General features: G+C 30.5%; 51 protein-coding genes (1 of these 51 running past the window's edge). 26 read left to right on the top strand and 25 right to left on the bottom strand.

Going from position 1 to position 57,671, the window contains the following annotated elements; translation table 11 throughout:
• The first annotated feature begins 41 nt into the window (after window positions 1–41).
• A complete protein-coding gene (locus tag KO494_RS04225; protein ID WP_215966354.1) occupies window positions 42–224 on the top strand; it encodes a CAL67264 family membrane protein in 183 nt (60 codons plus the stop codon).
• Entirely contained in the window at window positions 224–1,915 is a 1,692-nt protein-coding gene (ettA, locus tag KO494_RS04220; protein WP_215966353.1) for an energy-dependent translational throttle protein EttA, read from the top strand. The genes KO494_RS04225 and ettA overlap by 1 nt, the downstream gene beginning before the upstream one ends.
• A gap of 253 nt (window positions 1,916–2,168) precedes the next feature.
• On the opposite strand, the gene KO494_RS04215 is transcribed toward ettA, so the two are convergent.
• Both KO494_RS04215 and KO494_RS04210 read right to left on the bottom strand, forming a co-directional pair.
• On the bottom strand, window positions 2,169–2,405 hold the full coding sequence (locus tag KO494_RS04215) for a hypothetical protein (RefSeq protein WP_215966352.1): 237 nt from the start codon (window positions 2,403–2,405) through the stop codon (window positions 2,169–2,171).
• An 83-nt stretch (window positions 2,406–2,488) separates the two neighbouring features.
• Window positions 2,489–3,262: an MBL fold metallo-hydrolase gene (locus KO494_RS04210; RefSeq protein ID WP_215966351.1), complete on the bottom strand. Its 774-nt coding sequence runs from the start codon at window positions 3,260–3,262 to the stop codon at window positions 2,489–2,491.
• Window positions 3,263–3,433: 171 nt separating this feature from the next.
• Here KO494_RS04210 and KO494_RS04205 point away from each other — a divergent pair, with 171 nt between their 5' ends.
• The 10 genes from KO494_RS04205 (at window position 3,434) to KO494_RS04160 (ending at window position 14,241) form a co-directional block, all read left to right on the top strand.
• Window positions 3,434–4,777 (top strand): microtubule-binding protein, encoded by a 1,344-nt coding sequence (locus KO494_RS04205; RefSeq protein WP_215966350.1) that lies wholly within the window; start codon window positions 3,434–3,436, stop codon window positions 4,775–4,777.
• 161 nt (window positions 4,778–4,938) lie between these two features.
• Window positions 4,939–5,976, top strand: coding sequence for a hypothetical protein (locus KO494_RS04200; RefSeq protein WP_215966349.1), 1,038 nt, complete (start codon window positions 4,939–4,941; stop codon window positions 5,974–5,976).
• 29 nt (window positions 5,977–6,005) lie between these two features.
• Entirely contained in the window at window positions 6,006–6,446 is a 441-nt protein-coding gene (locus tag KO494_RS04195) for a hypothetical protein (RefSeq protein ID WP_215966348.1), read from the top strand.
• A 72-nt stretch (window positions 6,447–6,518) separates the two neighbouring features.
• Window positions 6,519–8,474: an AAA family ATPase gene (locus tag KO494_RS04190; RefSeq protein WP_215966347.1), complete on the top strand. Its 1,956-nt coding sequence runs from the start codon at window positions 6,519–6,521 to the stop codon at window positions 8,472–8,474.
• Between the two features lie 118 nt (window positions 8,475–8,592).
• Entirely contained in the window at window positions 8,593–9,180 is a 588-nt protein-coding gene (locus KO494_RS04185) for an NUDIX domain-containing protein (RefSeq protein WP_215966346.1), read from the top strand.
• A 44-nt stretch (window positions 9,181–9,224) separates the two neighbouring features.
• On the top strand, window positions 9,225–10,460 hold the full coding sequence (locus KO494_RS04180) for a DUF6638 family protein (RefSeq protein WP_215966345.1): 1,236 nt from the start codon (window positions 9,225–9,227) through the stop codon (window positions 10,458–10,460).
• A 46-nt stretch (window positions 10,461–10,506) separates the two neighbouring features.
• The gene (locus KO494_RS04175) at window positions 10,507–11,040 is read left to right on the top strand and encodes a hypothetical protein (RefSeq protein WP_215966344.1); all 534 of its coding nucleotides are present in this window, start codon (window positions 10,507–10,509) and stop codon (window positions 11,038–11,040) included.
• Between the two features lie 116 nt (window positions 11,041–11,156).
• Window positions 11,157–12,926 carry a hypothetical protein gene (locus tag KO494_RS04170; protein WP_215966343.1) on the top strand — a complete coding sequence of 590 codons (1,770 nt, stop codon included), beginning with the start codon at window positions 11,157–11,159 and terminating at the stop codon, window positions 12,924–12,926.
• A 126-nt stretch (window positions 12,927–13,052) separates the two neighbouring features.
• Window positions 13,053–13,502, top strand: coding sequence for a hypothetical protein (locus KO494_RS04165; protein WP_215966342.1), 450 nt, complete (start codon window positions 13,053–13,055; stop codon window positions 13,500–13,502).
• Window positions 13,503–13,590: 88 nt separating this feature from the next.
• The gene (locus tag KO494_RS04160) at window positions 13,591–14,241 is read left to right on the top strand and encodes a peroxiredoxin-like family protein (protein ID WP_215966341.1); all 651 of its coding nucleotides are present in this window, start codon (window positions 13,591–13,593) and stop codon (window positions 14,239–14,241) included.
• Window positions 14,242–14,333: 92 nt separating this feature from the next.
• On the opposite strand, the gene KO494_RS04155 is transcribed toward KO494_RS04160, so the two are convergent.
• Window positions 14,334–15,809 (bottom strand): helix-turn-helix domain-containing protein, encoded by a 1,476-nt coding sequence (locus tag KO494_RS04155; protein ID WP_215966340.1) that lies wholly within the window; start codon window positions 15,807–15,809, stop codon window positions 14,334–14,336.
• A gap of 126 nt (window positions 15,810–15,935) precedes the next feature.
• Between KO494_RS04155 and aceB the strand changes: the two genes are divergently transcribed.
• The 3 genes from aceB to KO494_RS04140 all read left to right on the top strand — a co-directional run bounded on the left by aceB (window position 15,936) and on the right by KO494_RS04140 (window position 20,465).
• The gene (gene aceB / locus KO494_RS04150) at window positions 15,936–17,534 is read left to right on the top strand and encodes a malate synthase A (protein ID WP_215966339.1); all 1,599 of its coding nucleotides are present in this window, start codon (window positions 15,936–15,938) and stop codon (window positions 17,532–17,534) included.
• Window positions 17,535–17,619: 85 nt separating this feature from the next.
• Window positions 17,620–19,245: an isocitrate lyase gene (locus tag KO494_RS04145; RefSeq protein WP_215966338.1), complete on the top strand. Its 1,626-nt coding sequence runs from the start codon at window positions 17,620–17,622 to the stop codon at window positions 19,243–19,245.
• 59 nt (window positions 19,246–19,304) lie between these two features.
• Window positions 19,305–20,465 (top strand): alanine--glyoxylate aminotransferase family protein, encoded by a 1,161-nt coding sequence (locus tag KO494_RS04140; RefSeq protein WP_215966337.1) that lies wholly within the window; start codon window positions 19,305–19,307, stop codon window positions 20,463–20,465.
• 149 nt (window positions 20,466–20,614) lie between these two features.
• Here the strand turns inward: KO494_RS04140 and KO494_RS04135 are convergent, their stop codons facing one another.
• Window positions 20,615–21,079: a GNAT family N-acetyltransferase gene (locus KO494_RS04135; RefSeq protein ID WP_215966336.1), complete on the bottom strand. Its 465-nt coding sequence runs from the start codon at window positions 21,077–21,079 to the stop codon at window positions 20,615–20,617.
• Window positions 21,069–22,088, bottom strand: a complete 1,020-nt coding sequence (locus tag KO494_RS04130; RefSeq protein WP_215966335.1) for a formimidoylglutamase — start codon at window positions 22,086–22,088, stop codon at window positions 21,069–21,071. Before KO494_RS04130 ends, KO494_RS04135 begins: the two co-directional genes overlap by 11 nt.
• 128 nt (window positions 22,089–22,216) lie before the next feature.
• On the opposite strand from KO494_RS04130, the gene KO494_RS04125 reads away from it, so the two are divergent.
• Window positions 22,217–23,101, top strand: coding sequence for a chromosome partitioning protein ParA (locus KO494_RS04125; RefSeq protein ID WP_215966334.1), 885 nt, complete (start codon window positions 22,217–22,219; stop codon window positions 23,099–23,101).
• A 139-nt stretch (window positions 23,102–23,240) separates the two neighbouring features.
• Here the strand turns inward: KO494_RS04125 and hutI are convergent, their stop codons facing one another.
• The 3 genes from hutI to fumC all read right to left on the bottom strand — a co-directional run bounded on the left by hutI (window position 23,241) and on the right by fumC (window position 27,484).
• Entirely contained in the window at window positions 23,241–24,476 is a 1,236-nt protein-coding gene (gene hutI, locus KO494_RS04120) for an imidazolonepropionase (RefSeq protein ID WP_215966333.1), read from the bottom strand.
• A gap of 95 nt (window positions 24,477–24,571) precedes the next feature.
• Window positions 24,572–25,999: a T9SS type A sorting domain-containing protein gene (locus KO494_RS04115; protein WP_215966332.1), complete on the bottom strand. Its 1,428-nt coding sequence runs from the start codon at window positions 25,997–25,999 to the stop codon at window positions 24,572–24,574.
• An 87-nt stretch (window positions 26,000–26,086) separates the two neighbouring features.
• Window positions 26,087–27,484 carry a class II fumarate hydratase gene (fumC, locus tag KO494_RS04110; protein ID WP_215966331.1) on the bottom strand — a complete coding sequence of 466 codons (1,398 nt, stop codon included), beginning with the start codon at window positions 27,482–27,484 and terminating at the stop codon, window positions 26,087–26,089.
• Between the two features lie 250 nt (window positions 27,485–27,734).
• On the opposite strand from fumC, the gene KO494_RS04105 reads away from it, so the two are divergent.
• Together KO494_RS04105 and KO494_RS04100 are read left to right on the top strand one after the other, a co-directional pair.
• Window positions 27,735–29,351 (top strand): sensor histidine kinase, encoded by a 1,617-nt coding sequence (locus tag KO494_RS04105; RefSeq protein WP_215966330.1) that lies wholly within the window; start codon window positions 27,735–27,737, stop codon window positions 29,349–29,351.
• A 107-nt stretch (window positions 29,352–29,458) separates the two neighbouring features.
• On the top strand, window positions 29,459–29,632 hold the full coding sequence (locus tag KO494_RS04100) for a hypothetical protein (RefSeq protein ID WP_215966329.1): 174 nt from the start codon (window positions 29,459–29,461) through the stop codon (window positions 29,630–29,632).
• Between the two features lie 162 nt (window positions 29,633–29,794).
• Here the strand turns inward: KO494_RS04100 and KO494_RS04095 are convergent, their stop codons facing one another.
• From KO494_RS04095 to prfB, 4 genes are all read right to left on the bottom strand, one after another.
• Entirely contained in the window at window positions 29,795–32,203 is a 2,409-nt protein-coding gene (locus KO494_RS04095; protein ID WP_215966328.1) for a TonB-dependent receptor domain-containing protein, read from the bottom strand.
• A 265-nt stretch (window positions 32,204–32,468) separates the two neighbouring features.
• A complete protein-coding gene (locus KO494_RS04090; protein ID WP_215966327.1) occupies window positions 32,469–32,831 on the bottom strand; it encodes an ArsC/Spx/MgsR family protein in 363 nt (120 codons plus the stop codon).
• A 41-nt stretch (window positions 32,832–32,872) separates the two neighbouring features.
• The gene (gene arsC / locus KO494_RS04085; RefSeq protein ID WP_215966326.1) at window positions 32,873–33,217 is read right to left on the bottom strand and encodes an arsenate reductase (glutaredoxin); all 345 of its coding nucleotides are present in this window, start codon (window positions 33,215–33,217) and stop codon (window positions 32,873–32,875) included.
• 10 nt (window positions 33,218–33,227) lie between these two features.
• Window positions 33,228–34,341 (bottom strand): peptide chain release factor 2 gene (gene prfB / locus KO494_RS04080; RefSeq protein ID WP_215966325.1). Its coding sequence is split into 2 segments (ribosomal slippage): window positions 33,228–34,277 and window positions 34,279–34,341, totalling 1,113 coding nucleotides; the frame shifts between segments, so codons are not numbered across the junction.
• 93 nt (window positions 34,342–34,434) lie between these two features.
• Between prfB and KO494_RS04075 the strand changes: the two genes are divergently transcribed.
• From KO494_RS04075 to KO494_RS04065, 3 genes are all read left to right on the top strand, one after another.
• Window positions 34,435–35,454: a low specificity L-threonine aldolase gene (locus KO494_RS04075; RefSeq protein ID WP_215966324.1), complete on the top strand. Its 1,020-nt coding sequence runs from the start codon at window positions 34,435–34,437 to the stop codon at window positions 35,452–35,454.
• Window positions 35,455–35,669: 215 nt separating this feature from the next.
• A complete protein-coding gene (locus KO494_RS16095; protein ID WP_215966323.1) occupies window positions 35,670–37,346 on the top strand; it encodes an OmpA family protein in 1,677 nt (558 codons plus the stop codon).
• 276 nt (window positions 37,347–37,622) lie between these two features.
• Window positions 37,623–38,156: a hypothetical protein gene (locus KO494_RS04065; protein WP_215966322.1), complete on the top strand. Its 534-nt coding sequence runs from the start codon at window positions 37,623–37,625 to the stop codon at window positions 38,154–38,156.
• A gap of 37 nt (window positions 38,157–38,193) precedes the next feature.
• Here the strand turns inward: KO494_RS04065 and KO494_RS04060 are convergent, their stop codons facing one another.
• Window positions 38,194–38,517, bottom strand: a complete 324-nt coding sequence (locus tag KO494_RS04060; protein WP_215966321.1) for a YbaB/EbfC family nucleoid-associated protein — start codon at window positions 38,515–38,517, stop codon at window positions 38,194–38,196.
• 186 nt (window positions 38,518–38,703) lie between these two features.
• Between KO494_RS04060 and KO494_RS04055 the strand changes: the two genes are divergently transcribed.
• The 3 genes from KO494_RS04055 to KO494_RS04045 all read left to right on the top strand — a co-directional run bounded on the left by KO494_RS04055 (window position 38,704) and on the right by KO494_RS04045 (window position 43,266).
• Complete coding sequence (locus tag KO494_RS04055) at window positions 38,704–40,764, top strand: S9 family peptidase (RefSeq protein ID WP_215966320.1); 2,061 nt, start codon at window positions 38,704–38,706, stop codon at window positions 40,762–40,764.
• 63 nt (window positions 40,765–40,827) lie between these two features.
• Window positions 40,828–41,868, top strand: coding sequence for a PLP-dependent cysteine synthase family protein (locus KO494_RS04050; protein WP_215966319.1), 1,041 nt, complete (start codon window positions 40,828–40,830; stop codon window positions 41,866–41,868).
• A 138-nt stretch (window positions 41,869–42,006) separates the two neighbouring features.
• Window positions 42,007–43,266, top strand: coding sequence for an aminotransferase class I/II-fold pyridoxal phosphate-dependent enzyme (locus KO494_RS04045; RefSeq protein ID WP_215966318.1), 1,260 nt, complete (start codon window positions 42,007–42,009; stop codon window positions 43,264–43,266).
• Between the two features lie 40 nt (window positions 43,267–43,306).
• Here the strand turns inward: KO494_RS04045 and KO494_RS04040 are convergent, their stop codons facing one another.
• The 12 genes from KO494_RS04040 to tsaD form a co-directional block, all read right to left on the bottom strand.
• Entirely contained in the window at window positions 43,307–44,488 is a 1,182-nt protein-coding gene (locus tag KO494_RS04040) for a class I SAM-dependent methyltransferase (RefSeq protein WP_215966317.1), read from the bottom strand.
• Window positions 44,489–44,491: 3 nt separating this feature from the next.
• Window positions 44,492–45,580: an AI-2E family transporter gene (locus KO494_RS04035; RefSeq protein WP_215966316.1), complete on the bottom strand. Its 1,089-nt coding sequence runs from the start codon at window positions 45,578–45,580 to the stop codon at window positions 44,492–44,494.
• Between the two features lie 82 nt (window positions 45,581–45,662).
• Window positions 45,663–46,163, bottom strand: coding sequence for a TrmH family RNA methyltransferase (locus KO494_RS04030; protein ID WP_215966315.1), 501 nt, complete (start codon window positions 46,161–46,163; stop codon window positions 45,663–45,665).
• A 32-nt stretch (window positions 46,164–46,195) separates the two neighbouring features.
• The gene (locus KO494_RS04025) at window positions 46,196–47,374 is read right to left on the bottom strand and encodes a nitrate/nitrite transporter (protein ID WP_215966314.1); all 1,179 of its coding nucleotides are present in this window, start codon (window positions 47,372–47,374) and stop codon (window positions 46,196–46,198) included.
• 227 nt (window positions 47,375–47,601) lie between these two features.
• Window positions 47,602–47,817 carry a hypothetical protein gene (locus KO494_RS04020; RefSeq protein WP_215966313.1) on the bottom strand — a complete coding sequence of 72 codons (216 nt, stop codon included), beginning with the start codon at window positions 47,815–47,817 and terminating at the stop codon, window positions 47,602–47,604.
• A gap of 2 nt (window positions 47,818–47,819) precedes the next feature.
• Window positions 47,820–48,527, bottom strand: coding sequence for a hypothetical protein (locus KO494_RS04015; protein ID WP_215966312.1), 708 nt, complete (start codon window positions 48,525–48,527; stop codon window positions 47,820–47,822).
• A gap of 149 nt (window positions 48,528–48,676) precedes the next feature.
• Window positions 48,677–49,174, bottom strand: a complete 498-nt coding sequence (locus tag KO494_RS04010) for a hypothetical protein (RefSeq protein ID WP_215966311.1) — start codon at window positions 49,172–49,174, stop codon at window positions 48,677–48,679.
• An 89-nt stretch (window positions 49,175–49,263) separates the two neighbouring features.
• The gene (locus tag KO494_RS04005) at window positions 49,264–49,905 is read right to left on the bottom strand and encodes a DUF4159 domain-containing protein (RefSeq protein ID WP_215966310.1); all 642 of its coding nucleotides are present in this window, start codon (window positions 49,903–49,905) and stop codon (window positions 49,264–49,266) included.
• Between the two features lie 2 nt (window positions 49,906–49,907).
• Complete coding sequence (locus KO494_RS04000) at window positions 49,908–50,612, bottom strand: 16S rRNA (uracil(1498)-N(3))-methyltransferase (RefSeq protein WP_215966309.1); 705 nt, start codon at window positions 50,610–50,612, stop codon at window positions 49,908–49,910.
• 79 nt (window positions 50,613–50,691) lie between these two features.
• Window positions 50,692–50,901, bottom strand: a complete 210-nt coding sequence (locus KO494_RS03995; protein ID WP_215966308.1) for a hypothetical protein — start codon at window positions 50,899–50,901, stop codon at window positions 50,692–50,694.
• Window positions 50,902–51,052: 151 nt separating this feature from the next.
• Window positions 51,053–51,676: a peptidylprolyl isomerase gene (locus KO494_RS03990; protein ID WP_215966307.1), complete on the bottom strand. Its 624-nt coding sequence runs from the start codon at window positions 51,674–51,676 to the stop codon at window positions 51,053–51,055.
• Between the two features lie 147 nt (window positions 51,677–51,823).
• Window positions 51,824–52,846, bottom strand: a complete 1,023-nt coding sequence (gene tsaD, locus KO494_RS03985; RefSeq protein WP_215966306.1) for a tRNA (adenosine(37)-N6)-threonylcarbamoyltransferase complex transferase subunit TsaD — start codon at window positions 52,844–52,846, stop codon at window positions 51,824–51,826.
• A gap of 99 nt (window positions 52,847–52,945) precedes the next feature.
• Between tsaD and KO494_RS03980 the strand changes: the two genes are divergently transcribed.
• Both KO494_RS03980 and pfkA read left to right on the top strand, forming a co-directional pair.
• A complete protein-coding gene (locus tag KO494_RS03980; RefSeq protein ID WP_303426939.1) occupies window positions 52,946–57,352 on the top strand; it encodes a translocation/assembly module TamB domain-containing protein in 4,407 nt (1,468 codons plus the stop codon).
• Between the two features lie 152 nt (window positions 57,353–57,504).
• Window positions 57,505–57,671, top strand: partial view of a 6-phosphofructokinase gene (gene pfkA / locus KO494_RS03975; RefSeq protein ID WP_215966305.1) — the beginning only. The gene runs 820 nt beyond the window's last position; only the first 167 of its 987 coding nucleotides appear in the window; its start codon is at window positions 57,505–57,507; its stop codon lies off the right edge, out of view.

The raw sequence follows: 57,671 nt of genomic DNA, 5'->3' as shown, positions 1-57,671 counted from the left end.
GGCGATATTTGTATTTACTAACTAAAAAATTGAAATAGATAATGGCAATGAATAAAAATACAGTATTAGCTTGGGCAACATGGATTATGATTTTTGTAGGTTTAGCATTAATTGCTTTAGGTGCATTTAGGTATGATGATGTTGCAGGTTGGGGATTTGCTGCTGTAGGTGTTGGTTTTTTTGCAATTGCTTGGGTTTTTAACGCATTAAAAGGAAGAGTATAATGAGCGACGATAAAAAAGTAATTTTTTCAATGTCTGGTTTAACCAAGACATTTCAAAGTGCACAAACACCAGTATTAAAAAATATATATTTAAGTTTCTTCTATGGAGCTAAAATAGGAATACTGGGTCTTAATGGTTCTGGTAAATCTACCTTGCTTAAAATTATTGCAGGAGTAGATAAAAACTATCAAGGAGATGTTGTTTTTTCTCCAGGATATACCGTTGGGTATTTAGAACAAGAACCACAGTTAGACGAAGATAAAACCGTTTTAGAGATTGTTAAAGAAGGTGCTGCAGAAACGGTTGCTATTCTTGATGAATATAATAGTATTAATGACCAGTTTGGGTTAGAGGAAGTATATAGCGATGCCGATAAAATGGAAAAGCTAATGAACCGCCAAGCAGAGCTTCAGGATAAAATTGATGCTGCTAATGCATGGGAATTAGATACCAAACTAGAAATTGCTATGGATGCTTTACGTACTCCAGATGGCGATAAAAAAATAAGTGTACTTTCTGGTGGTGAACGCCGTAGAGTCGCTTTATGTCGTTTACTTTTGCAAGAACCAGACGTGTTATTGTTAGATGAGCCTACCAACCACTTAGATGCAGAATCTGTACATTGGTTAGAGCATCATTTAGCACAATATAAAGGAACTGTAATTGCGGTAACGCATGATAGATACTTTTTAGATAATGTTGCTGGTTGGATTTTAGAACTAGATAGAGGAGAAGGAATACCATGGAAAGGAAACTACTCTTCTTGGTTAGACCAAAAATCTAAACGTATGGCGCAAGAAAGTAAAACAGCTTCTAAACGTCAAAAAACATTAGAACGTGAGTTAGATTGGGTACGTCAAGGAGCAAAAGGACGCCAAACAAAACAGAAAGCGCGTTTAAAGAATTACGATAAACTAATGAGTCAAGATCAAAAACAACTTGACGAAAAATTAGAAATATATATTCCTAATGGTCCGCGTTTAGGTACCAATGTTATTGAAGCAGTTGGTGTAAGCAAAGGCTATGAAGATAAGTTACTGTATGAAGATTTAAACTTTAACTTACCACAAGCTGGTATTGTTGGTGTTATTGGTCCTAATGGTGCTGGTAAAACTACTATTTTCCGTATGATTATGGGAGAAGAAACGCCAGATAAAGGTGAGTTTAAAGTAGGAGAAACAGCAAAAATTGCATACGTAGATCAAAAACATTCTAATATAGATCCAGAAAAAACAATTTGGCAAAACTTTAGTGATGAGCAAGAATTGGTAATGATGGGAGGAAAAGAAGTAAATTCTCGTGCATACCTAAGCCGATTTAATTTTTCTGGTGGTGAGCAAAATAAAAAAGTAAAATTACTTTCTGGTGGTGAACGTAACCGTTTACACCTTGCCATGACGCTTAAAGAAGAAGGAAACGTATTGCTTTTAGATGAGCCTACCAATGATTTAGATGTAAATACATTACGTGCCTTAGAAGAAGGTTTAGAAAATTTTGCTGGTTGTGCTGTAGTTATTAGTCACGATAGATGGTTTTTAGATAGAATTTGTACACATATCCTTGCTTTTGAAGGAGAATCTCAAGTATATTTCTTTGAAGGTAGCTTTAGTGAATATGAAGAAAATAAAAAGAAACGTCTTGGTGGTGATTTAATGCCAAAACGAATTAAATATAAAAAGCTAGTTAGATAATTAGTTGGTATATTTAAAAAATAAAAAAACCTGCATTTAGCAGGTTTTTTTATTTTTTGTATATGTGGCTTTCGCTTAATTTATGATTCGGAATCATAGAAATTTTATCTATTTCCTTACAGTTTTTATCAAAAAGATCAAGCGCTTTTAATATGGCAGCTTCATGTTCATTAACATACAGTGATTTCTTAAAAAAAACGGCAAAAACTAAAAAAATAACAACAAAAAAAACGGTTAACATAATTAATATCGTTTAGCTGTTTTTATTGTAGATATGTCCATCTGTAAAATCTTGGTACTCTTCATTATCTTCTTTTAATAAATCATTAGTAGCATTCATTAATCTTTCGTTTTCTGCTTGTAGCTTGTAAGATTTTCTTACACCAACAATTAGTAATACCAAAAAGAAAATAACACTAATGATTAAAATAGTTACAATACTAAATTGCTCTATAAATATAAAAATACACGAAGTTAGTAAGGTTATCATAGTTATATTAAAATATAGTCTTGGAGCTCTTATAAATCAAATATATAAAAAACATTTAAAGTATTACGCTAGTCTTTTAATTATTAATACCACTGTAGTTGTATTACTTCAATATCCTTGTTTTGTTTGCTAACAATTGTTTTAAACAAGGCAACATCACTTAAGCCTTCGGTACCTCTAAAATGATAAGGATATACTTGTTTTGGCTTAAAATCTAAAACAGCACTTGCAGCACTTTCTACAGGCATGGTATAAGGTAAATTCATACAAACAAAGGCTTTGTCAATATTTTTTAAAGCTCGCATTTCTGGTATGTCTTCGGTGTCACCAGAAATATAAATACGCTCGTTTCCTAAAGTTAGTAAATATCCATTTCCTCTTCCTTTAGCATGAAATTTTAGTGCTTCTTCTCGTAAATTGTACATGGGTATGGCTTCAATAGCAATAGTATTAACTGTTGTTGTTTTTCCGTTATCTAAAATAATATTTTTTAAAGTTTTTAATTCTGGTAGTTTTTCAGCTACAGCTTTTGGCATTACAAGAGTAGCATGGCTTAAATCTAATGCCTCTAATGTTTCGGCATTTAAATGATCGCCATGAATGTCTGTAATTAAAATAAGGGTAGGTTTTTTTTGTCCTTTAAACGCTTCTACTCCTCCAACAGGATCAACATAAATAACATTGTTTTCATATTCTAAAACCATCGTAGCGTGTTCTATCGGAATAATTTTTAAATCGCTTTTAACCCTTGTTTTTACTTCCTTTTTAGCGGTTAATTCTATGCTTTTATTGTTTTCTTTTTTACAACTGGTAAAAGATAAAAGAGCAATACACAGAAGTGTTACTATATTTTTCATACGTTTTTCTTTTTAATTATTAAATTTAATGATCATTAATGAATTATCATATAATGTAACAAAATTTTATTTTTAACTACTTATATTTTAAATGATTTCGTTTTTGATACTGATAATTTTTAGCGAAATTGCTTACTCATAGATTGTTTAACTTAAAACACATAATATAATATGTCTGATGATTTTGATTTATTAGAAACAAGTTCCAATGAAAAAACAGAAAAGGTTGATGTAAATTGGGGAAAAGCCATAGACCAAATGAAGTCTAAATTGGCACAAGAAGATGATCCAGAAAGTCGTCAGAAAATATTAAATGCAACATTAGATAATGTTGTAGATATGGCAGAAAAAGATAGAACTACTTTATTAGACGCTATTAAAGACTTAACAGATTATCAAGATGAAGTTGGTATTATGTTTGAAGGTTTTTCAGCTTTAAATCCAGCCGAACAAAAAATTATTGATGATGCCATTAAACGTTTAGAACGTGCTAAAGTAGAGTTAGAAGATGCAAACGCAAAACCAGATACTTTCTGGAATAACCTTTGGGGAAGAAAAAATAAAATCAAAAATGCAGAACAAGAACTCAAAGAAGCACAGAAAGAACGCGATGCTTCAGACAATAAAGCAAAGGCAATGTTTCAACAACGTATTGAAAGTGCAGATGTGCAAACCTTATTAAATGAACTCTCCTTTAAAAGTCAAGCGGCAATAAAACGCTTAAAAGACAGAGAACTAGAAATTAAAGAAGTAGAAGAAAGCCTTAAAACTGCCATTGTAGAAGCTAGTAATAACCACACAAAAGCACTACAAAAAAAGAAAGAAGTAGAAGAAAAACTAGAAGCGCAATACGCGCTATTAAAACAAGCACGCCAAGCCTTAGAAGAAGTAGCAGATAAACAATCAACAGAATATTCAGACGCGCTTTCTCAAGTAACCACCTTAGAGCAAAAAGTAGAAGAGTTAGAAGGACTTAAAAATGCATACACAACACTAGCAGCTTCAAAAGACAGTTTTGTACACAAACATAATTTAACCATTAAAGTACTAACTTCTTTACGTAGTAACTTACAAACGCATCGTGCCAAATTAAAAAGTGATACCGATGAGCGTCTTAAATATTATGATGGTTATGTAGTAGCTTTAAAAGCAAGAACAGATCAAGAGTTTGCTGCTATTTTAGAACATTTAGGTGTAAAAACAGACGAGCATATTGGTGAAACCCTGGCAGCAATGCATACCGCAAGTGCAAAAGCACGTCAAGAAATGATGGATAATATTCCGGTGCATGAAAAAGTAATGCAAGGCGTTTATGGTAGCTATGCAGAGGCTTTACAAGAAATTAGAAACAAAGATAAATCCATACAAAAGAACTTTGCAGAGCGTTACGGAATTGATATGAAAGAGATTTTTGAAGACTATTATGCTGCAGATGCTAATGCTTCTGCAGATGAAAATAATTCGCCAACAGAAAAGCAAAAACCAGAAGCTAATGAAGATGATTTATTAGGTTAAAATTATAATAGCGTCACCCGCTTTCGCTAAAAAAAGCTTCAGTGGGTCAGGCTTTCACTACTCGCTCTCTGCGAGGAGCTCAAACAAACCGTTCAATCCTTAACGCAGCATTAGCGTAACCTTAAACTAAGAGACAAAGCTATAAGCTAATAGCAAAAAAAATGATAGTAACACCTTTAGATTCCGCAATACTAGACTCCAAAGAGCAATATGTTTTCTATCATGAAATGGTAGACTTTGCACTCAAAGAACTCTTGGTTGCTGTGCAACAAAATCAAATATTAAACCAGCAAGAAATTCTCTTGTTCAAGCAGTACAGTGATTTATTACTGTATTCTATTGAGGCCATGCGTGTAAAATACATGTATGATGAAGAAGAAAACATGAAAGTAGACCTAACAGACTCTGGCTTTCCAAATTACTTAGAGTTTCGTTATTTATTTAATGATTTAGAGTTGCGTGAAGAATACTTAGGTAAACTTACAGATGTAGAAACCTTAAAAAAAGAGTTTTTAAATACCTTATTACATAAAAAAGAACCAATATCTAAACGAAAGCTTTTTCAAGCAGCTTCTATAGTATATTATACTTCTGCAAAAAAAGAATACATTTTCAACCGTTTTGTACAAGGTAAAATTTTAGGAGCACCAGAAAATGCACCAGCAAAATATATGATAAGCTGGAGCTTTTATGATGTGTCACACAACAGACCATTTATATGCTATATGTATTTTAATTATGATGGTAGTAATCCGCAAAAAGAAAAAGACGAAATATATACAACACTAAAAACCGTTGCAGATAGAGAAATGCATTTAGACACCATGGCTTATGGTATAGATAAACGTTTACCAAAAGTATATCCTAAATTCATTAAAAGAATAGATTTAGGGCCAATTCATAGTGTCTTTGCTAAAGATGAAAATAAAGTAACACACGCTATTCTAGAAGGTATTGCAGGTAAAACCATTCCGTTAAACTCTTATGCCATTTCCTTTAAAATAGATGAGCTAAAGTCTGAAAGCGAATTTCAAGAAGGAGGTTTTTTTAGCAAACAAACGTATCAAAAATGGGATGCTGTTTTTAAACAACGCTTCGTATTTGCACCACACAGAATAATTCAATTGCTATACAATAAAACACCAGAAATAATGAATATACTTGCCAAAGCACCTATTCAAATTTCAGAATTAAAATAAAATTTAAAAAACTAAAAAAAACAAATGAAATGAGACAAAGCATACTAATTATCATACTATTAATTTCCTTTTCAGCTTCAGCCCAAAATGACCCAAACGAAGTTGTAGAACAGTTTTTTAAAGAATTTAAAGAAAAAGGAGCAGCAATTGCAATTGATAATTTATACAAACCCAATAAATGGATTAATAAGTCGGCAGACGCTATTATTCAACTCAAGAGCCAGTTAGAAGGATTAAACGAAGATTTTGTAGGTAAATATTATGGTAAAGAGTTAATTCTTGAAAAAAAATTAGCAGATAGTTTTATTTTGAAGAGCTATTTGGTAAAGTATGATAGACAACCAATTCGATTTACATTTCAGTTTTATAAACCAAATGATACCTGGATGATCCAGAGTTTTAAATTTGATGGTAATTTAGATACCGAAATTGAAGAAGCAGCAAAGTTGTATAATTTTACATTAAACTAAAACATGCACTAACTATCTGCTTTTACTAAAAATGCTAACGGAATACTGCTAACCGAACAAGGAAGATTAAAAATGGAACACAACTCAACTTTCCCTATAAAACAAAATGAACTAGATATGCTTCGTGATGAAGCAACTAGCTATATAAAATCTGTACAATGGGAGCAAAGCCAACGAGCAAAGAATAAAGAAGATAATGGTAAAGGCGAGTCTATACTTTTATACCTATCTAGAGCTAATAACGGAAGCAATGTGCAAGTTACCTCAATTTCAAAAACCATTTTAGCTCTAAAAAAGCGTTTGTTACCAGAATCTGTAGCAATTCCTATTTTTTTAAATCAAACTTTATACGCAGTACAAGAAGGTATCACCTTAGGTGTTTGGATAAAAGATAGCTTTTATGATGCTTCAGGTTTGTCTACTTTAATTGAAAATAAATCGGTTTTAGATACTAGCGGAAAACGAGAGTACGAAAGTAAAATGCACACAGCAACTGCCTATTTTCTGTTTGCAACAGCCTATAAAATTTTATATGATTTAAAAACTCATGCTTCAGATGATTTATCGGTTATGAAACAGAAGTTTGCTGGCATACCAGAGGTATCTTTACTTTCTCCTTTAAAAGGAATTTCTTGCCAACTGTTTTATTATGATAAGTATTTAGCGCATCCAGATATTATAAAATCAGATAAAGATGTAATAGACTTTACAGTAGTTTATTTTGAAGCTTTAATTGATGAAATTCAACTTCGTAAAAGTACTTTAGAGTATACTGAAACTATTTTAGATAGAACCTATAAATTAGAAAACAGCGATTTTGCAGTTTCTGGTTGGGATAATGTTTTTCAAGGAACAGCAAAAAGTAAAGCGTTTAATAAAATTCAGTTTGAACAAATTGTTGGTAATAGAGATGCAAAACACTTTGCAAGACGTTTAACAGAGCGTATGTTGAGTTATGATTTTGAAGCAAAGAAAAACCCATTTCAAGAACTTGGCGGATTCATGCCTGTTTTTATGGGATATGGTATTCCTGGAACCGGAAAAAGTATGCTTATTGCTGCCATTGCAACACGATTAAAAGAACATTGTGATCATTTAGATATTCCGTTTTTGTTTCACCCAATGCCAGACACTTTAATTAGTACCTTTCAAGGTGGTTCTGCCGAAAAAATGGTAGAATGGATGAAGCCTTTACAAGACCCAACAAAATTAATATTTGCACCTATTGATGATGCCGAAAATAATTTACAAGAACGTACTACACAAGGGGTTTCTGCAGGAGTAAAAGAAGTTATAGGTGTGTTTTTACGCTATACAGAAGGCGCTTATGCAGTAAATTATGGAAATAGTTCTATTGGGTTGTTTACCAACCTTCCAGAAATGTTAGATAAAGCAGTTATTTCTCGCGTGCAAGGGCGTTTTAAAATTGATGGAGCAAGAACAGAACATGATTTTTTAGACCAAGATCACCTTTGGTGGCGTAAACTAGATACTACCATGCCTGATTTTGTTAATATGCAAGGTCCAGAAAATTATAGCTATTTGCAAGATCAAGGTTTGGCAAAAAATATGGGAGAAATTTTAAATATTGCTAACAAACCTACAGAAGAACGTGTTTTACAAGCCTATGATAAAGTAGAAAAGCACTTTAGTACAAATAATCATTTGTTTTATGCTAATTTATATATGGAGATTCAAAAAATATTTCCATTCTTTTCTTCTCGTGATGTACGTAATATTCAAAGTGCCATTTCGCTTCGTTTAACCGATTTTGATTTAGAAGAAGATTGGTTTGAAAATCCAGAAATATATTTTAAAAAAGATTACGATACCAAGTATAATATGCTGCAAGAATTAATGCGTGCTAATATGAAAGGTTTAGACTTTTCAGAAATAAGAAGACAAGAAGTAGTGCGTTATTTAGATAACGTGGCAACCATTGCAGATACCGACTTTAAACGTAAAGTAGATGCTAGAGTAAACCAAATGAATATAGATTTAAAGGCTAGAGAAACTTTTGGTAATTAAACACACTTATTAGCATTCTACTTTCCTTTTATTTTAAGAGAAAAATGAATTCTTATTTTTTCAAAAAGAAACTAGAAGAAAAAAGACAAAACTAAAATATCGCTTTCGCGAAAACATAATGAATAAACTTAAAAACATACAAAACAAAGTACTCTCTAATGATTGGGCAACATTAAATAGAATAGATTATGATTTTCAATTTAAGGATGGAAACTGGAAACGCATCTCTAGAGAAAGTTATGATAGAGGTGATGGAGCCTGTGTTTTATTATATAACAAAGAAAAAAGTACGGTTATTTTAACCAGACAATTCAGGATGCCTGCTTATGCAAATAACAAAAACGATGGCATGTCTATAGAAGTTTGCGCAGGAGCAATAGATAATAATGAGGCACCAGAAGTTTGTATTGTTAGAGAGGTAGAAGAAGAAGTAGGTTATAAAATACCTAACGCAACAAAAGTACTTGAAGCTTATACTTCTCCTGGAGCAGTAACCGAAAAAATGTTCTTATTTGTGGCAGAGTATACAGATGCTATGCAAGTAAATGAAGGAGGAGGATTAGCAAGTGAAAACGAAGAAATTGAAGTAATAGAAGTTTCTTTTGCTAAAGCTATAGAGATGATGAACAATCAAACCATAATGGATGCAAAAACAATTATGTTATTGCAATATGCGCAAATACATAATTTAATTAATAATATATAATTCCTTCCTTTTTAAAGGGAAGGTGTCTGAAGGACGAAAGGGTTATGCAAAAATTAAAAGATGCCAACTTATACCAAAGTGAGCTAATACCTATAAGCGGGAAATTAGTAGAACGTTACAACAAATGTTTAGTAAAACTAGGCTTTGATGCAACAAAGCTTACCCGTTTTTCTATTGATGGTATGGGTTGGAGTCCAGAAATAGCAGCAGAAAAAAAGAATATGCATTACCTAAATCATGGTGATGCAAATCCGCACGGAATTATCATTACACCATTACAAAAAGGAAAACCAGTATATATACCATACCACTCTTTTGATCGTGAAATGATGAAACTTGTTTTTAATACTTATGGAGCAAAAATTAGCGATATCACTAGAGATTGTGCTATTTGTTTAGACTTTAATCAGCATATTGATGCGTTTTATGAGCCTTTAGATGTACTTAAATATAATACCATTTCTATTAATTTTCATTTAATAAATAATTTATACCATATACAAAATGAGCAGCTTGAGTTAATAGAAAAATTTAATAGAGGTAATAATTTTATAGACGAAACCATACAGCAACAACTACTAAATTCAGCAAAAACCTATGGCGACTTACGTAATAGAGATTTAAAAGTACCAGCATTAGAGTTTAAAACAAGTTCGTTTTATACAAGAGCACTTGGTGGTATTTTTGTGTTAAGAGATTTTATAAGTGAAATTGTGGTTTTTGAAGATATTAAAACCTACAAACAAGCAATAAAAGATACCATTCACGATGTAATTATTTTTCATATAGAGCAACCAGAACTCATGGAAAAACTTCGCGATCATGTAATTGTTGAATGTGCATTAGAAAAAGTTATTAAAAACCCACAATATAGTCGCGTAAAAAAGATGATGCTGTATCAAGAGTTACAAGAAACAAGGCATCCTATAAAAGATATTTTAGACGACAATGTTTTATTTAGAAGATACCTAAACACTATAGATGCAGCTGCTTTAAAACGCGTAAATGGTGTAGAAATTTATTTAGAAAGATTAGAACGTAGCAATGCATTTAAAATTCACGATTTAGTAGATCAAAAATTTTACGATGCATTACACCAACCACATTCATCATTAAACGCAAAACACCAAGATTTAATCTGGAAACTACTTATTAATGTTTCTCCTAAAGATGTGTTGTTCTTGTATTGGTATGATAAAGAAGCATTTTATAAAGCTTATACAACCTGGAACGACTCTATGAAAGATTGGGTAATTGCAACTATTAGTAACAATATATAAAGAAATTAGACTAATTTTATAGAAGTCTTTTTAAAACAACAAAAACATGACACTAGAACTAATAGTATTTATCGCTTCCATTTTATTTGGTATTCTTTTGTACTGGAGAGAATCACAAGGAAATGGCGTATATAGGTTTTTTAATAAACTACTAAATTCAAAAGAGTTGCAAATGAAACCTACAGATAAAAAAGGTTTTGTGTACCAGCAATCTTTATTATTTCGTATTGTATTTATTACTTTTTTATTTTTAATAGGTATTGTTGTTACGCGTTTTTTAGTTCCTATAGGTCTTGCAACTATTTCTTTATTTGCATCTATGATTGTAGGTACTTTAATAGGAACCTATGTTGCAACTGCAGTATTTAAATCTAGTGAAGTAATTGATGAAAAAAGTGAGTCTATTGAAGATGCTTTTCAAGAAACGATAGAAAAAGGAAAGGGGTTTATTGAGGATTTAAAAGAAAAAGGAGAAAAATCTTTTAATAAAGTAGAAAAAGAGTTTGACGAAGTAAAAGAAGATGGTAAAGAAGAAGCCAAAAGTGCAAGAGAACGTTTAAAAGATAAAGGGTTGCTGTAATTCTTTGTTTTCTGTTCAGGATGCAGAATCCATAAAATACAATAGATTCCTGCTCTGTAGGAATGACAAAACATAACATAAAATTCCCACTTTATAGGGAGAAAAATAAATTTTCAATGATTAAAAACTACTGGAAAAAAGGAGCAAAGCAAAAAACAAGAGTGATAGTACTTGCGTTAATATTGCTTATTACATTAATTGTTTTACGCGACGATTACCAACCCGCTTTACTATTTTTTAGAAAATACATTTTTGTAATTTTATTATGCGCAATCGTACTCTTTTTAGGATTACGAAAATTTAGAAACGCAGTATCAGGAAGCAAAAAAATAGGAGCCTTAATAGTGATGATTGTGTTTTTTGGAATACTATATCTTGTAGGATGGCATTTTAAAATGTACGATTACATGAAAACCTACAACGTTTTTAATAATCTAAATAAAATACAGATTAATGAATTACCATTAACACAAAACGAACGTATTCAGCCTTTACGTAATATATTTTCTATGGCTAATGAAAGTGTTGGTGAAACCAAAGACGTTTCCTTACCACATTTAGTACGAGTAGATGGTTTAAATAAATGGACCATGGCAATACAACCAACCGAAAAATATGTGTGGCAAGGAATGAGTGATAATACCGAAGAAGTATTTGCAGTATCTAGCACAACACCTTTTCCGCGTTTTTCTAGTGAAAATCGTATTGCTGTAACTTTTTCTATTGGTGAATCTTTAAAATTTAGTAGAAACACATACAATGCAGTAGTACAGCGTTTTAATCCATGGATGCTTTTTAATTTTGAACCAAGTGATACTTTTTATATGAAAGACGACGCTGGACAATGGGTAGAAGTGGTAAGCTTAATTAAATGGAAAGGATTCTTATTTCCGTATCCAACTTTTGGAGGAGTTATGGTTGTTGATAGTGGAGAACACGATTTTAACGATTATATCGAACGTATTTTAATAGGTAAAGGAACTTATATTTCTCCTGAAGAAATGCATAAATACCCTTATTTAACGAAGCAAAATACCTTATCAGAAAAAGTGTCACGTTTACAAGCAGAATCTTTAAAGTTTCTTGGCGGATTTAGTGATCCTCTACCTTGGAATATGGAAACAGCTGTTAAAATTCCAGACTTACCAAATGATCAAAACCAACAACCATTTGTAACCGATTTTGATTTTTCAGACACAAAAATTAGTGCTTACAGTGGTTTGTATCATTGGTTTGGATTAGAACCAGTAGGAGATGAGCGTACCAGTTTAACCTATAGTGTATTTGTTCCTGCAGATGGTACAGATGCACTATATTACTATGATCATGCTGCAAAAAAACAAGGTTATGCAGGAGTTTCTGCTATGCCTTTAAAAGTAATAGAATCAAGAAAAGAATATGATTGGTCTGTAAATAAACCAGTAGAATTTAGACCATATATTAAAGATATTGCAGGTAGAAAACGTATGTTTTTTCTAGGTACTGTTTCTGCTGTTCGTGATGAAAGTTCGCAATTTGATGGTTCTGCAACTCCAGATTTAGCATTAATTGATAGCGAATACAGAGATGTGGTTTGGATTGATGCAAAACACCCAAGTCAATGGGAAAAAACAGTATATGACCAATTAAATGAAGCTTGGCGAGCAAGTGAAGGTATTGGCTACTATTATGTAGATGAAACAAAAACAGTAGAAACAGCTCAAAAGATTTTAGACTCTATAAAAGCAATTCCTATTGTAGATAAAGAGGCCTTGCAAATTGAAAAGTTACAAAAACAAATAGACTCTATTAAAGCTTTAAAAGAAACGGCAAAAAAAGAGGCTGTAAAAGAAGTAATTGTAAAAGAAAAAGAGATAAAAGAGGATATTTTAAACGACGAAGAATAGTAGTTCTACTTTGTTAAAACCTCTGTATTTAATAAAAAATGGATTAAATTAAGTAGTTAGCCAAGTGATTCTTTACTTGCACCAATTATTTTGTATTTACCCACTATATGACAACATTCAACTTTAATGAAAAATAAAACAATACGAATAGCTTTATCAAGCGTTTTAATCTATCTGATTTTTAAAAAATTATATAGCGTATTGACCCAATTGCTTCTTTGGTTGAATGTGGAGTTGAGAATAGAAAATGAATATGTTCTTTTTTCATTGAATATTATTATAGGAATTTTATCACTCTTGATTTTGATTTTTTTATATAATCAATATTTAATAAAGGATATACCTAAAAACAAAACAATATATTTTCTAATATTTACAACATTTATTCTCACAATTGTAATAGCTGCAATTAATTATATTTATGGACTTTATTTAGCAAATATTAACTTAGATGATTTCAGAACGACTTATTTATTCCAATTTGGTTGGTCAAAAGGATTAGATATCGTTTTTCCTATTTTCGGACTGATATATTTTTTTAGAAAATTATTAACCGAAAAAAATACAATGGTTTAAATCATGTATAATAAAATATTAAATTGGTTACTTAACCACACCACAAAACCTACACAAACCCATTAGGTACATTTTATAAAAACAAATAATGAAAACATTAAAAGAACAAACAGACGCTAAAATAGAAGCAGGAAGACAAGCAAATCCTGACTTTATGAAAGGTGTTGATGCTATTATTAAAAAGGCAAAAGCTTTTCAACAAGGAGCTGATGCTATAAAAATAAATGAAAAAGCTCCAGATTTTGAGCTTCCTAATGCAGAAGGTAAATTTATAACTCTACAAAGTTTATTAATTAAAGGGCCTGTTGTTGTTATTTTTTATAGAGGAAGTTGGTGTCCATATTGTAATTTACAACTTAGAGCCTTACAAGCAAGATTAAAGGATATTCACGAGCTAGGAGCAACCTTAATTGCTATTAGTCCTGAGGTTCCTGATGGCTCTATGACAAAAAATGAGATTAGTAAAATGGAGTTTGTTGTGTTGTCTGATCAAGATGCAAAAGTAGCTTCTCAATATGGCGTTTCTTGGGAAGTACCTGAGTTTTTAATGGAGCATATGCGAGTAGATCGTAATCTGGATTTAGAAACAATAAATAATGGTAATAAAAACATATTACCAATTCCTGCAACCTTTGTATTAGATACAGATGGCGTGGTAAAATGGAGCTATGTTAATGTAGATTATAGAACGCGTTCAGAACCAGATGAGGTTATTCAGGCATTAAAATCTCTGTTATAAAGGTTTTAGTTGTTTGAAAAATTACTTTTTCAGAAGCATTTATAGATAATTTTATAGTGCATAATATAAGTTATGCACTATAAAATTAGTCGTTAACTAAATCTCTTATTTAATTCAGCAACCACATTTTCTATTTTAGTATTTTTTTCTATTCTATCTAAAAATACAGGAGGTGCTTTTCTTTCTTTACAATTTTGAATAGCACAACGCTCACAAGTAACACCAACATCTTTGGTTATTATATTTTTATTCTCAACAAATTGTAATTTTCTAAGTAACTGTTTGTTTATTAATAAGCCAATGCTAATGCTTCTGTAGTGGTTTTCTCTAAAAGGATCTTTGGTGGCAGATGCTATTAATAAATATTTCATATTATCACTTGGGTAATTAGATATTTGCATATCAAAAACATGCTCTTTATTGTTGCTACTTATTTCTTTTAACACATTTAAAGAAACCCAGCGTCTGCAATAGTGTTCATTAGTTTCATTGGCACGAGGCGAGTGTTGGTGCGATAAATGTAACTCTTTTTTAAGGTGATATCTTTCACTTCCTGCTTTATGCGTAAAGCGTAAAAAGAATAAATTCTGAATATTAAACTCTTTAGGTAAAACGTTTGTTAAACGTTGGTAAAAAGATTCTGGTGATGCATTAAAGCATTCCATAGTTTTTAAGAAAAGAGAAGTGTCAAAAGTCTTTTTTTCAAAAACAGCTTGTAGCTTTTTGGTAATTAATGCTTTGGGGAGTATTAATGCTCCCGCAAAATACGAAGCATAAAAATTATTTAATACTTGATCAAAATTTTCAAATTTAATCCATGAAAAAGTATATAATCTGTCTTCTAATTTTAAATAATTATAAGCCAGTTCTTTGGCGTAAATAAAAGCACGTTGCGCATCATCCACCTCACTAGCTAATAGTAAGGTTTTGTTTTTGGGTATAAATACAGAACGTAAACTGTCTAAGCTTTTATGTTTATCTAATTCGTTATCATGTATAGTATATTTAAATTCTTCAACTAAAATTTCCTCTAATTCTGCTGAGGTTATTGGTTTGTTTAAATCTACTTGATAGGTTTTTGCAAAGGCTAGAACACTTGCTTCTAAATCATCAAAATAATTATTATTTGCTTCTTGAAAAGAACGAAGAGAAGCTAAGTAAAAACTCTCTTTGCTAAAGTTGTAGTATTGCGCAATCTCTATTATAGTGCTAATAAATGCATTTACTTTAGCTGGTGCATTGGCAACAATTTCAATTAAAGTACTTTCTTTAATACCAAATACTTCTAAGGGTATTTCTTTTAAAATTTTAGATTGTAAAATTTCACCAATAGGCGCTAAGTTTTTGTCTAATTTTAAAGACACCATATTGTCATAAGGTATGTCTAATTTTTCAGAAAGTATAGCAATTTTATCTGGTTTAGGGTATTTCTTTCCTTTTTCAATTTCATTTAAATAAGATTTTGATAAACCAGAAAGCTTAGATAAACCAAAAAGCGATAAATTCTTGTCTGTGCGTATTTGCTTGAGTTTCAAGCCAAATATGAGCTTTATATATTCTTCTTCCATAATTATAAAAACAAAGATACAAAATTTGCGAATAACGCAAAAAAAGCGAAAAATTAAAATTTAGCGAACGTTCGCTTGTTTATTAAAAAAGTTTGTTTTACTATTGTAGTGTAAAATTATAACAACATGGACAACACACTTTTAAAACAAACGAAATTTGAATTCGCAAAAGAGGTTAAAAATTATTATCCAGAAATTTTAACAGATAATGCTTTACTGTTTTTAACGGCTTTACATGAAAAATTTAACGCTAAAAGATTAGAGTTACTTAACAGAAGAGAACAAGAACAAGTGGTTTTTGATACAGGAAAATTTCCAGAGTTTCCTAGAGAAACAAAAAATATTAGAGAAGGAGATTGGAGTGCAGGAAGAATTCCTCTTGATATGCAAGACAGACGTGTAGAAATAACAGGTCCTGTAGATAGAAAAATGATTATTAATGCCTTAAACTCTGGAGCAAAAACGTTTATGGCAGATTTAGAAGATAGTAATGCACCTACCTGGAAAAACAGTATTGAAGGACAGCAAAACTTAATAGACGCTAATAATAAAACCATTTCTTTATATGATTCTAAAAAAGATAAATCATATCAACTAAACCCAAAAACAGCAGTATTATTAGTAAGACCAAGAGGTTTACATTTAAATGAAAGACATCTTCTTATTAATAATGAAGAAGCTTCAGGTAGTTTGGTAGATTTTGGTTTGTATGTTTTTCATAATGCTAAAACATTGCTTGAAAATGGCACAGCTCCATATTTTTACCTTCCAAAACTTGAGCATTATTTAGAAGCGCGCTGGTGGAATGAAGTTTTTGTTTTTGCACAAGATTATTTAAACATACCACAAGGTACCTTTAAAGCAACAGTATTAGTAGAAACAATTACTGCAAGTTTTCAGTTAGATGAAATCATTTACGAGCTTAAAGAACACATTGTAGGTTTAAATTGTGGTCGTTGGGATTATATTTTCTCTTACATTAAAAAATTTAGAAATCATCCAAATTTTATAGTTCCTAATCGTGATCAAGTAACCATGACGTCTCCTTTTATGGATGCCTATTCTAAACTGGTTATTCAACGTTGCCATAAAAGAGGAATTCTTGCTATTGGAGGAATGGCAGCCCAAATACCTATTAAAAATAATGAAGAAGCAAATGCTGCAGCTTTAGAAAAAGTAAGAAAAGATAAAGAACGTGAAGTTAAAAATGGGCATGATGGTACATGGGTTGCGCATCCAGATTTAGTAGCAGTTGCTATGGATGAATTTAACAAACACATGCCAACACCAAATCAATTAAACGTATTAAGAGAAGATGTACATATTACAGCTCAAGATTTGGTTGAAATGCCAAAAGGAACCATTACAGAAGCTGGAATTAGAAAAAACATTAATGTTGGTATTTTATACACCGAAGCTTGGTTAAGAGGTCATGGTGCTGTAGCTCTTTATAATTTAATGGAAGATGCTGCAACTGCAGAAATTTCTAGAACACAAGTGTGGCAATGGCTTAAAAATGAAGTACAACTTGAAGATGGAAACGTTTTTACTAAAGACTTATTTGCCAGTATTTTTGATAGTGAAGTAGAAAAAATAATTGCTATGATAGGAGAAGATAAAATTGAAAATACCAAGTTTGAACTAGCAATCAATTTATTTGAAAAGTTAGTAACACAAGAAAAGTTTGAAGAGTTTTTAACCCTTCCAGCGTACCAATACATTTAAAAAAAAATGTCTCGTAACTACTGCAATAGATTACGAGACGCAATTATCAAAATATAGAATAACCTTAATAATTAAATACAAAATTATGAAAAATTTAGCACAAAGCAATTATAGTTCTGCTTTAGAAACGGTAAGAAACCTTAAAGCAAAGTACGGAAATTCTTGGAATGCCATACATCCTGAAAGTGCAGCAAGAATGGTTGCTCAAAATCGTTTTAATACAGGATTAGATATTGCTAAATACACAGCTGCAATTATGCGTGAAGATATGGCTGCCTATGATGCAGACCATACCAATTATACACAATCGTTAGGTTGTTGGCATGGGTTTGTTGCGCAACAAAAAATGATTGCTGTAAAAAAACATCATAAAACTACAAGCAAAAGATATTTATACCTTTCTGGTTGGATGGTTGCTGCATTACGTTCAGAATTTGGTCCATTACCAGACCAATCTATGCACGAAAAAACAGCTGTACCAGGTTTAATAGCAGAGATTTATGATTTTTTACGCCAAGCAGATGCTATTGAGTTAAATGATTTGTTTAGAAGACTTGAAAATGGGGAAGATGTGCAAGATCAAATCGATAATTTTGAAACACATATAGTACCAATTATTGCAGATATTGATGCAGGTTTTGGTAATGAAGAAGCTACTTATTTATTATCTAAAAAAATGATTCAAGCAGGTGCTTGTGCTATTCAAATAGAAAATCAAGTGTCTGATGCTAAACAATGTGGTCATCAAGACGGAAAAGTAACGGTTCCGCATGAAGATTTTATAGCTAAACTAAATGCGGTGCGTTATGCATTTTTAGAATTAGGAGTAGAAGACGGAATTATTGTAGCAAGAACAGACTCTGAAGGTGCTGGATTAACTCAAAAACTACCTGTTAGTCAGGAACCAGGAGATTTAGCATCAAAATATTTAGCTTTTGTTGAAGCAGAAGAAATTGCTATTGATGCAGCTAAAGAAGATGATGTATTACTAAAACGTGATGGTAAACTAGTTAGACCTGTAAGATTACCAAACGGATTGTATAAATTTAAAGCTGGAACTAATATAGATCGTGTTGTTTTAGATTGTGTAACTAGTTTACAAAATGGAGCCGATTTACTTTGGATTGAAACACCTACACCAAATGTAAAACAAATTGCAAATATGGTAAACCGTATTAAAGAAACGGTTCCTAATGCCAAATTGGTGTATAATAATTCTCCTTCATTTAACTGGACATTAAACTTCCGTAATCAGGTATATGAAGAAATGCTTGCTGAAGGGGAAGATATGACTGCTTATGATAAAACTAATTTAATGGATGCGCAATACGATGCTACAGAATTATGTTATCGAGCAGACCAAAAAATAAAAACATTTCAATTAGATGGTGCAAAAGAAGCTGGAATTTTCCATCATTTAATAACTTTACCAACGTATCATACTACAGCTTTACATATGAATGATTTAACCAAAGGTTATTTTGGTGAAGATGGTATGTTGGCTTATGTAAAAGAAGTACAACGTCAAGAAATTAGAAAAGGAGTTTCTTGTGTAAAACACCAAAGAATGGCAGGGTCTGATCTTGGTGATGACCACAAAACATTCTTTGCAGGAGAAAAAGCATTAAAAGCAGGAGGTGAAAAAAATACTTCTAATCAATTTGAAATGAAACAAAAAGAGCAAGAGCGTGAGCTTGCTTTAGATAAATAATTTTAAAAAAAAAAGGCAACATCTTAGTATGTTGCCTTTTAAAATACAAATATTATAAAATGAAGGGAAGAAAATTATTGATGATTCCTGGTCCTATAGAGTTTGAACCAGATGTATTGCAAGCAATGTCTATGGCAACAACTAGCCATGTTGCTCCAGATTTTATTGAAGTTTTTGGTAATAGTTTAGAGTTAATGCGAGAAGTTTGGAAAGCGCCTAAAGGACAACCATTTATTGTTGCAGGAACAGGAACATTGGCTATGGATATGGCTATTACAAATCTTATAGAACCAGCAGATAATGTATTAGTAATTTCTTCGGGATATTTTGGTAAACGATTTCAAGATATTTTATCTCGTTATGGTGCAAATACCACTATTTTAGAAGCTCCAGTGGGAGAAGTTGTTCCTATTGAAGATATTGAGAAAGCCTTAAAAAATAAACCATACAAGGCTTTAACCATGACACATGTAGATACTTCTACGGGAGTATTGATAGATCCAAAACCGATAGCGAAATTGGCTAAAAAATATAATGTATTAAGTATTTTAGATGGAGTATGCTCGGTTGCAGGTGAAACTTTACAACAAGAGGAATGGGGAATTGATGTGGTGTTAACAGCATCTCAAAAAGCAGTAGGTGTTCCTCCTGGTCTTGCGCTTTTAATGGCATCAGAAAAAGCAATACAGGTTTGGCAAAACAGAAAAACTCCTGTATGTAATTATTATGCAGATTGGAGTAATTGGTTGCCAATAATGAAGGCATATGAAGCACGTAAACCTTCCTATTTTGGAACTCCAGCAGTAAATTTAGTTGTAGCATTAGAAACCAGTTTAAAAATTATTTGTAATGAAGGTATAGATAAACGTGTAAAAAGGCATCAAAAATTAGCAAGTGCTTTTAGAAAAGCAATAGCGGCGTTGCATCTAGAGATTTTACCAAAATCAAACAATATAGCAGCTAATACTTTAACAGCTGTTTTTTATCCAAAAGGAATCGATGGTACTGCATTACGCAGTAAAATAGCCAGTAGCAACGTAATCATTGCAGGAGGATTACTTTCAGAAATTAAAAATGATTATTTTAGAATTGGTCATATGGGATCTGTATCTGTAAATGACCTTTTAGCTGTATTGGGTGCTTTAGAGCGTGCGTTGATAGAACTAGAATATCCTATTGCGAATGGTGAAAGTTTACAGGTTTTTCTACAAGAACTTTAAAAAAATAATTAGTTACGTTCTTTAATTACAATACAGGTATTAGTACAGTAAAATAACATTAATTAAATGCGGAACTTAGTGTTGTTAGTTTAATATTATAAGGTGTTTTAGAACAAAAAAGCGCTTCTGTGTATAGAAGCGTCTTTTTTTTATAAAGGATATTCCATTTTGATATCGCAGCGTAAATATGGGCAACTAGGTTCTACAGGAACTTCAATAAAGCCAAATTTTCTATATATATAAATGGCATTTTCTAGTTTTTTGCTAGAATAGAGTAGTAGCCTTTTAAAATTTTGAGCTTTAGCGTAATCTAAACAGTGCTGCATTAATTTTTGGCCTATTTTAAATCCTCTAAAGTCTGGAGAAACAGCCATTTTAGTAAGTTCAAAAGTGCCTTTTTCTTGTATTGGCATTAAAGCAACTGTGCCAACCACTTTGTTTTCTAATAAGGCAAAGAAGATAAAACCTCCTTTGTGTATAATATATTTTTCTGGTTTGCTTAAAACTTCAGCATCATAAGGCTCAACTATAAAGTGTTTTTTTAACCATTCTATATTTAAGGTATAGAAATCTTTAGAGTATTCTTTGCAAAACGGAACGATTTTAATCTTCATTAGCTCTTATAAAATCGGTTATTAAATAGGTAATTAATTTACCAACCTGTGTATGGGTTTCAGGAGTTGGTGCAGCTTCACATATATGTAAATAGGTTGCGTTTTTGTGATTGGCAAAATTATAAATAAAACGTCTTGCTTTATTTACTGAAAATCCGCTAGGTGTCATTGCGCTACTTGGTGTGTTTTCAATAGCGTCACAATCTATTTCTATACCAAAAGGTTTGTCTGCAACATGCGTTAAAGCACGTTTTATTTCTGTTTTATATTTTAGTTTTTTTCTAATTACTATATCTTCAAAAGTATTGTAATCTATAGCTTTAAGTTTTTTTAAGGTGTTTAAAATGTTTTGCGAAGTATAGTTTTCTTGTAGCCCAAAAACAAAATAGTTTCTTAAAAAGCCTTCTGCGAAAGCGTAGCTAAAACCGTTACCACTATGTCTACCTTCCTCATCTCTAAAATCTGTGTGTGCATCAAAATTTACAGCATTAATAGGTGTGTTTAAAGCTAAAGAAGTACCTTTTATATTACCATACGCGTTATTATGGCCACCACCAATAATAATGGGTTTTTTTCCTGCTTTTACAATATCATGTACCAAACTAACCACATGTTTGTCTATTTTAGAAACTATTTTTCTAGCTTTTGCGATATCTTTTTTCTTGGTTTGGTCTAGCAGGTTCTTTTTTTCTTGCTCCTCTTTAAAGTCTAAATGACCAAGAATGAGTACTTTTTTTGCATAGGTATTTGTATTGCTTTGAATATTTAACAAAATTTTAAGTGCAGCCTCAAAAGCGTTGCAAGTTCCTGGTTTTCCGTAGTTTGCGAAAACGCCAACATCTTCTGGTAATCCAATTATTACATAAGTAACGTCTAAATTTTTAAGTTGTTCGTATATATTTGAAACAGAAGTTAACATAGTGATATGTTCTCCAAATTTTGACTCATTGGGTCTTTTGGTTAGTAAGCTATTTAGTGTAGTCTTGTTAAATAAAACTAATTTATTCATGTGCTAAAAAATATGTTTTTTGAGTAACTAAAAATACATTTTTTACTCTAAATAAGTATAAACTAATAATTAAATAAATATATTTGGTATAAGATTACGCTCTAAATTTAACCTTAAAACAAGTAATTATGACAGACAAAAAAAGTAATATAGGATTAAAAGTGGCATTAGGTATTGCATTGGTTTTATTTTTAGGAACTGGATTTTACACTTCTCAATTATATAAAGATAAAAAAGAGAATGAAGAGCAGCTAGTAAAGGAAAAGCAAATGGTTATGAATGACTTGAGTAATATGGCCAAGCAATACGATATTGCCATTGAAGAAAATGATATTTCAAATGAAAAATTGATTGAAGCTAAAGAACGTATTCAAAGTTTAATGGATTCTTTAAAAGTTTCTGAAAATAATATAGCTAGCTTATGGAAATACAAGCAGAAGTACTTGTCTTTACAAAAGGAAATGGATGTACTATTAGTTGAAAATGATAGATTAAAAGTAGAAAACCAATTGTTGGCAACATCTTTAGATAGTACTAAAGTTAGACTAGAACAACGTACTATGTTTACAGATTCTTTATTAGTACAAAATACAGCATTGGCAGAAGTTGTTGAAACAGCTGCTGTTTTAAATACAGTTGGCTTAAAAGGTTATGGTGTTATTGAGCGTAGTTCAGGAAAACTTATTCCTACAGAAAGAGCTAGACGTGTAGATAAAATTAGAGTATGCTATACTGTTGCTAAAAATAGCTTAGTACAAGCAGGAGATCAAGAATTATTTGTACAAGTAATAGACCCAGATAACAATACTTTAGGTGAGAATGCACAAATACAATTTGATGATAAAACTTTAAATTATAGTGTTATTAGTAAGTTTAATTACGAAAACAACTCTTTAGATGTTTGTGAGTTTGTAGAAGCAAGAGGTGATGATGATTTTGTAAAAGGACTTTATACTATAAATGTTTTTAATCAAACTGAATTAGTTTCTTCTAATGAGTTTACCTTAAAATAAGATAAAAAAATATATAAAAAGCCTGAAACTTTAATTGTTTCAGGCTTTTTTTTGTTTACTAGTAAAACATATGTTTACTAATATTTTGTTTCCATTGTTTTTGTCTTAAACATAATTTTAGTTTAACAAGAGCGTGTTGTTAGAGTATTGTACCATTAATAATTACAGTGTCTATATGGTTTTCACCAAAAGCATAAGGTAAATAATTGTAGCTAGGTATAGGGTTTGTAATAATTAAATTAGCTTTTTTACCTCTTGTAATGCTTCCGTATGTATTAGAAATTCCCATTGCATAAGCTCCATTTATAGTTGCGGCATTAATCGCTTCTTCAGGAGTCATTTTCATTTTTATACAAGCTGTACTTACTACAAAATTCATATTACCACTAGGAGTAGTACCAGGGTTATAGTCTGATGCTAAAGCTAGAGGTAGTCCAGCTTCTATAATTTTTCTAGCAGGTGTGTATGGAATACTAATAAAATAAGAGCAAGAAGGTAAAGCCACTGCAATTGTTTTACTGTTTTTTAAAGCTTCTATGTCTTCTTCTTTTAATTCTTCAAGGTGATCTACAGAAAGTGCATTGTGTTTTACACCTAGTGCAATACCACCAAAGGCATTAAATTGGTTTACGTGAATTTTAGGTGTTAAGCCGTGTTTTTTACCTGCAGTAAGTATACGATCTGTGTCTTCTAAACTAAAGTACCCTTTTTCGCAAAAAATATCTATATAATGTGCTAAATGTTCCTTTTCTATTTTAGGTAGCATGTTATTAATAATTAGGTCTAAATAGCCTTTTTTATTTTCTTTATATGCTTTTGGTATTGCATGAGCTCCTAAAAAAGTAGCTTTTACTTTTAAGGGAAATTCTTTCTTTATTCTTTTAATAACACGAAGCATTTTTAACTCTGCGTCAGTAGTTAACCCATATCCAGATTTAATTTCTATAGCTCCAGTACCAAGTTTCATTACTTGTTGTACTCTTTTAATAGACTGTTGGTATAAATCTTCTTCGCTGGTGTTTTGAAGGTTTTCTGCAGAATTTACAATTCCGCCACCACGATTTGCAATTTCTTCATAACTTAAACCATTGATTCTGTCTACAAATTCTTGTTCTCTGTTTCCTGCATATACTATATGTGTATGCGAATCGCACCAGGTAGGAAGTACTATTTTTCCTGTAGCATCAATTACTTGATCTGCGTCTAATGAGGTTAAATCACTCATGCTACCATAATCTACAATAGTATCATGTTTTATAAATAGGTATGCGTTTTTAATGGTTGGAAGTATTTTCATTTCACCTCCTGATACTTTTAAAACATTGGTATCTCTAACTTGAAGTAATTCTTTAATATTTGTAATTAATATAGTCATAGGTTGTTTTATTGTGCATAAATTTAGCAAAATAAAAAAGCGTTGACAATTTGCCAACGCTTTAAATTTTATAAATCAATACAATGTATTGTAAATTATTGTTTTACAAATTTGTATGTAGAATTGTAGTTGTTAAACTTAATAATATATACTCCATTGTTTAGATTTGAAACATCTAGTGCTTGATTTTGGTTTACAATTGCATTTAAAACTTGTTTACCTAAAACGTTATAAACAGAAACGTTTAAATCATCAGTGATGTTTCCTTTAAAATATAAACTGTTTTTTACAGGATTAGGATACATTGTAATTTCTTGTAAAGTATTATCTTCTACATCAAGCGTAATTAATTTGTTTTCAAACCAGTTTAAGTCATCTTGAAAATAAGAAACTGTGGCTATATCTAAATCTCCGTCATTATCAAAATCATTAATGGTCATACCATAAATAGTAGATTGTGTGTTATCTAAAGAAACCTCAGGTGCAAATCCACCAGTATTATTACTTTCAAACCATATAATATCATCATTTGTAACTCTACCATTAGTAACTAATAAGTCATTTTTAGTATCATTATCAAAATCGGCTACAGTAGCTAAAGATGTTCTGGTAATGCTAGTAGATATAGTTGTTTCGGTAAATGTAGTAGCTGTACCACTAGTATCTTTTGTGTAGTATGCAATGTTAGAGTTACCTGTACTTGGACTGTTGTCTGATTTTAAAATATCAAGCGTTCCATCATCATTAACATCTACAAATTCAATGTCAAATAAATAACCATTTCCTGAGCTTACCGTATTCATATATTTTGTAAAAGAAACAGTTCCTGCACCGCTAGGTAATAGGTTGTTATCATAAATTTCAATTGTACCAGCATCTGTATTAGCAATAACTGCATCTAAATCGCCATCACCATCATAATCTGCTAAGTCAATCGCTCCTGGGCCAGTTCCAGCTACAGATGTAATACTAAAAGGACCTGTAAAATTTCCTGATCCATCATTTGAAAACCAAAAGACATCACTTGAGCCATATGCTAAAACAACAACATCTAAAGTGTTTCCAGCATCAATATATCCTGTAGTGACAGATCCAGCACCAGAAATAAGAGATTGCCCTATAGTTTCAGCGTCAGCAAAAGTACCATCTCCATTATTAGCAAACCAAACTAGATTACTGTTTCCATAACTAGTAGCTAGAATATCATTACCGTTTATTCCGTCAAGATCTGCAATATGTACACCTTCAACATATAATAATGCTTCAGTTCCTGTAGCAGTTAAAGTTACTGCATTAGCAAAAGTACCATCACCATTATTTTTATACCATTCTACAGTGTTTCCACCATCAGTTCCAATAACAATATCTGGATAAGCATCATTATCTAATAAGCCAGAATCAATAGTGTAAGGATTGGCTCCTGTATTAGCATTAATAGTAACTTTTGATTCAAAAGTGGTTTGAGCAAATCCTATTGCACTTAAAGAAAGTAATGATAAACAAGTAAGTAATTTTTTTTTCATATTTTTTCATTTTAAAAAGTAAGCGCTTTAATTTAAAGCGCTTACTTATAGGTTAAGTTTGTTTTATTATTAATTAAATAGTGTTTTTTACTTTAGGCCTCCAACCATGTTTTCTGGTTTAACCCATGCATCATAATCTTCTGCAGTTACATAGCCAAGGTTTATAGCTTCTTCTTTAAGCGTAGTACCATTTTTGTGAGCTGTATTTGCAATTTCTGCGGCTTTATAATATCCTATTTTGGTATTTAAAGCAGTTACAAGCATTAAAGAATTGTTTAGTAGTTCTTTTATAACAGCGTGATTAGGTTCAATTCCGGAAGCGCAATTTTCTTCAAAACTTCTACAAGCATCACCAATTAGTTGCGCAGATTGTAATACGTTTGCAGCCATCATTGGTTTAAACACATTTAGTTCATAATGTCCTTGTGTACCACCAACAGTAACAGCAACGTCATTACCCATTACTTGGGCACAAACCATTGTTAGAGCTTCACATTGTGTAGGGTTTACTTTTCCTGGCATGATAGAACTTCCTGGTTCGTTAGCAGGAATAATAATTTCTCCAATACCAGAACGAGGACCAGAAGCCATCATACGTATATCATTAGCTATTTTATTTAAAGAAACTGCTAATTGTTTTAAAGCGCCATGTGTTTCCACTAAAGCATCGTGAGCAGCAAGTGCTTCAAATTTATTTGGAGCTGTAATAAATGGTAAACCGGTAAATTCTGCAATAAACTCACTAACTCGTTTTGCATATCCTTTAGGTGTATTTAAACCTGTACCTACAGCAGTACCACCAAGAGCAAGTTCGCTTAAATGCTCTAAAGTGCTATTTAAAGCTTTTAGACCATGATCTAATTGCGATACATAACCTGAAAATTCTTGACCAAGAGTAAGTGGTGTAGCATCCATTAAATGGGTTCTACCAATTTTAACAACGTCTTTAAATGCTTCTGATTTCTTTTTTAAAGTATCACGTAATTGTGTTACACCAGGAATAGTATTTTCTACTATTTTCTTGTAGGCAGCAATATGCATTCCTGTAGGAAAGGTGTCATTAGATGATTGCGATTTGTTTACATCGTCATTTGGTTGAATGGTTTTTTCGCCTTCGCCAATAACTTTGCCTGCAATTTGGTGTGCTCTATTAGCAATAACCTCATTTACGTTCATGTTACTTTGCGTACCAGAACCGGTTTGCCAAATTACTAAAGGAAATTGATCATCATGTTTTCCTGCTAGTATTTCATCACAAACTTGTGCAATGAGATCTCTTTTTTCAATAGCTAAAACACCTAACTCACAGTTAGTATATGCTGCAGCTTTTTTTAAATAAGCAAAACCATAAACAATTTCTAAAGGCATAGATGCTGGTGCACCAATTTTAAAGTTGTTTCTAGAGCGTTCTGTTTGTGCTCCCCAAAGTTTATCTGCAGGAACGTTTACGTTCCCCATTGTGTCTTTTTCTATTCTAAATTCCATAATCTTGAAGATAATTTTAACCCTGCGAATTTACGATTTTATGCTGTATTTTTTTAGACTTTTAAAGATTATTTGTAAGAATTTATTGTTGCTAATTGTTTGATTAATAGCTTAAGTTAAATATTTTTTTTAATAGAGAACTTACTATAAAAAATTTATTTAAAACATTATTATTTAATTAGCTGTTAGTTATTTTGTTTACTAATAAATTGCATTATATTTAATGTTTAACAAACCTTTTTAACCTAAAATGTCTTCCCTAAAATTGATTAATAGATTAAAGTATTTTATTGTTGTTGTAATTATTTTAATAATTGGCGCTTTTTTGTTGCATAAATTATTAAGTAATTATACTGCTTTTGAAAGACAAAAAATTGAAGCCCAATTACAGAACGCTCATAACAATAAAATAATAAGGGCTAAAGCTGCTATTGATGTTTATGCAACTTTAGTATCTTCTATTAAAAGTTACACTATAAATACTAGTTCGTTTCCTACAGAAAAAAAATTACAGAAATACTTAAATGATTTATTACAGGAAATTAAGTTTAAAGATTCTATTCTTATTAATTATATAAATACCGATCATGTATTTCAATATGTTGTAACCCCTACAGAATTAGATCCTAAAAAATTAAAAGGCATTTCTGTTAAAGCATTTAGAAGTAAAGAAGTAATTGATGAATTAGATAGTCTGATGCAAACTTCAAACATTAAACTCTTTTCTCCAGTTAATTTACGAGAAGGATGGGCAGGCTTTCCTTTTAATTTTTCTGCTATTAATGAAAAAAATGAAGTGATTGGTTATATGTCACCTATTTTGAATGTAAAATATTTGCTTGACTATTTTTATACTAATAATAGTCAAGATACTTATGTTCATAAATTTCTAGTAAATGATTCTTTAGATTTAACTAGAGAGGCTATTTATAACAACACAGAAATATATAATAAAGCAAGAGATAAAGAATATTATAAAAATTTTAATATTGAAGAATCTGATTTTATTTACACAAATATTCAGCTGTTTGGGTTAAATTTAAAAGTAGGGAGTGCTTATAAAAATAAGCCTTTGATAAATACTAATATTAATGCAATAGCATATATCTGGTATGTTTTATTGTCTTTTATGGTGCTTATTTCGAGACGACAATATTTCAAAATTAGAGTTTTGAATAGAGATTTAAAACAGGTAAATAATATTGTTTCAGATAAAAATAAAGAGTTAGAATCTAGTCTATATAAAATTGAAACCTTGATTAAAGAAATTCATCATAGAATAAAAAATAATATGCAAATGGTGGCAGGTATTTTACTATTGCAGGAAGAAGAGTATGATGATGAAAATATTAAAAAAGCTTTACGGGATAGTCAAAATAGAATACAATCTATGTCTTTGGTTCATGAAAAATTATATAATAATACCACTTTAAAGGAAGTTAAAATCAAAGACTATGTGGTGCAACTTATTGATTTTGTTGAAGATACTATAAAAAACAAAACAATGCAGTTGCGTAAATTAATAAGCATTAATGAAGCTATAATTTTTGATGCGGATACTACGTCTAATTTGGGGCTAATAATAAATGAATTAATAACAAATTCTTTTAAGTATGCGTTTAAAACGGATCAAGAAAATAGTTTAAGTATAGAGATAGTTAAAGAGGGTGCATTTTATAAACTTACCTATAAAGATAATGGAGCAGGCTTGCCAGATGATTTTAATATAAAAAAATCAGAGTCCTTAGGTATGCAATTGATTGATATACTAACAGAGCAATTAAGTGGCTCATTGGAGTATACTAAGAAACCGGAAAGTACTTTTACTATTTATTTTAAACCTTTAATAGAAAGTTTATCGAGCTAAACCTAATTAGTTTTAATTATTCTGCGTATAATTTTGTAAATTAAATTGCATAAAAAAACACTTTGGTATATATTTGCAATATCAATAAAATAAGACACCAATAAATTATGTTTGAATTTGACCAATACTTAGGCTTTTTAGCATTCTTAACCATTTTAACTATAGGATTCTGGTTAATGATATTTTTATTAACTTTTGTTATTCCTTACTGGATTGGTGGTTCTTTAATGGAATTTTTAAAAGAAAAGAGAGACGAGAAAAAAGCAGCGCGTAACGCATAAGCTTTATTTATTATATTTAAAAGGGAAACGTAATACGTTTCCCTTTTTTTGTTTAGTATGGTTTGTAACCCAATTTGTTTTTTAAGTTGTTATAAAAAAAATAGCTCCTTCCTTTAAAAGAGAGGAGCTTATTTTAATTATTTAGTTTATTTAAATTACATATTATCCTTCAAATTCTTCATCGCCACCGTTTCCTCTTGAGCCTCTGTCATTTTTCTTTTGTTGATTAAATCTATAGGTAAAAGATAGGTTGAAACTACGTTCTCTCCATTGAAATTCACTAGTGCTATAAAAAGTATCTGTGTTAGTATCCATAATACGTTTTCTAGAATTAAATACATCGCTAACATTAAAAGCAATAGATGCTTTTTCATTAAATAAATCTTTACTAAATGCTACATTGGTAGAGAAAACACCTTCACGTTTGTTTTGTGCGTCTGCAGTAGGACCAGAATAATTCATGCTCGTTTGCCATTCTATATCAGCAGGTAGTGTGTATTTAGTGTTTAATCTTGCGTACCAACTTGTGTTTTCGTTTCCTAAATCATCTCCATTAGGATCTACTCCTTCGGTTTTAGATTTAAAGACATTAAAGTTTGCACTTGTATTAAATTTTCTTGAAGGTCTGTACATAACAGTAAACTCAAAACCATATCTATCTTCGCTAGCAAGGTTAATTGGTGTTCTTTGTATAACAGACACTTGTTCACCATCAACATCTACTGTTTCTCCAGTATCAAAACTTATAAAGTTAAAAACGTCTGTTGCATGTTGGTAGTATGCTGATGAGTTAAGTGTTACTTTTCCAAAACGGTTTATATACCCAAGATCAAAAGTACCAGAGTAGCTAGGGTCTAAATCTGGATTTCCTTGAAAAACACTAGAAACACTAGAACGAGAAGGGAAAGGGTTTATATATCTAGAGCGCGGTCTACGTAAACGTCTGCTATATCCTAGTGTTAAGCTTTCTGCATCTGATAATTCATAATTTAAATTTACTGTAGGAAATAAACCTGTATAATCTTTTTTACTAAAATCACCACTTGAAGGTTGGTCTATAGTAATTCTTGTATTTTCAAGACGTAAACCTAATAAGTATGAAAATTTACCATGTTTACTTCCGTATTGTGAATACACAGCATTTACATATTCTTTATAGTTTAATATATTTGAAAGGTCACTATCTACATAAAATGTATTGGTATCATCTAAAAATTCTACTACATAGTCTGTAGTTAGATTGTTAAAATTACCACGATAGCCTAATTCAAACTGTGCGTTTTCACCAATTGGTAATACATAATCTCCTTGTAGTAAGATGCGTTCTTGCTCTTCAAGAGTTCCTACTTTTTCGCTTAATATATCATTTACTTCTACTAGAGAGTTTTCGTCTTCTGTACTGTCTTCGTATTGAAAATCGAAAGTAAGTTTGTGTCCACTAGTTTCAAAGTTTTTTGTGAAATTAGCAGCATATTGTATGGTTTTGTCATCTTCTAATTCTGGATCAAAACGAGAGCTAGAACTAGTTAAGGTGTTATTAATGTCGTATTGCAATAAACTATTTGTAGTATTACTTTCATTATTATTATCGCTATAAAAAATAGAAGTAGTTAATGATGCAGAATCATTAATGTACCATTCTACACCAAGATTTGTATTAAAGCCTTTTCTAATTCTGTCATAATCTTTAGTTTCTTTAATACTTGTACCTGAGTCTTTATAAGTTGTATTGGTATAAGAATTTCCTGGTGATTCTCTGTAATTATAGGCAGTAGTATTAAATATATTTACATTTCCTGTTCTGTAATTTATATTACCAGAAATTCCTGCGGAAGGATTGTAGCCAGCATTAGTAGTTATGGCACCATTTAAGCCTTGTAATTTGCTTCTTCTTAAAATAATATTTAAAATACCTGCTGTACCTTCAGAGTCATATCTTGCAGAAGGTGATGTTATAACTTCTACTTTTTCAATAGATTCAGCTGGTAATTGACGCAATGCATCTGTAGAGTTTAAACCTACTAAACCAGAAGGTTTACCATTAATTAAAATACGTACATTTTCTTGTCCACGAAGGGATACGTTACCTTCAACATCTACAGCAACAGAAGGTACGTTATCAAGAACATCACTAACAGTACCACCACGAACAGTAAGGTCTTTACCAACGTTGTATATTTTTTTATCTAATTTTATTTCAACAGTTGTTCGTTCTGCAATAACTAAAACTTCACCTAAAGATTCTGTGTCTTCACTAAGAAATAATTGGCCTAAGTTAGTGTCTTTAGTAAGATTTTGATTAGGAATAGTTTTTGTGCCAAAACCAATAAACTCTATAGATATATCATAAAGACCAACAGTAACAGGAATATTAAAGTTTCCTTTTTCATCAGTAATTCCACCTGTAATCATTCTGTTTTCTTTTTTACTAAAAAAGGCAACAGTAGCATATTCTAGAGGTTGAAGCGTTTCTTGTTCTAAAATACTTCCTGTAATTTTTATTTCCTTTTGCGCAAAAGAATTTAAGGTGAAAAATGAAATGCAAAGGAATGCGAATAATTGTTTAGTCATAATTAGTTTTTTGCTTAGGACAGCAAATGTAAAACAAGGTTTAAATGGGTTTGGTTAAAAGTTTGTTAAAGAAATAATTTTAACTTTTAAAATTGAAAAAAACAACATTTCAGATAGTTGATTCCTTTTTTTAATATTTAAATGAGAGGTTAAGAGGTTGTAATAGAGTGTTTTGTTTGTGTTGCAAATATAGTTTGTAGCTTAGACTAAAATGTTTAAATAAAAAAAAAAGTTTCAAAACATTTTAGTTTTGAAACTTTAAAAATTAGCTAGCAATAAGGCTTAATATTTTATCAGGAGGATTGCAAATGGCTGCTTTATCTCCATTTATTACTATTGGTATTTTTATGAGACTAGGAAACTCTGTCATCATTTTTATGTATTCTATATCTTCAAAATCATCAACATTAGTGACTAAATCTTGGTAATGATCTTTCCAAATAGTGGCTTCTGTTCTAATTAATTGAATGGGTTTAATATTTAAAAGCCTAACAATTCTTTTTAGTTTTCTTTCTGTTAAAGGGTTGTCAATATGTCTTATAACTTTATGTCTTTTTTTAATTTTTTTTAAAATATTGAGACACTCAATTGAATCTGAAGATTCAGGGTTGTGATAAATTAAAATCATAGGTAGCTTTAGGTTTGGGGATTGTTTGGGGATTGTTTATGTTATGTTATTAAATCTAATATTAATTCTGGAGGACGACCAATAACTGCTTTGTCTCCTTTAATAACAATAGGTCTTTCTATTAATTTGGGGTATTTAGCCATAGCATCAATAATTTGGGTGTTTGATAACGTTTTACCTTTATATTTTTCTTTCCAGACTGCTTCGTTTTTTCTAATTAAATCTATTGGCTTGATATTCAGTAGGTTGATTGTTTTTTTTAGCTCAGCAGAATCCGGAACGCTTTCAAGATAATTAATTATTTCAAATTCTTGACCAGAATTTTTTAAAATTTCTAGTCCACTGCGAGATTTACTACATCTATTATTATGGTATATGGTAATCATATAGTTTTAATTATAAATTATTATTATTATCTGTTGTTTGTTGTCCCATCTTCATTAAATATGCTTTTAAAAAGCTACCAATATCTCCATCCATAACGGCATCAACATTACCTGTTTCATGAGCAGATCTAACATCTTTTACTAATTTATAAGGGTGCATTACATAATTTCTTATTTGGCTTCCCCATTCAATTTTCATTTTTCCGGCCTCTATATCTTCTCGTTGCGACATTTGTTTTTGCAATTCAATTTCATACAATTGCGACTTTAGCATTTGAAGTGCTCTAGCACGATTATCATGTTGAGAACGCGTTTCTGAGCAAGATATTTGAATTCCTGTAGGTTTATGTGTTAGCTGTACTTTAGTTTCTACTTTATTTACGTTTTGCCCTCCAGCACCACTAGATCTAGCAGTAACAATTTCTATATCTGCAGGATTTATTTCAATTTCAATAGTATCATCTACTAAAGGATAAACGTATACAGAGGCAAAACTAGTATGGCGTTTTGCATTACTATCAAAAGGAGATATACGTACTAATCTATGTACACCATTTTCTCCTTTAAGCCAACCAAAAGCAAAGTCTCCTTCAATTTCTAGAGTTACTGTTTTAATTCCTGCAACATCACCTTCTTGGTAGTTTAGTTCTTTAACTTTATAACCATTTTTTTCGGCATACATTAAATACATACGCATAAGCATACTTGCCCAATCACAACTTTCTGTACCTCCAGCTCCAGCAGTAATTTGTAAAACAGCACTAAGGCTGTCTCCTTCTTCAGAAAGCATGTTTTTAAATTCTAAATCTTCAATAACATTAGTTGCTTTTTCAAATCTGGTTTCTACATCTTCTAAAGAGGCTTCCTCTTCTTTATAGAATTCATAAATTACCTCAAGATCTTCTACTAAGGTTTTTGCTGTATCATAATCTGAAACCCACTTTTTCTTTTCTCTAAGAGATTTCATAACTATTTCTGCAGCTTTAGAGTCATTCCAGAAATTAGGATCAAAAGTTTGCTCTTCTTCGTTTTGTATTTCTATTAACTTAGCATCTAAGTCAAAGATATTGTCTTAGCGAACCTAGACGTGTATTAAGATCTTTAATTTGATCTGTAGTTATCATAATAAAGTGAATTTTTAACAAAAATAAAATTTAATACTATGTAGGAAAATATAAATTGATTTAATTTTACAGGAGTTATTAAATATAAATAGCATGATAATAGATTTAAGAAGTGATACGGTTACCAAACCAACAAAAGGAATGTTAAACGCCATGATGAAAGCATCAGTAGGTGATGATGTGTATAAAGAAGACCCTACTGTTAATGCTTTAGAACAACGTATTGCAGAAATGTTTGGCAAACCAAAAGCATTGTTTTTTCCTACAGGTACTATGGCAAACCAAACTGCTATTAAATTGCATACAAATCCTGGCGATCAAGTGATTTGCGATAAGTATGCGCATATTTTTAATTATGAAGGAGGTGGAGCTAGTTTTAATAGTGGTGTGTCTTGTAAGTTAATTAATGGGGATAGAGGAATGTTTACAGCGCAAAATGTGATAGATAGTATTAACCCTCCAGAATTTTATCATAGTCCTTTAACTAAATTGGTTGAAATAGAAAATACTACCAATAAAGGAGGAGGAGCTTGCTGGAATTTTAATGAGCTTCAACAAATTAAAGAAGTATGTACAACTAATAGATTAGGTTTTCATTTAGATGGAGCAAGATTATGGAATGCTTTAGTTGCTAAAAAAGAAAACACTGAACAATATGGAAACGTATTTGATACCATTTCAGTTTGTTTAAGTAAAGGATTGGGTTGCCCAATAGGTTCTGTGTTATTAGGAGATGAAGCCATTATGGAAGGTGCAATGCGAATTAGAAAAATTTTTGGAGGAGCTATGCGGCAAGTTGGCTATTTGGCAGCAGCAGGAATATATGCTTTAGATAATCATATACAAAGGTTAGAAGAAGACCATATAAAAGCCAAAGAACTAGCTTATATTTTAAATAAAACTTCTTATGTAAAAAAGGTTGAGCCTGTAGAAACAAATATAGTAATATTTGAGCTAGAGGAAGATGTAGATTCTAATGTGTTTATTTCTAATTTAGAAAATCAAGGTGTCTTACTTGTAGGAATGGGAGATAATAAACTAAGATTAGTTACACACTTAGATTACACAAGTAGTATGCATGCTACTGTTATAAATTTATTTCAAAAGCGCTAGTTTTTATGTGTTGTAAATCAATAGTTTAGGTGTGTTTTTCAAGGTTTCATCGGCTAAATACGTAGTTTGTCGAAATGTTAAAGAGTTCACAATTTTTTATCTAATAAAAGTTTGATAAGTTTTAATTTTGTTTGAAATTAGTGACTATTAGTTAGTTAGTAGTTTCTAAAGATTACATAATTAAATTAATATTTTAACCATTAAATTATATAAAAATGAAAAAAGCCTTACTAACAATCTTATCTTTTGTTGCCTGCCTTACTGCAGTTGCACAAGATTTACCAACAAATCCGGAGCCAGGGAAATGTTATGTTCGATGCGTGACACCAGATGTTTGGGTAAATCAAGATGTAACTATACAAGTATCTCCAGCATACAAAAAATTAAGTACAGTACCCTCAACTTATACTACTGTTACTGAAGAAGTAGTAGTAGCAAATGCAAGTCAAAGATTAGAAGTTGTTCCAGCAGTATATGAAACACAATCCTTTGAAGTAGTTGTACAAGAAGCATCTCAACGTTTAGAAAAAATACCTTCTAGAACAGAAACAGTAACAGAAACAGTGGTTACTAAAGAAGCATCTCAACGTTTAGAAATAGTACCTGCTGTTTATGAAACACAGACTTTTGAAGTAGTAACACAACAAGCTAGTCAAAAATTAGAAATGATTCCTGCTGTTTATGAAAATCAAGACGTTACAGTTGTAACTCAAGAAGCTTCACAACGTTTAGAAGTAATACCAGCAGAATATGGTTCTGAAACTAGAACTTATAAAAAGAGAGAATATGGTACTTCTTTAAAAATAGTTCCTGCAAGTTTCTCTTCTAACTATCAAGTTATTGAAGTGAAGCCAGCAACTGCTAAATGGGAAATGAGTGATACACCAGCAGCTGAGTGTGCATCTAGTGATCCTAATGACTGTAGATACTGGTGTTATAAGAGTGTTCCTGCTCAAAACATTACAATAAATACTACAGAATTATCAGCTGATGCTTCTTTTATTAGAACTCCAGATTGTGATACATCTTCATCTAGTGATGGTTGTGGTATGGCAACATATACAGTAAAAACAGTTGTTAAACCTGCTACTACTAGAGTAATTGATATTCCTGCTGTAACTACAAATGTTAAGAAAACAGTAATGGTAACTCCTCCAACAACACGAGTTATTGAAATCCCTCAAAAAGTTAAAACAATGGAAAGAGTTGTAATGGTAACACCTCCTACAACTAGAGTTATTCAAATTCCAGAAGAAACAAAAACAGTTACAAAAACGGTTATTATTCCTGAAACAACAAAAGTAGTTTCTATTCCTGCAGTAACTAAAACAATGAAGCGTACTGTAATGGTAACACCTCCAACTACAAGAGCTATAGATATTCCTCAAGAAACAGCTACTTTAAAGAAAACAGTTTTAGCTGAAGATTCTAAAGTTGTAGAAACTATTGTTCCTGCAATTACAAAAACAGTATCTAAAGAAGTTTTACAAACAAAAGGAGGTTTAACTAGTTGGAAAGAAGTAGATTGTAAATTAGTAGAATATAATGATCTTAACATTAACTGGAACTTAGGTTCAGCTACATTAACTCCTGCTGCTAAAGCTGAAATTGATGCAAAATTATTACCTGCTATTGCTGGTGGTGTTTCTGTAGAAATTGCTTCGCATACAGATTCTAGAGGTTCTAAAGCTAGTAATCTTTCTTTATCACAAAGAAGAGCGCAAGCTGTAACTAACTACCTAATCTCTAAAGGAATCAATTCTTCAAGAATTGTGTCTAATGGATATGGTGAAACTAGATTATTAAATAGATGTGCAGATGGTGTTTCTTGTACAGAAAGAGAACACTTAGCAAACAGAAGAACACAGTTTAGAGTAATTAGCCAAGAATAATTACCTTATTTTATATGATTAAAAAGGAAGCCAATTGGCTTCCTTTTTTTTGTTTCCTATTTTTTGGTTTTATTGTTTTTTATATCATTGATATATAATTTCTTACAAAAATAAAAACGATGAAATGCAAATATTTACGTTAAAATACATGTTTTTCTTTTTTTTATAAACTTTTAGTTATAAGTTAGCATAAATAATAGTTAATGTGCTGTTTATTAGTGTTACAAAGTCAATATGTATACGCTACTTAGTATTAACGAAACTAAAACCTAGATTATGAAACGCCTACTTATTTTTTTAATGCTTTCAGCATTTGCTTTCTCGTTACATGCACAAAGTGTAAAATCAGAATTACCAAAGCCAAATAAACAACAAGGTTTAAAAACAGATGGTATAGTTCAACCATACCTTAGTGATTTCTTAGAGTTGTGTAAAAAGTATGATATTGATTTTCATGAAAAGCTATTTAAGTTAAAAGAGATTGCTGTAGTAGATTCACTTCAAGTAAATACTAAAGGAGGTACCCTTGGTTTGCTTGTTAGAGATGAAAATAAAGAAGTAGAAAAAATTATATTTAGCTGGATGACACTTTTAGATAAGGAAATTTTAAAAGTAGTTGCTTTTCATGAGTTTGGCCATTATTTTTTAGGGTACAAACACACTTGTGGTGACTGTAATGTAATCATGGCAGAAGTAAACTCTAGTTATTTTGATATTGTTAAAGACTGGGAGTCTCAGGTAGAAAAATTGTTTTTAGAATCGCCAGAATACAACAAAAATAAAAACGTAAATTATTATGTAGAAAATTAAAAAAAGGAGCTAATTGGCTCCCTTTTTTTATATAGGTTTATTTAAACATATCCATTCCAGGAATGTTAGGCATTCCGTCTTTAGCAACGGCTCCAACTTCCGTTTCATGTACTTGTGTAGCTTTTGCAATAGCTTTATTTAATGTAAGTATTAAATAATCTTCAAGCTGTTCTTTGTCTTCTAATAGTTCGTCATCAATAGTAATAGATTTAATTTCTCTATTAGCAGTTAAAGTAACTTTTAACTTACTATCATGACTTTGCTCATCTACTAAAACAGTATCTAGCCGCTTTTTAGTTTCTTCTACTTTTTTTTGGGTTTCTTTAATCTTACCCATCATTCCCATAAGGTCTCCAAACATAATTTTATTATTTAAAATTGTAAATTAAATCCTGACAATTTTTGTCAAAATTAATATATAGTATTATTGTCTTTATTCCGATAAACCGGAAATCTAAAACATTTATTTTTTTTAAAATAAATGTTTCCTGCAAAACTATTTAAATTTTATACTTTTGAAAAATAATTTTAGAATTTATAATTTCCTTTGAAAAAGATAATAAATCCTCCAAAAGCTAAACAAATTCCCGAAAAGCTTTTAGCACATAAAGACCTAAGAATAGATAATTATTTTTGGCTTAAAAATAGAGAAGACCAAGATGTTTTAGATTATTTAAACGCAGAAAACAAGTACACCAAAGAAGTTTTAGCTCATACAGAACCTTTTCAAGAAACTCTTTTTCATGAAATGAAGGCAAGAATTAAAGAAGATGATACTTCTGTGCCATATAAACTAAATGGTTATTGGTATATAACTAAATTTGAAAAAGGAAAAGATTACCCAATTTATACACGTAAAAAGGAAACATTAGATGCTCCTGAAGAATTGTTGTTTGACTGTAACCAAATGGCAAAAGAATTTAATTACTTTAAAATAGGAGGAATTGCCATAAGTCCAGATAATACTATGGCTGCTTTTTCTACAGATACAGTAAGTAGAAGACAATACAATATAAAGATTAAAAATTTAGTTACTGGCCAGATCTATACCGAAGAAATAAAAAATACTACAGGTGGTATTACTTGGGCAAATGATAATAAAACCCTGTTTTACACAAGAAAAGACGAAGTAACACTGCGTTCTTACAAAGTTTTTAAACATAAATTACACACAAAAGTAGAAGAAGATATTGAAGTTTTTCATGAAAAAGATGAAACATTCAACACCTTTGTATATAAAACAAAATCTAAAAAATATCTGGTTATAGGTTCTTCAAGTACTTTAACATCAGAGTATCAAATATTAAATGCAGATAATCCAGACGGAAATTTTAAAGTCTTTCAAAAAAGAGAAAGAGAGCTAGATTACGCCATAGCACATTATAAAGATAGTTTTTTCATTATTTCTAATAAAGATAAAGCGGTAAACTTTAAGCTTCAAAAAACTTCTGAAACGCAAACCGAAAAAGAATATTGGCAAGATGTTATACCACACAGAAAAGATGTTTTATTAGAAGATATTGAGATATTTAAAGACTATTTAGTGGTTAGCGAAAGGGAAAACGGACTAAATAAAATTAGAATAATAAGTTGGAATGGGGAAGAAGATTATTTTTTACCATTTGACAATGAAACATACACAGCAAATACAGGAAATAACCCAGATTTTGATAGTGACGTTTTAAGATATAGCTATAATTCACTTACTACACCAAGCTCTGTAATAGATTATAATTTTAAAACTAAAACGAAAGAAATAAAAAAAGTACAAGAAGTTTTAGGAGGCACTTTTAATGAAGAAAACTACACCTCAAAACGTATTTGGGCTACAGCTAGAGATGGTGTTAAAATTCCTATTTCGTTAGTATATAAAAAAGGAATACAGTTAAATGGTGAAAATCCGTTACTGCAATACGCCTATGGTTCTTACGGTTCAACGATTGATCCTTATTTTTCAACCATTAGATTAAGTTTATTAGATAGAGGATTTATTTTTGCAATAGCACATATACGAGGAGGAGAATATTTAGGAAGAGATTGGTATGAAACAGGAAAACTAAAACAAAAGAAAAATACGTTTTATGATTTTATAGACTGTTCTAAATTTTTAATTGAAGAAAATTATACTTCAAGCAAACATTTATATGCTAATGGAGGATCTGCAGGAGGCTTGTTAATGGGTGTAATTGCTAATTTAAACCCAGAATTATATAATGGCATATTAGCAGCAGTTCCATTTGTAGACGTTGTTACTACAATGTTAGATGATACCATTCCTTTAACAACCGGAGAATATGATGAATGGGGAAACCCTAATGAAAAAGATTTTTACGAATATATGCTTTCCTATTCGCCTTATGATAATGTTGTAAAGCAAAAATACCCTAATATGTTAATTACAACAGGTTTACACGATTCTCAAGTGCAATATTGGGAACCAGCTAAATGGGTTGCAAAGCTAAGAGAACTTAAGAAAGACAATAATAAACTACTGTTACATATAGACATGGAGTCGGGTCATGGAGGTGCTTCTGGAAGATTTGAAACCTTAAAAGAAGTGGCTTTAGAATACGCATTTTTATTAGATTTAGAAGGAATTCATGAATAATAAAAATTTTTACGTATTTTTGCTCAGTTTATGTTACTTCTTGTAACAGAATAAAACGTATTTATGGCACAAAAAAATCAAGTATTTGATAACGTTTTAGATTTAGTAGGTAATACACCTTTAATTAAACTAAATACTATTACAGCTCCTTTTAAAGGTGAATTTTACGCAAAAGTAGAAGCTTTTAATCCAGGACACTCATCTAAAGACAGAGTAGCATTATATATAATAGAACAAGCGGAAAGGCAGGGGATTTTAAAACCTGGAGATACCATTATAGAAACCACTTCTGGTAATACAGGATTTAGTATTGCAATGGTTAGTATCATTAAAGGCTACGATTGTATTTTAGCAGTAAGCTCAAAATCATCAGCAGATAAAATTAGCATGCTAAAAACAATGGGAGCAAAGGTATATGTTTGTCCTGCGCATGTAAGAGCAGATGATCCTAGGTCTTATTATGAAGTAGCAAAACGTTTACATAACGAAATAAAAGGTTCTGTATACATTAACCAATATTTTAACCAGTTAAATATAGACGCACATTATAATTCTACTGGTCCAGAAATATGGGAACAAACCGAAGGAAAAATTACACATTTAGTAGCTTGTAGTGGTACAGGAGGAACAATTTCTGGTACTGCTAGATACTTAAAAGAGCAAAACCCTAATGTAAAAGTAATAGGAGTAGATGCTTTTGGATCTGTAATTAAAAAATATCATGAAACTAGAGAGTTTGATGAAAAAGAAATTTATCCTTACCGAATAGAAGGTTTAGGTAAAAACTTAATACCTACTGCAACAGATTTTGATGCAATTGATACTTTTGTTAAAGTTACAGATGAAGAAAGTGCACACTCAGCAAGACACGTTGCAAAAACCGAAGGTTTATTTGTAGGATATACTTCTGGAGCAGCAATGCAAGCCGTTAAACAATTAGAAGAAGCAGGAGAATTTGATAAAAATTCAAAAGTGGTTATTATCTTTCCAGATCATGGTTCACGATATATGAGCAAAATATATAGTGATAAATGGATGACAGACCAAGGCTTTTTTGATAGTATAAACGAAGTAGAAGCTGAAAGTATTCAGTACATAAAATAATAAAATGCACACAATTAAGATAGAAAGTTTCCGAAAAGAAACTTTCTGTCTTTTGTAGTTAATAATAGTATATAAAAATATTGTGTTTAGTTCGTAGAAATAATTAGTTTTGTGTAACTAAACTAAGATTGATAGCAGATGAAAGATTTATTTGAAAAAATTTACAAAGATAAAGGTCCGTTAGGGAAATGGGCTGAGCAAGCAGAAGGTTACTTTGTTTTTCCTAAACTAGAAGGAGTGATTTCTAACAGAATGAAGTTTCAAGGAAAAGAAGTAGTTACTTGGAGCATTAATGATTATCTAGGTTTAGCAAATAACCCAGAAGTACGTAAGGTAGATGCGCAAGCAGCAGCAGATTATGGTTCTGCTTACCCAATGGGAGCGCGAATGATGTCTGGTCATACAGATTTACACGAGCAATTGCAAAATGAGTTAGCAGCATTTGTTAATAAAGAAGCTGCTTATTTATTAAATTTTGGTTACCAAGGTATGGTTTCAACCATAGATGCTTTAGTAGCTAAAGATGATATTATTGTTTATGATGTAGATGCGCATGCATGTATTATTGATGGTGTACGTTTACACATGGGAAAACGTTTTACTTACAAACACAACAATATTGAAAGTTTAGAAAAAAACTTAGAGAGAGCTACCAAAATGGCTGAGCAAACAGGAGGAGGAATTCTTGTTATTTCTGAAGGAGTTTTTGGTATGCGTGGTGAACAAGGTAGACTTAAAGAAATAGTTGCACTTAAAAAGAAATTTAATTTCCGTTTGTTTGTAGATGATGCTCATGGTTTTGGTACACTTGGTAAAACAGGTGCAGGAACAGGAGAAGAGCAAGGTGTACAAGATGATATAGATGTTTATTTTGCAACTTTTGCAAAATCTATGGCAAGTACAGGAGCTTTTATTGCTGCAGATCAAGAGATTATAGATTATTTAAAATATAATTTACGTTCTCAAATGTTTGCTAAATCTTTACAAATGCAATTAGTAGTTGGTGCTTTAAAGCGTTTAGATATGCTACGTACCATGCCAGAACTAAAACAAAATCTTTGGAAAATTGTTAATGCATTACAATCAGGATTAAAAGAACGTGGTTTTGATATAGGTACAACGCAAAGTTGTGTAACTCCTGTTTATTTAAACGGAAGCATACCTGAAGCAATGGCTTTAGTTAAAGATTTAAGAGAAAATTATGGTATTTTCTGTTCTATAGTAGTGTATCCTGTAATACCAAAAGGATTAATATTATTACGTATGATTCCTACTGCAACACATACTTTAGAAGATGTTACAGAAACACTAGATGCTTTTGATGCCATTAGAGAACGTTTAACTAACGGAACTTACAAACGTATGTCTGCTGCTTTAATGAAAGCAATGGGTGAATAATAAATACGTACAGTATATATATTAAAAAAGGTTGCATGTTTTATGCAACCTTTTTTGTTTGTACCACTATTTTATTGTTTTCTAAATCTGTGGTAAAAAATAAATATATATCTCCACCATCTTTAATTTTGTGCTTTTTTCTTATTTGCTCCACACTTTCCGGAAAATTACGTGTTGCAATATTTGCTTTTGTGTAGCCTTCTTTTTTTAATATTTTTTTATTGTAAGGCACTATTTTTTCAATTTTAAAAACCCTACCAGGAAAATCTATAAAAGTATCTTTTGTGTATAAATGGGAGTGTTGGTGCAGTTTTAAAACTTGTAATTTGTTAGCTATGGTATGAAAAGCACCAGATTTCATTATAGCAGCATTGGGCTCGTATAAATAGGTAAGAGGTGTGCTATAATTACTTATAGAACTACTTTCTTCGTTTAATTGAAAAGCAAACGTTTCGGTTGTATTTTTTTTAAGATTACAGGTTTCTATAGTTACAGGTTTGCTGTATCCTTTTTTTAAGGTCCATAGTAGTTCTTTTACTTCGTTATTAACAGCTACTATGTGTATTGATTTTACGTATTGTAATTCGCTTAAACCAATGCTTATATCTAATAATGGAGACGTTTTTATTAAAATGTTATTGGTTTTATTAAACAATAATTCTAAGTGTGCTGGTACATTAGGTAAACAATCTTTTAAAAAGAAAACCTTGCCTTTACTGTCATGTCTTCTAGAAGGATCAATATAAATCCAGTCAAAAGCAGAATCAGAATTTTTTAAATATTCTAAACCATCTTGCGCAATGGTTGTTATGTTATTCGCTTTTAGTTGTTTGTAGTTGTGAGTAACTATTTGTGACAGCTGTTTATTAATTTCGCAATGTGTGACTTGTTTAAAGTGTTTTGAAAAATAGTAGTCATCTACACCAAATCCTCCTGTAATATCTATAATACTGTTACCTTGTATTAAGCTAGCTTTGTATTTAGCAGTAGTTTCAGAAGATGTTTGCTCGATGTTTAGTTTGTTTGGGTAGTATATTGCTTCTGTAGTAAACCATGTATGAAGCTTTGTTTTACAGCGTTTTTTAGCTTCTAACTGCTCAATAACTTCTTTAGCTTCAACCGTAGAAAAAGCAATTCCTTTTAATAATAAAGAAGCAATGTTAGCATCTAAATTACTATTTATAAACTCTTGAATTTTAGTATGTAAAATATTTATATTCAAAAACTATAAATCTTTAGTAAGCTTTTTTACTATTTTATTTTCAGATAAAAACTCTTTTAATATCACTTTAATTACAGTGTAAGCAGGAACAGCAATAATAAGACCAATAATGCCAAATAATATTCCAGCTATTAATATAATTAAGAATATTTCTAATGGATGCGATTTTACACTTTTAGAGAATATAATGGGTTGACTACCAAAATTATCAATAAGTTGGCCAATTAAAAAGACTACTAAAACCCAAAATGTTTTTGGCAAAACAACATCTCTAAAACTTTCGCCTAGAGTACTTGTCATGGTTAATGTTAACATTAAAAAACCACCAATTAATGGGCCAACATAAGGAATTAAGTTTAGTAATGCACACATAAACGCTATTACAAAGGCGTTTTCTACACCAATTATCATTAAACCAATGGTGTAAATAATAAAGAGGATTAAAATTTGAAAAATTAAACCAATAAAATATCTGGATAGTAAATCTTTAATTTTTACTGTAGAATTTTTCCAACGAGATTCATTTCTATCTGGAATAAAAGTCATAATACCGTTTTCAAAAAGCTTACTGTCTTTTAAAAAGAAAAACGAAATAAATAAAACCGAAAATAACCCAATACTAAAACTTCCTAAGCCACTAATTAAAGAGTTTAAAAAATTAGGGATTAATGAATAATCTACTTTAGAGAGTAGGTTAGACTCTTTAAAAGATTGTTCTACGTCAATATTATTTATTTGAAAATACGCAATGGTTTGTTTGTATAACTCTTCTATATTATTTTGTAATTGGTTAATATCTAAAAGAGATAAGTTATGTCCTTGCTCTATTATTAAAGGAATAAATAAACGTACTAACCCTAAAATAACACCAATTAAAAGTAGCATGGTTACTATAACAGCAAAGGTGTTTTTAAACTTTAATCTATCTCTTAAAAATAATATGATAGGTCTGCCAATTAAAGAAATTACCGAAGCAATTGCTATGTAAACAATTACAGATTGTATTTTATATAAAAAAAATAATATTAAAAAGACACCTAGTATAATAGTTATTGCCTTTAAAATACCGTTTGATATTTGGTTTGAAGTCATATGGTAAATATATAAATTCTTACTAAAGCAGGAATTACATTCGTATAATTTTATTGTAGTTTATACTTTGTTTGTTAGAAAATTAGCGCAACTGCTTGGTCATTTCATATAGCGCAATTGTAGTTGCCTGCACCACATTCATACTGCTGTTTTGGCCAAACATTTCTATATGAATTACAGCATCACATAGAGTTAAAATATCTTGAGAAACACCAAAATTCTCATCACCTATTATAAGAGCAATTGGTTTTTCTTTAATTAACGTATAGCAGTCTATAGGTGTGCTGTTACTTGTAATTTCTAACGCTACTATTTGGTACCCTTGTTTTTGGTATTGTAAAACAATTTCTGAAGCATTTTCTTTTACTTCAAAAGGAACTACTTTTTCGGTAGCACGCGAGGTTTTAGTCATTTTTCTTCCTAAAGGAATATGTGTACCACAAAACACCATTTTTTCTACTCCAAAAGCATCTGCAGTTCTAAACAAACTTCCAATATTAGGTGCATTGGTAACGTTTTCGCAAATAATATGTATAGGAAAATTACGTTTGCTAAAGTTGGTGTTGTAGTGTGTGAGTTGCATTGGGTTTTTTAAATAGAATTTAAGCGAATATATTATAAATTAAATATCTTTTTCTTTTTCAACATTATTAAACCAAAAACAGGACCTAAAGCTAAAATGGCAAAAATACTATTAGATGTTGTTAAAGTCAACATTTTTGTAAGTATTTGAATACTAATTATGGTTATTGCAAACCCTATACAATTAACTATTGTTAGTGCAGTACCTTTTATTTCTGGAGCTGCATTTTGTGCAACAAGTGTAGATAGTAGCGGAGAATCTGCAATAACCACAATTCCCCAAAAAATAAGAAACGCTATAAATACATTAGCATTGGCAATTGTAAATAATACTGGAGAAATTAAACAGCATATACAAGATAAGAGTAGCGCTATAAAAGCGATCTTTTTTGTGCCTTTATTTTGTGCAATATAACCAGAAAACACACATGCTAAGCCACCAATACCTATAATAAAGAAAGATAACATAGGTATATTTAATAGTGTTTGAGAGTGTGTTTCACTATATTTTATAAGTAGCATAGGTACAAAGGTCCAAAAGGCATACAATTCCCACATGTGACCAAAATAACCAAAAGCCACAGCACGGAATTCACTATTTTTAAATACACCTAAAAAAACGGAGAAATCTGTTTTTAGAATTGGTTTTCGGTAAGGACCATTAGGAACAAAAAAGAACATTAAAAGACCTCCTAAAAGTGCGAGCGATGAAGTGGCAAGGATTACAGATTTCCATAAAAAAGTGTGCGACATATCTTTTAATAAATGCGGAAAAGCAGTACCTAAAACCAATGCACCAACTAAAAAACCCAGAGATTTACCAAGTCCTTGATTATAATAATCTGCAGCTATTTTCATACCAACAGGATAGATTCCTGCAAGAAAAAAACCCGTAAAAAAACGAAGCGTAAGCAGGCTGCTTAAGTTGTTAGCACTGTGTATTATGCCTAAATTAAAAAGAGCACCAAGTATAGCGCTAATAAAAAATACTTTTGAAGGTGAAAAGCGATCTGCTATAGTTAAAATAGCAAAAAGAAGTGTACCTATAATAAAACCAAACTGTACAGCAGATGTTAAATGACCTAAAGTATTTGCGTTAAGATTAAAATTTAAAATTAAATCGTTTATTACGCTATTTCCAGCAAACCACAGCGAAGTACAGCAAAACTGTGAAATTACAATTATAGGAAGAATAAACTTAGGTGGTTTCATGTATTGTATTTCATCTGTTGGTCGTGTTTAATATACTCAAATAACAGATGTATAGATTAAAATAAAACGACATATAATGTTGTTGTTTTATTTTCCAATAAATTTAAACACTTTTGTTTATGGTTTCGTTGCTTATTTAAGTAACTAATGAAGTACATACAAACCTAATATAATATTCAGCAGGAATATTAGTAAATAAATTATATAAGGTTATTGTGCGTTCGGGTTTATTCAGAATCAACTATTTGCCAATTAACATCTCCTAAATCTATTTTCTTATGCATCTCAAATTCTAGACTAGATATTCCTGGAAAATATTCAGATACAATAAAGCGAAAACCAGTTAATGTTGCTTCATCTATATTTGATTTTGAACAATTTTCAATTTCGTTTTTAATCGTTAAGTATTGTTTATCGCTTAATGTTATTTCAATTTTTTTCATTTTTAGATTTTATTTAGAACGTAATTTATATGCCAAACTAATCGTTCATATGAACCATTATCTAATGCTCTTTGACCAGTTAACATGCTAGTGAAAAAAACAGGTATTCCGTTTAAATTTGAATTGTTAATTATGGTATATGTTCCTAATTCATTATCGAAATTAAAATCGAATCCGATGGATATTTTGTCTTCTTTACCTTTTAAAAAGTCCCTTGCTTTTGTGTTAGAAACAATTATTACTTTAGGTTTTGAATTTATGAGAATTTTTTCAGCAATTTTCAATTGTTCACTAATAAATTCAATACCGTTTTTTTCTTTTTTTAGTTTCTCTATGAAATGTTGCTTAGTTTCTCTGTGAAACAATAAATCGATATGAGACCAATTTATTTTGTTGTTTGAATATTCTTCGTATTTTTCATTTATTCTGTTTGTTATATCTACAAACTTTTTAAAATAAGGATATTGTTTACCATTTATTTCGTTTTTACCTTCTTGATTTAAATTAATAAAATAACTCTCGTTTTTTTCATTTTTAGCACCTTCTTTATATGAAGGGTTTATCCCGATGAATAATAAAGAATTTTTAATAACTTCATCGTGGATTCCATAACCTCTTTTTATTACTTCAATTTCTGAAAACTTAGGGTTATTCCAAATATTTTCAATTTCCTCTTTAAATTCATTTTTTATACTAAGAATATTATTCATAATTATTTAATTTATTTAGAAATATCAATAAGTTTCTTTTATTCAGCTAAATGTTTTCCGTTTGCTTTGTTTTTTTAATTTTTGTTTATTTGCTAAGCTGTCACACAACGTGTTTGTGTAACAAAAGAGCAACGATCTTTATTTAAGCACTAAGCCGTAATTATTTTTATACGGTGTTGTGCATAGTATTTTTCTATTTCATTTTCAGTTTTCTTGAGTTTGTCAAAAGTCCACTCTCCAATTCGGTGTTGTTTTAATATTATTTGAGAGTTCTTGTCTTTAATTTCCAACTTTAGGTAAAGATTATTTTTTCCACTTGGAATTAATTCAGTTTTAATTTCCGCATTATTAAATTTCTTGGAATTGTGTTTTCCGTTTTTTTGCCATTTTAGTTCTGTTATTGTTTCTGATATTATTATTGAATACAGATATACTGTTGGACTAAAAATAAACTGTGTTACTAAAATCAGGATAAATAAAATTACAACTATCTTTAAAGGTAGAGTGTAATTCCCATTCAAATTTGGTGTTATAAAAACAAAAAGTATAAATGCTAAAAGGAGAATCGATAAAATTGAAAAAATCGATTTTAGAATAAATGTGTTGAAATTGTGAGGCTCAATTTCTAATTTTAATTCTTTTGGCATAGTGTTTTAGTCAGTTTTGATATGTAATAAAATCATAATTTCAAGTAATTAAATTGTTCTTGATTAGTGGTTTTTCATATTATGCACAACTAATTACTAAACGCATATTTAATAATATTAGCTCCCATTTGTAAAGCTTTTTCTTTTACATCTGCAGGATCATTATGTACAGCAGGATCTTCCCAACCATCTCCTAAATCGCTTTCAACGGTAAAGAGTAATACTAGTCTGTTTTCATGAAACAAGCCAAAGGCTTGTGGCCTTTTACCATCATGTTCATGAATTTTTGGTAAGCCTTTAGGAAAAGAGTATGCAGTATTAAAAATTTCATGATTTGCAGGAAGTTCTATCAGTTCTTGGTTTGGAAAAACTTTTTTTAATTCTTTAACAATGTATGGCTGCATACCATAATTATCATCTATGTGTAAAAAACCGCCAGAAATTAAATAATTATGTAAATTATCTACTTCTGCTTCACTAAAAAAAACGTTTCCATGACCTGTCATGTGTAAAAAAGGAAACTGAAAAATATCTAAACTACCAACTTCAACCGTTTCTGGTTTTGCTGTAATTTTTGTATTTATATTGTTGTTGCAAAATGTTATTAAATTTGGCAATGCAGTAGGATTACTGTACCAATCGCCACCTCCTTTATATTTTAAAATGGCTATTTCTTGAGAGAATAAGAAAAAAGTAAAAAGAGTAAAGAGAAAAGATAGGTATATTTTCATAATTATTCATTTGTATAAGCTACAGAGTGGCAAGCAACAATTGCAGCTGTTTCTGTACGTAATCTGGTTTCTCCCAAAGTTACAGGAATAAAATGATTTTGTAATGCTAGTGTTATTTCTTTAACAGAAAAATCACCTTCTGGGCCTATAAGTATAGTAATGTCTTGTTTTGGTTTTAATTGGCTTTTTAGCGATTTTTTATCTGTTTCTTCGCAATGTGCTATAAACAAGTTTCCAGAAAATTCTTGTTTTATAAATTCTTTAAAAGCAATAGCTGGGTTTAGTTTTGGTATATAACAGTTAAGCGATTGCTTGGTTGCAGACTGTATAATTTTTTCAAAACGTTCGGGTTTAATAATTTTTCTTTCGCTGTGTTCACAAATAATAGGAGTAATGCTGTCTATTCCAATTTCTGTTGCTTTTTCTAAAAACCATTCATAACGATCATTCATTTTTGTTGGTGCAACAGCAAGATGAAGCGTGTAGTTTTTTTTAGCTTGTAATTGCTTATCTATAATGCGAACCACACAATTTTTTATAGCAGCTATGGTAATTTGTGCTGTAAAAAGCCAACCTTTTCCGTTTGTAATTAGTAAGGTTTGGTCTACAGATTTTCTAAGTACTTTTACAATATGCTTGCTTTCTTCTTTGTTAAAAGAGAATTCTGTGGTGTTTTCTGTAATGTCTGGGTTGTAGAATAATTGCATGATGCGAAGATAGAAACTTGTGATTACAAAAAAAATAAGAGCCTCATTTTTGAGACTCTTATTTTTAAATAATTAAGACTTAATCAGTACATGTACTAATTAAATCTCCGTGTGCTATATGTGCACAAATAGCATGTACACTTACCGTAATTTCATGATAATTTGATGGGTTTTCTGGAGGAATATGGCAAATGGTTACTTTTTCATTTAGCGCTTTGTTTTCTGAAGAACTACTCATAGACAGTATGCTAACTAAAGCTACTGAAAAGATTAAATAGTATTTTTTCATAATTAGTATTTTTGATTATAGCTTATTATTACTGCTTACTAATGTAAATAACTTTATCTAAGTATATTAAAATATTAGACAAACAGTATATAAATTCTATAACTTAAAATATCAGGTAAAAAAAAGACAATAAATTAGTCGGTATTATATACTATTTTAAAGGTTCTACAATTTTTAAAACTTTAATTTCTTGAATTTCTTTTGGGTCGTGGGTTTTTAAAATGACATAATACCATTGGTTTTGTACTATATCAATAGTAAAGACATCACCAATTTTATAAATGTTGTTAGAAATTTCAGCTTCAAAAGTAGGGTGTGTTAATCCTTTTTCAAACCAACCTAAATCACCACCATTATTAGCATTTTCATCCATAGAGTATTGTTTTGCTAATTGGCTAAAAGGGGTTCCTTCTTTATATTTTTTAAGTATTTTGTCTCTTAATGTATTAATTTGCGAATAAGACATTTTTAATCCGTCAAAAAAGATATAGCTAACTCTGTAATTGGTAGTAGTAGTTTTTTCAATTACTTTATATTTTGTTTTTTCGGTATCACTAACAACCGTTGCAGCACCACTTTTATAAAGGTCTAATGCTAAAGCAGATTGGTGTTTTGCTTCATTAAAGATGATGATTTTATTTTTTTTAGATTTTTTTTCTTTAATGTACTCTTTTGCTTCTTTCATGTTTACAATGGAATCAAAATCTTTGATTTGTGCATCTTGAGCAGAAATAGTAATAGAAAACAATAAGGTAAGTAGTAAAAATTTTTTCATTCTTATTTGGGATTTATTCTAATTATAACAAAAAAACAAAAATTATATTTTAAATGAATAGTTTTCTGTAAGATTATCTATTTAATTTTAAATAAAATAGGTGTTATACGTGCTTTTTAGCATGTTTTAATACTAATTTTAAACCTATTAAATTTTAAGCCTTGAAGAAGCTGTAACATCTTGTTCGGTAAAATCGTCTTCTAAATACTTTAAATAGCCAACAATACCAATCATTGCCGCATTATCTGTAGTAAATTCAAATTTTGGCACGTAGGTTGTCCATCCAAATTTTTGTTCGCCATTTTTTAAGGCATCTCTAATTCCCGAATTTGCCGAAACACCTCCACCAATGGCAATATGTTTAATGCCTGTTTGTTTACTAGCAAGTTTTAGTTTATCAATTAAAATACCAATAATAGTGTATTGTATAGAGGCACAAATATCATTTAGGTTTTCTGCAATAAAATTAGGGTTTTCTTTTACTTGCTTTTGTATAAAGTATAGAATTGCAGTTTTTAATCCAGAAAAGCTAAAGTTTAAACCCTTTACTTTTGGTTTTGTAAAGGCAAAAGCTTTAGGGTTTCCTAATTTAGCACGTTTGTCAATTTCTGGTCCAGCAGGATAACCAAGACCTAAAATTTTTCCGCTTTTATCAAAAGCTTCACCAACAGCATCATCAATAGTTTCACCAATAACTTCCATTTCAAAGTAGTTAGAGACTTTTACAATTTGTGTATGTCCTCCAGAAATAGTCATTGCTAGAAACGGAAAAGGAGGTGTATTAAACCCTTCCTCTTTTATAAAGTGTGCTAAAATATGTGCTTGCATATGGTTTACCTCTATTAGTGGTATTTGTAAACCAAAAGCCAATGATTTTGCAAAAGAAGTACCAACCAATAAAGATCCCATTAGTCCTGGACCTCTAGTAAAAGCAATGGCATGTAGCATGTTTTTGGTAATTCCTGCTTTTTCTATAGCTTGATGTACAACAGGTACAATGTTTTGTTGGTGTGCTCTAGATGCTAATTCTGGAACAACACCACCATATTCTTCGTGTATTTTTTGGCTAGCAACAATATTGCTTAAAACGTTGTTATTTAGTAGTATAGATGCTGAAGTGTCATCGCAAGAAGACTCAATTGCAAGTATGTAAATATTTTGTGAGGACATTAGTAAATATTAGGCACAATAATTGTTAATTTTGACTTCAAAGTTATAACTTTAATACGTATCAAAAAATTTTTTAAAATAGCATCTAAAATTGTAGCAGTGTTGTTACTACTTTTCATCATATTGGTGTTGGTACTTTCTATTCCTGCTGTTCAAACTAGGTTAGGTAAGTATGCAACCAATTGGCTAAATACAGAATATGGTACAAACATTAATATAAATAGGGTAGGACTGCAGTTTAATGGTGATGTTGAGTTAAAAGAAATACTTATAAAGGATTATAAAAAAGATACTCTTATTAGTGCTGTAGAGCTTAATACTTCTATTTTAAATTTTAAAAATCTAATAAATAGTAAACTTGCTTTTGGAGATATAGATTTAGAAGGTTTAATTTTTAATATTAAAACCTATAAAGGAGAACCAGAAACAAATTTAGATGTTTTTGTAGCTCGTTTTGATGAAGATAACCCTAGAAAAAGTGAAAATACCTTTTTAATGTCTTCTAGTGATATTTCTATTTACAATGGTACTTTTAGACTAATAAACGAAAACAAAGAAACTCCAAAAATTCTGGAGTTTAACGCCATAGATATTAATGCCACTAATTTTTTAATTAATGGTCCTAATGTAAGCACCAGAATAAATACCTTAGCTTTTAATGATAGTCGTGGTTTGGTAATGAAAAATTTATCGTCAGATTTTGCATATACACTGCAAGATATCACTTTAGCAAACTTAAAAATTAAAACAGCAAACTCTGCACTAGAAGGAGATTTAAAGTTTTTGTATGATAGAGAAGATTTTTCAGATTTTACAAACAAAGTAAAAGTGGAAGCTCATTTTACAGATGCTAGTGTAGCTTTAGATGAACTTAATACTTTTTATAATGAGTTTGGTATTGGGCAACGTGCTAATTTTAATGCAAATATTACAGGTACATTAAACAATTTAAATGTTGATAATTTAAAATTAAATACAAGTTCTAGAACTAAGATTTATGGAGATTTAAATTTTAAAAACTTATTTAATATAGAAGAAAACAATTTTTCTATGCACGGAAAACTTTCAAACCTTTCTTCTAATTATAGAGATTTAAAAGCACTATTACCAAATGTTCTGGGAGAATCAATTCCTTCTGTTTTTGATAAACTAGGTAACTTTAGCATGAATGGTACAACCTTTATTACTACTTCTACCATTAATGCAAATATTAAAATTGATACAGATTTAGGTATTGTTATTTCTAATCTTGAAATGAAAAAAATTCAAGACATAGATAACGCAACGTACACAGGAAACATTGTTTTTAATGAGTTTGATATTGGTGCTTTTTTAAACGATGCTAACCTAAACGTAGCTTCTTTAAATCTTGATGTAGACGGAAAAGGTTTCACAAAAGAAAACCTAAACACAAAAATTGAAGGAGATATTTATTCCATTAAATACAACGATTATGTCTACAGAAATATTTCGGTTTTAGGTAATTTAAAAGACAAAATATTTAACGGAAAATTGAAAACACAAGACAAGAATTTTAAACTTGATTTTAATGGTCTTGCAGATTTTTCGCAAGAAATAAACAGGTTTGACTTTGTTGCCAATGTTGACTATGCCAATTTAAAAGCATTAAACTTTATTAAAAAGGATAGCATGTCTGTTTTTAAAGGTATTGTAGACATGAAAATGCAAGGTACTACCTTAGACAATGTAGTGGGTAGTATACAATTTAATAAAACCTTTTATCAAAATGATAATGACGAATATTTCTTTGATGATTTTGCTGTAGTATCTTCTTTTAAAGATAACATTAGGTATATTAATGTAAACTCTCCAGATATTATAGAAGGTCAAATGAGTGGTGTTTTTTTTATGGATGATATCGATGCGTTGTTTGTTAATGCACTTGGTAGTCTATACACAAAATACAGCCCTTATGAGGTGTCTACTAATCAATATATAGACTTTAATTTTAAAATTTATAATAAAATAATAGAGGTCTTTGTGCCAGAATTACAACTTGGTAAAAATACTTTTGTAAAAGGAAGAGTAGAGAGTGATGAAAGAGAGTTTAAACTAACCTTTAAGTCTCCAAAAATTGAATGGCTAGATTATTTTGCAAACGCTATAGAGTTGCAAGTAGATAATAAAAACCCTTTATTTAATACCTATGTAGAAGTAGATAGTTTACATACTAATATCTATAATATTTCTAAATTCAACCTTATTAATGTAACTTTAAATGATACGCTATTTATGCGTTCAGAGTTTAAAGGAGGTAAAACCAATAACGATTTATACAACCTAAGTTTTTACCACACAAAAAATGAGGAAAACCAATCTGTAATAGGTTTAAAAAAATCGGATGTTACCTTAAAAGGAAATAAATGGTATATAAATGAAAAGAAAGATAATTTTAATAAAGTAACTATAGATACCAATTTTGAAAACTTTAATCTAGATCAATTTGTGGTTAACCATAATAATGAAGAAATTATGCTTTCCGGAATTATAAATGGAAAAGAAAATAAAGATTTAAAACTCAATTTTAAGAATGTTTATTTACAAAACATAACTCCAGATGTTGAAGATTTAAGTTTAAAAGGATTAGTAAATGGCTCCTTAAATGCAGTACAACAGAACGGAAACTATTTACCAGAATCTACTATTACTATTGATGATTTAGATGTAAATGATCTTGTTTTAGGTTCTTTTGATGCCAATATTAAAGGAAACCAATCCTTAACCAACTATACCATAAACGCAAGCATTAAAGACGATGAAAAAAAATCTTTTAGTGCTATTGGTACTTTAGATGTATCAGAAACAACACAAAATATTGATGTTGCACTCCTTTTTAACCAGTTTAATTTACAACCATTAAACCCTTTTCTTGAAGGTGTATTAAAAGATATTAGAGGTTTAGCAACAGGAAGAGTAAAAGTGTCAGGAAGCCTTAAAAAACCAAGCATAAATGGCGATTTAATTTTAGATAAAGGTGGTTTAGGTATACCAGAATTAAACGTAGATTATAGTTTTGCAGATAATTCTTCAGTTAGCTTAAGAAATCAAAGTTTTATTTTCAATAATATAGACCTTACAGATACAGTATACAATACCAAAGCTAATTTAGTAGGAAGATTAAGTCATGTTAATTTTGGCGATTGGAGCATGAATTTAGATTTAAAAACCGATAAGCTACTTGTATTAAATACCACAGAAGACGAAGAGCAATTATACTATGGTACAGGATTTGTTGGTGGTACAGCAAATATTTCAGGTCCTGCTAACCAATTACGCATTAATGTTATTGGTGAAACTAAAAAAGGTACTGTATTTGTAATTCCTTTAAGTGATACAGAAACGTTTGGAGACAATTCATATATCCATTTTTTAAGCCCAGAAGAAAAACAAGCTAAATTAGAAGGACGTGATATTACTACCGAAGATATCTCAGGATTAGAATTAGATTTCGATATTGATATAACACAAGACGCCGAAATTGAAATTGTAATGGATAAAGAAAGCGGAAGTACCATTAGAGGTCGTGGTGAAGGTGGTTTACTTGCAGAAATTAATACCAATGGTAAATTTAATATGTATGGTGATTTTTCTGTTTTTGAAGGGATCTATAAGTTTAGATATGGAGGTATTATACAAAAAGATTTTCTTGTAGTTCCTGGTGGTACTCTTGCTTGGAATGGAGAACCAACAGAAGCAGATATTAATATTGAAGCCATTTATAAAACCCAAGCAAATCCTTCTCCTTTATTAGATTCGCCTATAAATAGACGTATTCCTGTAAACTTACATTTAGAACTAACAGGTAAATTAGAAATGCCAGATATAGACTATCAATTTCAATTTCCTAATTTAAGTACTACTGTAAAATCTGAGCTAGATTATAGACTAGAATCTAAAGACGACAGAAGTAACCAAGCAATTTATTTATTAACTACAGGTTCTTTCTCTAGCGGAATTAGTGAATTAAATATTAATGGTACTATTGAAGAACGTATTAATGGTATTGTAAACGGCTTGTTAGATAATGGAGATAATAAACTGCAGGTAGGTTTAAATGTAGAGCTTGGTGAAAACACACCAGAATACGAATCAGACAATAGACTAGGTGTAACATTACAAACCAATATTAGCGATCGTATACGTATTAACGGTAAAGTAGGTGTGCCAATTGGTGGTATTAGCCAAACAGCAGTAGCAGGTGATGTACAAATAGATTTTTTGCTAAATGAAGAAGGTACTTTCACTGCAAATGTTTTTAATAGAGAAAATAGTATCCGAAATTTTGGTGAAGAAATAGGTTACACCCAAGGACTTGGTATTGCATATAATGTAGATTTTGATACTTTTAAAGAACTACTTCAAATTATCTTTAAAGGAAAGAAAAAAATAGAAGAAGAAAAAGCAGAAAAAGAAGCCGAACAAAAAGACTCTGAAGCCTTACCAGATTATGTTGGTTTTAAAAAACGAAAAAACACAGAAAATTAACTTTTCTCCACTGCTTTTATTCTAAAATCACCATTGCTCAATTTTAATTTATCAACTAAAACGTTATAGTTTCAACATTCTGTTAAATTATGACAAATGCCTAGTATTTTGTTAATTTTCTTTATTAGCTTTACTAAATAATAGATAAAATAATGGCAAAAACCATAAAAAAAATTGGAGTGATGACCTCTGGAGGTGACTCTCCAGGAATGAACGCAGCAATACGTTCTGTAGTAAGAGCATGTGCATATCATAACATAGAATGTTTTGGTATTTATCGTGGATATGAAGGCATGATTGAAGGGGATTTTGTTAAAAT

This window comes from Lacinutrix sp. C3R15, assembly GCF_018860825.1.
GTDB lineage: Bacteria > Bacteroidota > Bacteroidia > Flavobacteriales > Flavobacteriaceae > Oceanihabitans.
Note: the sequence above shows the minus strand (reverse complement) of the source record. Positions and strands in the feature narration are given on the sequence as shown.

Bases quoted from the DNA above. Each gene is read 5' to 3' on its own strand.
- KO494_RS04225 (WP_215966354.1), top strand. From the start codon at position 42: ATGGCAATGAATAAAAATACAGTATTAGCTTGGGCAACATGGATTATG.
- ettA (WP_215966353.1), top strand. From the start codon at position 224: ATGAGCGACGATAAAAAAGTAATTTTTTCAATGTCTGGTTTAACCAAG.
- KO494_RS04215 (WP_215966352.1), bottom strand. From the start codon at position 2,405: ATGATAACCTTACTAACTTCGTGTATTTTTATATTTATAGAGCAATTT.
- KO494_RS04210 (WP_215966351.1), bottom strand. From the start codon at position 3,262: ATGAAAAATATAGTAACACTTCTGTGTATTGCTCTTTTATCTTTTACC.
- KO494_RS04205 (WP_215966350.1), top strand. From the start codon at position 3,434: ATGTCTGATGATTTTGATTTATTAGAAACAAGTTCCAATGAAAAAACA.
- KO494_RS04200 (WP_215966349.1), top strand. From the start codon at position 4,939: ATGATAGTAACACCTTTAGATTCCGCAATACTAGACTCCAAAGAGCAA.
- KO494_RS04195 (WP_215966348.1), top strand. From the start codon at position 6,006: ATGAGACAAAGCATACTAATTATCATACTATTAATTTCCTTTTCAGCT.
- KO494_RS04190 (WP_215966347.1), top strand. From the start codon at position 6,519: ATGGAACACAACTCAACTTTCCCTATAAAACAAAATGAACTAGATATG.
- KO494_RS04185 (WP_215966346.1), top strand. From the start codon at position 8,593: ATGAATAAACTTAAAAACATACAAAACAAAGTACTCTCTAATGATTGG.
- KO494_RS04180 (WP_215966345.1), top strand. From the start codon at position 9,225: ATGCAAAAATTAAAAGATGCCAACTTATACCAAAGTGAGCTAATACCT.
- KO494_RS04175 (WP_215966344.1), top strand. From the start codon at position 10,507: ATGACACTAGAACTAATAGTATTTATCGCTTCCATTTTATTTGGTATT.
- KO494_RS04170 (WP_215966343.1), top strand. From the start codon at position 11,157: ATGATTAAAAACTACTGGAAAAAAGGAGCAAAGCAAAAAACAAGAGTG.
- KO494_RS04165 (WP_215966342.1), top strand. From the start codon at position 13,053: ATGAAAAATAAAACAATACGAATAGCTTTATCAAGCGTTTTAATCTAT.
- KO494_RS04160 (WP_215966341.1), top strand. From the start codon at position 13,591: ATGAAAACATTAAAAGAACAAACAGACGCTAAAATAGAAGCAGGAAGA.
- KO494_RS04155 (WP_215966340.1), bottom strand. From the start codon at position 15,809: ATGGAAGAAGAATATATAAAGCTCATATTTGGCTTGAAACTCAAGCAA.
- aceB (WP_215966339.1), top strand. From the start codon at position 15,936: ATGGACAACACACTTTTAAAACAAACGAAATTTGAATTCGCAAAAGAG.
- KO494_RS04145 (WP_215966338.1), top strand. From the start codon at position 17,620: ATGAAAAATTTAGCACAAAGCAATTATAGTTCTGCTTTAGAAACGGTA.
- KO494_RS04140 (WP_215966337.1), top strand. From the start codon at position 19,305: ATGAAGGGAAGAAAATTATTGATGATTCCTGGTCCTATAGAGTTTGAA.
- KO494_RS04135 (WP_215966336.1), bottom strand. From the start codon at position 21,079: ATGAAGATTAAAATCGTTCCGTTTTGCAAAGAATACTCTAAAGATTTC.
- KO494_RS04130 (WP_215966335.1), bottom strand. From the start codon at position 22,088: ATGAATAAATTAGTTTTATTTAACAAGACTACACTAAATAGCTTACTA.
- KO494_RS04125 (WP_215966334.1), top strand. From the start codon at position 22,217: ATGACAGACAAAAAAAGTAATATAGGATTAAAAGTGGCATTAGGTATT.
- hutI (WP_215966333.1), bottom strand. From the start codon at position 24,476: ATGACTATATTAATTACAAATATTAAAGAATTACTTCAAGTTAGAGAT.
- KO494_RS04115 (WP_215966332.1), bottom strand. From the start codon at position 25,999: ATGAAAAAAAAATTACTTACTTGTTTATCATTACTTTCTTTAAGTGCA.
- fumC (WP_215966331.1), bottom strand. From the start codon at position 27,484: ATGGAATTTAGAATAGAAAAAGACACAATGGGGAACGTAAACGTTCCT.
- KO494_RS04105 (WP_215966330.1), top strand. From the start codon at position 27,735: ATGTCTTCCCTAAAATTGATTAATAGATTAAAGTATTTTATTGTTGTT.
- KO494_RS04100 (WP_215966329.1), top strand. From the start codon at position 29,459: ATGTTTGAATTTGACCAATACTTAGGCTTTTTAGCATTCTTAACCATT.
- KO494_RS04095 (WP_215966328.1), bottom strand. From the start codon at position 32,203: ATGACTAAACAATTATTCGCATTCCTTTGCATTTCATTTTTCACCTTA.
- KO494_RS04090 (WP_215966327.1), bottom strand. From the start codon at position 32,831: ATGATTTTAATTTATCACAACCCTGAATCTTCAGATTCAATTGAGTGT.
- arsC (WP_215966326.1), bottom strand. From the start codon at position 33,217: ATGATTACCATATACCATAATAATAGATGTAGTAAATCTCGCAGTGGA.
- KO494_RS04075 (WP_215966324.1), top strand. From the start codon at position 34,435: ATGATAATAGATTTAAGAAGTGATACGGTTACCAAACCAACAAAAGGA.
- KO494_RS16095 (WP_215966323.1), top strand. From the start codon at position 35,670: ATGAAAAAAGCCTTACTAACAATCTTATCTTTTGTTGCCTGCCTTACT.
- KO494_RS04065 (WP_215966322.1), top strand. From the start codon at position 37,623: ATGAAACGCCTACTTATTTTTTTAATGCTTTCAGCATTTGCTTTCTCG.
- KO494_RS04060 (WP_215966321.1), bottom strand. From the start codon at position 38,517: ATGTTTGGAGACCTTATGGGAATGATGGGTAAGATTAAAGAAACCCAA.
- KO494_RS04050 (WP_215966319.1), top strand. From the start codon at position 40,828: ATGGCACAAAAAAATCAAGTATTTGATAACGTTTTAGATTTAGTAGGT.
- KO494_RS04045 (WP_215966318.1), top strand. From the start codon at position 42,007: ATGAAAGATTTATTTGAAAAAATTTACAAAGATAAAGGTCCGTTAGGG.
- KO494_RS04035 (WP_215966316.1), bottom strand. From the start codon at position 45,580: ATGACTTCAAACCAAATATCAAACGGTATTTTAAAGGCAATAACTATT.
- KO494_RS04030 (WP_215966315.1), bottom strand. From the start codon at position 46,163: ATGCAACTCACACACTACAACACCAACTTTAGCAAACGTAATTTTCCT.
- KO494_RS04025 (WP_215966314.1), bottom strand. From the start codon at position 47,374: ATGAAACCACCTAAGTTTATTCTTCCTATAATTGTAATTTCACAGTTT.
- KO494_RS04020 (WP_215966313.1), bottom strand. From the start codon at position 47,817: ATGAAAAAAATTGAAATAACATTAAGCGATAAACAATACTTAACGATT.
- KO494_RS04015 (WP_215966312.1), bottom strand. From the start codon at position 48,527: ATGAATAATATTCTTAGTATAAAAAATGAATTTAAAGAGGAAATTGAA.
- KO494_RS04010 (WP_215966311.1), bottom strand. From the start codon at position 49,174: ATGCCAAAAGAATTAAAATTAGAAATTGAGCCTCACAATTTCAACACA.
- KO494_RS04005 (WP_215966310.1), bottom strand. From the start codon at position 49,905: ATGAAAATATACCTATCTTTTCTCTTTACTCTTTTTACTTTTTTCTTA.
- KO494_RS04000 (WP_215966309.1), bottom strand. From the start codon at position 50,612: ATGCAATTATTCTACAACCCAGACATTACAGAAAACACCACAGAATTC.
- KO494_RS03995 (WP_215966308.1), bottom strand. From the start codon at position 50,901: ATGAAAAAATACTATTTAATCTTTTCAGTAGCTTTAGTTAGCATACTG.
- KO494_RS03990 (WP_215966307.1), bottom strand. From the start codon at position 51,676: ATGAAAAAATTTTTACTACTTACCTTATTGTTTTCTATTACTATTTCT.
- tsaD (WP_215966306.1), bottom strand. From the start codon at position 52,846: ATGTCCTCACAAAATATTTACATACTTGCAATTGAGTCTTCTTGCGAT.